Source organism: Shewanella sp. Isolate7 (assembly GCF_022398425.1).
Taxonomy (GTDB): Bacteria; Pseudomonadota; Gammaproteobacteria; order Enterobacterales; family Shewanellaceae; genus Shewanella.
In genome coordinates, this window is record NZ_JAKEVJ010000007.1 from 1 (window position 1) to 57,671 (window position 57,671).

Below are 57,671 nucleotides of genomic sequence, written 5' to 3' on the forward strand. Positions count from 1 at the left end.
AATTAAAAATACTAATACAGTTATCGAGCGTTTTAACAAGCTAGAATGATCAATGATTTATTACGATTGGTATAATAAAAAAAGGCTCGCCGGGTTGAGCCGACGAGCCTTTGTCTGTTGTCTGAATTATTGTTTACTGAGCGAAGCCGACCGCATCGATCTCCACCTGCTTCACCTGACCGTATTCGGCGGCGATGTCGGCGATCTTGCTGGCGTTACCGATCAGCACAAATTGCAGCTTATCCTGAGGGAAGTAGCTCTGCACCAGACGCTGGGTCTCTGCCAGAGTCAGGCCATCGACATTCTTCTGGAAGTCGTTGATGAAGCTGTCGTCGAAACCATAGAGGTACATGCTCGACAGCAGACCAGCCAGCTGAGCACTGGTCTCGAACTTAGGCGGGAACTGCCCCTTCACATAGGCCTTGGCCGAATCTAGGGTCGGCTGATCTATCCCCGTCTGCCACAGACGCGCATAGGTCTTCAGCGCCAGGTCGATCGCCTCCTTGGTGGTGTCGCTCTTGGTAAAGGTGCTGATCTTGAACACGCCCCCCTGGGAATAAGGGGTAAAGGCCGAACGGGCACCATAGGTCAAGCCGGCATTCACCCTCAGCTCGTCGTTGAGCCATGAGGTGAAACGACCGCCCAGTATGGTGTTCACCACCTGCAGGCCAACATAGTCTGGGTTTTTACGGCTAATGCCCTTGCCACCAATCAGGAAGGTAGTCTCGATGGCATCGCCCTTGTTGACCAGAAGCACCTTGGCGGCGTCTACCGGCGGCTGACCCTCGGCCAGATCTTGCTTGGCGATCGCCTCACCGTTGTGCCAATCGCCAAACAGCTTGTCGAGTCTCGCCTTCATCTTGCCTGGCTCGAAATCGCCGACCACAGAGATGGCGACGTTTTGCGGCTGATAATAGCTCTTGTGGAAGGCGCGCAGCTGGTTAACCGTCAGCTCTGCCAGTGAGTCACTATTACCCGAAGCCGGATTGCCATAGGGGTGATCGCCAAACACCAGCTTGTCAAAATAACGATGGATCACCTGACGTGGGCTCTCCTTCTCCTGGGCCAGACCCGCTATCTCACGCTGACGCAGCTTATCGAACTCGCCGCCATCGAAATCCGGCGCGCGCAGCAGATCCCGCACCAGCGGCAGCATCTTCTCCGTGTCTTTCGCCATGAAGTCGGCGTCGATGAAGCTGCCCTCTTTACCGGCATCGGCGGCAATCGAGGCACCGAGGAAGTCGACCATCTGCTCGATATCAGACTTACTCTTGCCGTTAGCCCCCAGCAGCAGCGACTTGGCGGTCATGCTGGCCACACCTGAGGTGGTGTCCTTGACCGCACCGGCGCGCACCACGGCGCTAACGGTGATCAGCGGCACCTCAGTTTGTGGCATCAGGTAGACAGTCATGCCATTGGCCAGTTGGTACTGCTCATAGGCGGGCATGCTGAAGCCGCCGGTATCGACCGTCTGGCTGCTTGTGGTCGCGGCGCAGCCCGAGAGGGCTAAGGCGCCGGCCACCATGGCTGCCGTGCCCAGCTTGGCAAATCCTTGTGGAATCTGAGTCAATAGGGTCTTCATTGGTCACTCTCCTCTGTGGCCGCCAATACTGCAACCGTGCGGTTAGCACGACGTAGGTAGGTTTGCGCAACACGCTGAATATCTTCTGGGGTCACCTTGTTATAGGCCTCAGGCGCGTTAAATAGCTTTTCAAAGCTGCCGAAATAGAGCTCGTAAGTCCCTAAGGTATTGGCCTTGCCATTAATGGTTTCCATGGCGCGGTAGAAGTTCATCAGCTTGATATTCTTCACCTTCTCCAGCTCATCCTGGGTCACGCCTTCGCGGGCGATGCGGTTGATCTCACCTATCATGGCGCCTTCCAACTCCTGAGCGTTAACGCCTGGGTTGGCAACGCCCATCACATAGAAGAGGTTAGGGTCGAAGCTCATCGGCATATAGGTTTCCACCTCGATGGCCACCTGCTTCTCCACCAGCCCTTGATAGAGGCGCGAGCTGTTACCTGTGGTCAGGATAGAGGAGAGCAGATCCAGGGCGTAGTAGTCCTGATTCGAGGTTGCCGGCACATGGTAGGCCAGCATCACGTTAGGCGTGCTGACCGAAGCCTTCTGCACGAATACGCGGCGCTCACCCTTCTGCAGCGGCTCGACCGTCTTCACCTCACGCGGCGGTGTCTGCGCCGGAATAGGGGCGAAGTACTTGTTGGCTAAGGCCTTAACCTCGTTGAGCTTCACATCACCGGCGATCACCACCACGGCGTTGTTGGGCGCATAGTAAGTCTTGTGGTACTGCACCAAGTCGTCCTGGGTCCAGGCGGCGATATCAGACTCGTGACCTATGACAGACCAGCTGTAGGGATGGGCACGAAAGGCGGCGCCCTTGATCTCTTCCTGCAGGGTACGCCAGTTGGAGTTTTCCAAGCCTGTGGTACGCTCCGAGGCCACCACGCCACGCTCACTCTCTACCATCTCAGGATTAATATCCAGATGAGCGATACGATCGGCTTCGAGATCGAAGATGGTCTCCAGCGCGTTGGCCGGGAACCAGTCGGTGTAAACGGTCAGGTTCTCTGTGGTGTAGGCGTTGTTGGCACCGCCAGCGGCTTCCATGGTGCGGTCGAACATCTTAGGACCATACTTCTTGGAACCGTTAAACATCATGTGTTCGAAGAAGTGGGAGATCCCTGTGATGCCCGGCACCTCGTTACGGGATCCCACCTTCCAAAATAGATACATGTTGGCATTTGGGATGGAGGCATCTTCGAGCACCATGATCTTCATGCCATTATCGAGTGTGAAGCTTTTTATGTCTTCGACCTGGGTTGCCTGCGCCCCCATGGAGGAGAGGAGTCCTCCAACGGAGAGGCACAGCGCGATAATCTTTCGCATCATCTGTCGTTCCCTCATTCGTGAGCAGATAGAATTTATCTCTATATCGAGGGCCGCCAAGGCGAACGCCCTCATGATTCGAGCACAAAATACCAATCGTAGTAAATAAGTGCTCGTCCTAGCGTGTTAAAACACTCGACAACTGCGTTATAATTTTTGATTGTAGAATAACTACTTATCTAAAAATTCTGCCTTGTTCTCAAGAGTTTTTCTTAGGCTATATCTGATCACTTACTTACTGTGATTGGTATAAGAGGCGAAATTATAAATGAGATCAAGCCTGTTGTAGCAACAATCGATTAAGAGAATTGTAACTTATTGCTTTTATGCCATGCTTAGACACAAACCTGACCACACCTAAGCCGAGGGAACGCGCCTTGCCACACACCACAGAGATAGATCTGGCCTATCTGAACCGCATCAACTGTAATACCGAGGCCCAGCTGCAAGTTCTCACGCCGCTCAGGCCCATCAGGCTAAAGACCCGGCTGATCGGCATAGACCCGGACAACGCCATCATCCTCGCCTTAGGACAAGACAAATACTGGCAGGCCGCCCAGGATTACATCACCCAGGGACAAGGGGTGGTGGTGCGCCTGATCAACAGCGACGACCCCGAGGCCAACATCCTCGCCTTTCGCAGCCAGATCAAGACTTTGCTCAACAATGCCGGACGCTGGTTGGTGGTGAATTATCCCAAGGAGTTGCAGAGTGTGGCCCTGCGACAACACAGCCGCATCCCTGTCCACCTGGCCGCCTCGATACATGAGCGCACGGCAGAGGGTCACGCCAGCCATGTCTGCTCCAGCGGCTACCTGCAGGATGTCTCGGTAACAGGGGGCGCCTACATGGGCGAAGAGATAGAGGGGGGCAGCCTGAACAAGGGTTACCTTTTAGAAGTCAAATTTGAACAGACACCCGAGACGCTCAGCGTGCCCATCATATTGAAAAATATTCAGCCGCCCGAGCCGGGACGTAGCCAGTATCAATATGGCTTCATCTTAGACGAAACCCAAGGGGAAGAAGTGCCCAGCGACTTTGCCCAGAAGGTGATCATCAACCACCTGATGCAGCAACCTAAGAGCTAATGGCATCCAGCTTAGTAAAGAAGACCACATCCTTGTCGATCACCTCTAGCCGCCAGTTAAATTGGCTGGCAATCCACTCGAAGGTGGCGGTGCTGTAGAAACGGATATGGGTCTGATCCTGCTTGTAATGCCAGTTGGCAAAGGCGGCCTCGCCAAGTACCCGCTTGGTCATGATTGCCAGGCAGGCCCCCGGCTTCAACATGCCGTCCAGGCGCTTCAACAGGGCCGAGGCATCGGCCACATGCTCTATCACCTCTGTCATGGTAATAAAGTCATATTGCCTTTCTAGCAGATTCTCGTCGGGAAAGTAGTAGAGATCATAGTTGTCCATGGCGATTCCCGCCTCGCCCGCCATCACGCTGATGGTCGGCCCAGGGCCACAGCCAAAGTCCAGCCCGCTATGGTCACTGGTTAATCGCGCCCGCAGGGGTAACCAGGTGCGCCCCAGGAAACGCCGGTAGCCCAGATCCTTACTGTCGTTTTGGTGATGATCGTAAAACGCCTTCTCGGCTTCGGCGCTTAGGAGGTACTGGTCGGAAACGCTCACCAACTGGCACTGGTTACAGATTTCATATGCTCTGTGCTTATCGCGATGAAAGCACGCCAGGTTTTCACTATGACAAAGGGGACAAAGACTCACAGGGCTTCCAATTAACTTTTGGGTTTGGGTTTGGGTTTGGGAATTTTCCGATCTTGGGCGGCGGCTTCGCGCGCCTCTTTAAGGTATTTCGACTCTCGACTCTCACGCTCGTTAAACTGACGCTGAGCCTTTTCTCGCTGCGACTCCTGCCACTCGCCCGATTGCTGACGCTCAAGCACGGCCTGCTCCCTTGCCTGAGTGGCATTGGCCGCCTTTCTGGCCTTCTCCAACTGCTCCGCCTCCGTCTGGCGAGCAATCTTGCTGGCCTCTTCGGCCTTAGGGCTCATGCGCTTATACTCTTTCGCCGCGAGAGCCAAGCTCAGGCTGGCCAGCAACACCAAGACGATGCAAGAAATTGAGCGGGTCAACATGACAGTTATCCTTAACCAGATGAGGGTCTGGGCAGATTCTATCACTATCGGCGCCACAAAACTGAAAAACCTCAAATCCGGCTCAGTTAAGAGATTTGTTAACAAAGATCATAAAAATGATTGAAAAACCGTGCAAATACCTATCCTTAGGTTTGAGTCTCGTTTAGATTCGCGGTATTTTTAACCCTATTGGCAAAGAGAAGACCAGCAAAGGCACCATAAGCGCTGCTCATTGCCCCATTTGCGAGCCACCTCATGGAGCACCCTATGGGCCCTTGGTTAACCAAACTGACGCAGCTTAGCAGCGCGCAGCCTGAGATTCAGCGGCAACTCGACAGTTGGCGCCGGGACGAGTACGCATGCTTAGCCATACTCAAGGGACACGCCTTCATCGGCGCCAGTCAGGGCACGCTGGATTATTTCGATACCCAGCGGGACAGCTTTATCACCGCCACCCCCTATGACTTCTCGCCGCGAATTCAAGCCAACGGCATCAACAGCATAGAAGTGGCGCAGCAACTGATCGAACGTGTGCAACAGGGCGAGGTCGTCAGCGTCAACTGGCTGCACATGAGCCAGCTGGGGCGCGAGCTTCCCACCCGGGTCACCATGCTGCCGGCACGGCTCGAGGAGAGTCAGGTGATCTTGGTACGTTTCGAACCCGCCGATCGCCGCGCCAAACACCGTGAAAAAGCGTCCAACGGTTTTGACCGACTGCCGGCTCAGCTGGTTTCCAGCATCCTGGAGGACAGCGCAGAGGCCGTCTACATCAGCAACCACGAGCACAAGATCATCGCGGTCAACAAGGCGATGTGTCGCATCTGTGGCTATAGCGCCGACCAACTGCTTAACAAGAGCCCGCTGGATCTACAGGGATTTTGTGAGGTCAGCAATAGGCAATCCGACTTCCTGCAGAGCCTGGAAGATCGCGGCAGCTGGCAGGGCGAGACCCTCAAGACCCGCTCCGACGGCAGCCAGTTTCCTGCCTGGGTGAGCTGCCGTAAGCTACAGATAGACGGTGAGATCTTCTATGTCACCCTGTTCAGCGACATCAGCGCCAAGAAGCGCCTTGAGTCGCGTCTGACCGAGCAGGCCATGGTCGATACCCTAACCGGCCTGCCCAACCGTCATCAGCTCAAGCAGCAACTGGATCAGGCGCTGGCGAGTGCGCAGAAGGAGAGTGACAAGCTTGGCGCCGTCATCTTCATGGATCTTAACGGCTTCAAGAATGTGAATGATTGCTTCGGCCACGCCACGGGCGACAAGGTGCTGCAACTGGTGGCGGCGCGCCTCGAGGCCAGCTGCATAGACAAGGCCAGTATTGCCCGCCTCGGCGGCGACGAGTTCACCTTAGTGCTGAGCGATTGCCAGGATAGAGCGGAGATTGAGACGATCTCCCGGCAGCTGCTGGCAATATTCGACGCCCCCTTCGAGATCAACAGTCAGAAATTCTTTCTGGGCACCAGCATAGGCATTGCCCTCTTCCCCGAACACAGCGATCAGGCCGCACAGCTGCTCAGCTTTGCCGATACCGCCATGTATTGCGCCAAGAAGAGCCCCAACCATGTGCTCTTCTACGACAGTCAGATGCACAGAGATGCCCAGTATAAGCTGAAGACCATCAACGACCTGCGTCATGCCTTTAACCTAAATCAGTTCCAGCTGGCCTATCAAGTGATCGTCAACCTCGATGGCAACCAGGTATTAGGGGTTGAGGCGCTGCTGCGCTGGCACAAGAGTGACGAGGAGATCATCGAGGCCAGCGACTTCGTGCCCCTGCTGGAGGAGACGGGCCTGCTGATCAACATAGGTCAGTGGGTGCTTACCACCGCCTGCGAGCAGGTCGCCAAGTGGCGCGATGAGATAGCTAGGCCGCTACAGGCCTGCGTGAATGTCTCGGCGACCCAATTGGAACACCCGGACTTTGTCCAGCAGGTGACCCGCGCCCTAATCGCCAGTGGCCTGCCTGCCACGGCCCTGGTGCTGGAGATCACCGAGTCAGCCCTGCTACGTCAACCCAAGCGGGTCAAAGCCACCCTCATTCACCTTAAGGCCTTGGGGGTGCGAATCGCCATCGACGACTTCGGTGCCGGCCTCTCCTCCCTCAGCAAACTGGGCAGCCTGCCGATAGACACGCTCAAGATAGATGCGGGCTTTGCCGAGCGACTCAACGAACCACAGGGACGCGAGCTTTGTCAGGCGATGATACAACTGGCCCAGGCACTCAAAATTCAGTTTGTGGTGGAAGGTGTCGAGACACTAGCGCAGAAACAGATACTGGCGGGGATGGGACAAGGATTTGCCCAGGGCTATTTTTATGGTTATCCGACGGCGGCGGAGCAGTTTACCAAGGCCAACTTCATCCTGCATTGAACCGATAACTGTGGCAGCGCCTCGAAGGCGATACTGCCTCCCTGCATGGACAGTAAACTGACACAGCTATCTGACCACTCTATGTTGAGTGACTCAGGCTATTAGACCCTAATTTCTCTCAGATTATCGTGATCTACTCCATAGGCTTTTCCGGTAAACCATGGCTGGTTCACAATTTTATCATTGGGCTATTCAGGCTCATATCTCTGCCTCACAGATGCCGGCATGGCCGCTAACCTTTGCTGCACCAGGGCCGCCAAGGCATCGTGTAGTGGCGACACGTCGCAGCTCGGCTCCAGGATTTCGATGGCCAGCGCCGCCGCCTCCAGGGTCGACAGGCTATCGTCACGCTTTGCCTTGCGTATGGTGTACTTAGAGGGGGCGTCGAGATCGAGATGCACCGCAGGATACTCGCTCAACCAAGGGTTAAGTTTCAATAACTTATAAGCCTTGCGCCAGGTACCATCCAGTAACAGCAACACCACGTCATGACACTTGGCCGAGCTATTTAGCGTCTCGCTCTCCTCGTTGGGATAGAGCAGAAACACCGGCCGGGACTGCGCCTTTAGGTAGTCCCTCAGTTCGGCAAAATCCTCGGGACTCTCCCCTACCACTAAGCGCAATTTATCTCCCATCACTGCCTGCATCAGCTTGACGCTGTTCTTGGCATGGGACACCTCGCTGGGGTGTTGCAACACAATCAACTCGACACGGGTCGAGAGTGGTCGAATGCTGTCGCACAGGCAGGCATTAACTGGATATTGGCATTGGGGGCAAACGGGACGACTCACAAGATCCTCACTAGTTAGCAGGCTTGGCCTTAGTGTAACGCCTTTGATGGCATAAGTATGTCATGTGCCGAATGACAATTGGCCGCTTACCTGAGTAAGGGAACAAAAAAGCCTGCATTGAGGTCACTAATGCAGGCTAAAAGGGTGTTGCTAATGGATCAGGTTGCGCCTATCAGTGGGCATGGCGTTCCTGGTGCCAGGTATCTAGACGGCTCATGTTCATGGCCACCAGCAGCAGGCTCGCCAGGCCACCCATGACCACCACCACGGCATAAGGCGCCGCCAGGTCGGTCTGCTGGATCAGGCCTGCCAGAATCGAGGCGCCACTCATCTGAATAAAGCCCAGCATGGCGGTTGCAGTACCGGCGCGCTCACCAAAGCCCGCCAGGGCCATGCTGGTCGCAGGACCAAGCAGCAGGGCGAAGCCGATACACAAGAGCATCATGGGCAACATGAAACCGAAGGCCGCCGCGAGTCCTGTCTGTGGGCCGGCCCACTGCATCGCAAGTTGTAACAGGGCCGAGACCAACAAGGCGGTCAGGGCGAGGATCACGGTCGGGCGGTTGCCCAGCTTCTGAATCACCACGGGTGCCGCGAAACAAGCGCCGATGTTCACCAGAGCATTGAGACCAAACAGACCGCTGAAGGTCAACTCAGACACGCCGATAGTCTCGATGAGCCATACAGGCGAATAGGACACATAGGTCAAAATGGCAGCCATGCCCGCCATACAGGCGAAGGCATAAAACATGAAATGCGCATCCATCAGCACAGGCTTATAACGCGACCAACGATAGAGGCCCCCTTGGGTCACTGTGTTGGCAGGACGTGTCTCGGGCAGGCGATAGCCGACGAGAATCATGATGATGATGGCGTACAGCGTCATAAACACGAAGGTAGAGCGCCAGCCAAACTGCAGCGCCAGCAGACCACCCAGGGTCGGTGCCAGTGCCGGGATCACACAGATCACACCGTTAAGATAGCTGTAGTAGCGCGCGCCCTCTTTAGGGGTGAAACAGTCTCTGACGGCACTGAATACCACGATAGAGGTCGAGCAAGCCGCTAATCCCTGCAGCACGCGAGCCAGTTGCAGCCAATGAAAGTCCATCGCCACCGCGGCCAACAAACTGCTGGCGATATAGAGCAGCAGGCCTCCCAATGCGATGGGGCGACGCCCGAAGCGATCCGCCAGCGGACCGATCAGCACCTGACCGACTCCCATGGCAAACAGAAACAGCACCAGCGTCGACTGCACCTGACTGGCCGACACAGAAAATTCGGCCGCCATCACGGGCATTGAGGGCAGATAGATATCTATGGCTAGGGGGCTCAAGACCACCATAGACATGAGTATGGGTAACAGGTTCCGACGCATATTTCTCTAATTTTATGTAGGGGTAAGGGTAATGATGCTTATTTTAGACCAGCCAAGTTATGAACAGAAATGGTATAATTTCAAAAGCTAATTTCCTGTAAGGAATATCTAATGAATCTCGACAACCTGGCACGTATCGATCTCAACCTCTTGGTCATGTTACAGGTGCTACTGGAAGAGCGTAGTGTCACCCGCGCCGCCAGCCGCTTGCACTTGAGTCAATCGGCGCTAAGCAAGAGCCTCAACCGCCTGCGCGACACCTTAGGCGATCCCCTGTTTATCCGCACCGCCCACGGCCTCAAGCCCACCGCCCACGCGGCCCTGCTGGGCCAGCAACTGCCGGACATGTTGCAGGGGCTCTACCAGCTGACTCAGCCACCGAGTTTCAATCCCGCCAGCAGTCGGCGTCAGTTCTCCTTTGCCATGGTCGAGAGCGCCTACGAGACGCTGCTCCCCTACTTCATCGGCCCTTTGCTCAACAACGCGCCCAACCTCAGGCTGGACTCCTATCTGTGGACCGAGAAATCCCTCTCCTCCTTACAGAAGGGGCAGATAGATTTCGGCATCACGGGACGGGACATCAACCCCCAGTCGGATCTGATCATCGACAGGCTGCCGGAAGGGATCGCCCATCAGACCCTGTTTACCGATCATCAGGTCTGCCTGGTACGCCAAGGCCACCCCATGCTACCGGCCATCAAGAACCATCAGTGGGATCTTGATATCTATCTTGAGATGTCCCATGTGCAGGTGCGCTGCGAGGGTAACGAGTGGTGGGCGCTGGACTATTTCCTGGCAAAATCTGGCCACAGGCGACACCTGAGTACCACGGTACCGGACTTCTATGGCGCCGCCAGCGTATGCGCCCATAGCGATCTTATCTTTACCTTGCCTTCCAGTTTCGCCGCCCACGCCCGCAAGCTCTATGCGCTGGAGGAGTTGCCGCTGCCTTTCGATTTCCACTCGTTAGCCTATGTGCTGCTATGGCACGAGCGCAACGACGACGAACCGGGGCACAAATGGATCCGTGAGACCATATGTAAACGTGTCGCCCAGGCCGTTAACCTGCCCGAAACCCAATTATCGGTATCCGATTCAGCTTAGGTTAACCTTGCTCCGGCTAACATTAAGTTGTTCGAGACATTTGGTAACAGTTAACAAAGAAGATTAAACGAATTTAACGTGATCTCATGGGGCGAATATGTGCACAATCGAGCCATCAACGCAGGGACTATTGAACAGAGATCAAGCCTGAAAGATAAAGAGTCCCTAGGGAGAAACTATGATTTATCAACAATTTCAACAGACGCCTTTCCAGCATAGGTTCTCGGGTACTAAGGGCTGGATGGCCTTCGCGATCGGTTTAGTGGTAATGACATTGGTCTTGCTAGCGCTCCCCTTTGTCATTCTTGTCGGCGCCTTAAGCTTCATCATCCTGAGCCTGTTTGGCCGGGTCTTTCTTAAGCGCCAGCTGGCCAAGTTCCGCCAGCAGGGGAATGCCGCCTTCGGCGCGCAGACACAGGGTTTTGACCAGAAGGGATATTCGTCGCGGCCGTTTGAGACCGCCTCGCCCTTTGGCAAAACCCGAGCCCCACGTCAGGGTCGCACCTTCGAGCACGACCCTAACGAATAATCTCGCTCGCCGCCCGCGGCCTTGCCAACAGGGCGGCAAACGCTTTCCAGGCCTGTGCACTGTCACGGGCCTTTCTCGTAACATACTCCCCGACGCTTGCCTCGCCGTGATGATAGTTGATCACATAGCTACGATTCGCCAGATAGAAGCGTACCCGCTGGGCCGCCTTCTCTGGCGTGTAGAGGGCATAATCCACCAGTAATCGCGCCGCCGCCTCGGCCGTTATCTCGCCGTCGATCAGCTGTTTACACACCAGGGTATCCAGATTGGCCAGCGCCTTATAGGCTTCCATCACCTGATGATAATGGAGCAGATCGCCCTCGATGCCCGCCATAGGCATCAGCACCTGCTGCTCGAAGGAGAGCCTCTCCTCTCGGGACATCAGCAGCGTCAGCCCAAAGTTGGCACTGCCTTCTGAGAGAAACGAGATGGGGCTATAGAGGGGGTAGATGGCGTATTCCCACCAACCCAGCGCCCTCACCAGTTCACGCTCCTGCAGCAGATTAAACACGTGGTGCCCCGGATAGCCCTCGTGGCTGGCCAGCTCAAGGGCGCGCTCCAGATGCAGTGGATGATCCTGATTGAGCTGGATCAGGCTGGTGTAATCCCCCTGATACCAGTTATAGGCGGTCCAGATCTTGTCTTTGACAAACTCGACCCTGAACAGCTCCCCGTCAGGCAGGGCGATGTGGCGCTTAGTCAGCAGCCTCGCCTGCTCAACCGCCGCGGTAAAGACCTCTGGCACCTTGTCTGCCGGTACGATAAACCGGCTTCTGTAGGCGTCAAACCGCTTAGTCAGACTCCCCTCACCGGGCAGCAGGTTATCTAGTCTGACGAGCGCCTCATGAAACTCGCTAAGACTATGCCTGGGCGCTGTGGTGTCATACAAGGCCTGGGATTCGACGTCGAAACTGAGGCGCAGCCCCATCGAGCGCTTTAGATAAACCGCCACCGAAGCGAGTTGCTTAGATAAGAAATGATGGCGCTCCCGTAGCGACTGACATGGCAAGCCATGACGCGCCTGTTCAAGCCGAGACACGAGATCCGCACTATGCTCTGCCAGAGTATCAAGCGACAAGCCCTGAGCTTGAGTCTCTGCCCGCCATTCAGCCGGCCCATAATAGGCGTCCACATAGAGGGGCTCATGATGGCCGATGGCCAGCACCAGCTTAACGTAAGCCGCCGCCAGTTGATTAAGAGTGTGGTTATGTTCAATGCACCGCGTCACGCAAACATCTTGGTGACAAAATTGACAGCTAACGGATTGGCTTTCGGATTGGGGCTGTGACAAGGCGACTCCACACTGGCAGAAAACAGAGTCGCACATTTAGCCACAAATGAATATTGTATGCAATGTTTAGCTGAGATTATTGGGGATCGGCCAGCAGTTCCCGTGCACGCTGCAAGGCCTTGAGTTCATCGGCGTCCTGACTCACCCCTATAACCTTATCGATCTGCAGGGCCAGCGACTCCCACAGGGGCGCGATCACCTCACGCTCTCGGGCATTACCACGCTGGCGCGCCATCTTAAGCAGCGCCGCCGACCCCACCACATCTATGCGTCCCAGTATGCCGTCAGCCAGGGCGATGCTCAGCTCTATCATGGCCGGCACGCTATGGCCATATTTCACCGCCTCCCTCAGGTAACGCTCGGCCAGAGAGAAGTCGTTGCCCAGGGCATTCTCGTTATTGAGCATCTGCTGGGCGCAGTGCAGCATGGCATCGAGTTGTCCCTGCTCGGCAGCCTCGGCCATCCACTGCTCGCTGGCCAAGGCATCGGGTTCACAACCCTCGCCACGGGCCAACATCAAGGCCAGATGGTACTGGGCATGAGGAAAACCCGCCTGAGCGGCGCTAGAGATATAATGAAAGGCCTGGGCATAGTTGGCCTGCTGATAGTAGAGCACGCCCAGGTTGGCCATCGCCTCTGACTGCTCGCGATCGGCCGCCGCCTGCAGATAACGATAGGCGAGTTGAGTGTCTATGCTGATCTGCTCGCCGCCCACCAGGTAAAAATACCCCAGCAGCGCCATGGCATTCACCACACCGGCCTTGGCGGCGGCGATGATGGCACTCTCGCCTGCGGCCACCTCTGCCTTGCCGGCATAGCCATGCAGCAGGCTCACACCATGTTCATACTGCGCCTCGGGCAGATGGGGCGCTGACAGGGCAAACCAATGGGCGGCCTGTTTGAAGTTAGCCTCGCTGAGCAGAGTCACTTGTGCCTCTGCCTCATCATGCAGGGCCTGTTCCTGCTCTTTTTGCATCAGGGCGCGGGTCTTAAGCGACATGCCCACCAGATATTGCGCCTGAGGATCGTTTTCCATCACGGCGCGATAGCAGAGATCCCGCCCGGCAAAGGCATCGAAAGGCTCGAAACGATAATCGGGCGCCGGCCCATCACATAACAGGGGATAGAGATCTTCCACCAGCTTAACCAGGCGCTCTATCGCCTTCTCGGCCAGCTGCTCGAGCGCCTCGGCGGTCAGGTGATATTTCTCGGGATGCGCGCCGCGGTTACCATCGCTGCGCAGCCGATGCAGGGCGCGCGTCAGACGCACATTGATCACCCGCTGCCGGTTGAGTAGCTCGATACGCTCGTAGAGGTTGGGGCTATCGAAGACCAGCTGCTGCGAGGCCGCCAGTTTGTCCGTCAGCCTATGGGTGAAGCTACGCACGTGCAGCAGCGCCTGGGTCGGCACGTCACGCACATAGCTCTTGGCCACCCGGTAGTCTTCACCCAGTTCCTGCGAAAATTGGCTAACCAGTTCGATATCGCTGAGCAAGGTGAGGACTCCGTGGTTGTAATATTAAGAGGGGGATTCTCGCGGATCAGACCTGCTCGTCAATGCTGGGACGCGACACCATGTAGAGACGGAACAGGGCGACGTTAACGAACAGACCAAAGAAGGCCACCAGCACCTCGACCACCAAGACTAGGGGGAAGCCCACAGACTGTGCCAGGCTAGACAGGGTGCCACCGATAAGCGACAGCGGGATGTATAGCATGAGTACCAATAGGGTCTTGAAGGCGATGGGGCCACTGAACTTAAAGCTCCCCTTGATCGCTTCCAGCGGCGTCAGGCGCTCGACCACCACCATGAAATTCACATAGGCCAGACGGGCGAAGATATAGATGCTGATCACCAGTCCCACCAACCAGATGGGGCCGAAGGCTGCAAACAGCATGACAGGAGCCAGAATCGCCAGACCAGAGAAGACACCGGCCAGCAACAGCGGCGGAACGAAACTCAGACTCGTCTTAAGCAAGATACCGGTAGAAGGCTCATGGCCATGGGATCTCACCTCCATAAACAGGGTCAGGGCGGCGATAAGCAGTGAAAAGACCAGCAAGAGCACCATCATGGCGAGCATGTGAGGCACGCCAAACTGGGGATTCTCCAGATCTGCGTTATTGATCTCCATTCCTAACCACATCTGAATCCCTACCTGTAGAAACAAGATAGGCACGGTAAGCGCCGCTAACTGGCGGATATGGTTACGAAAGAAGTTATAAGCTTCGGTCAAAATCGCTGATAATGACATGTGACTTTCCATTAGATATATGTAAACCAACTTGTGAGTTCGACAGGATACCGAAATTTCAACGCCAATGCACAACACATGTCTAAAAATAGATACAAAGTTATTGCCCGGCTAGGCTAGAATAGGCGGCATATTTAGCACTTATCACCATGGGATGGCGATTCATGAAATTATCCACTATCAGCGCGGTTATCTTAGGCTCTTTACTACTCGGCAGTCCGGCGTCGGCCGGCTGGTTTGACGACCTCACCAAGAAAGAAGAGGCGCCTCAGGTTGCCACCCAGACACAAAACAACGACCTTGTCGGCACTGTGATGTCTCAGCTTGGCCTCAACCAGACTCAGGCCGAAGGTGGACTGGGTAGCCTGCTCTCGCTGACGAAAACGACTCTTGGAGGCGACAGCTTCGGCCCTATCGCAGAGGCGATTCCTGGTATCGACGGCTTGCTGTCGGCGGCGCCGCAGCTCGACAGCGACTCAGGCATGTCGGGCCTATTGTCTAAGGCTGGCGATCTTGGCAGCTCGCTGCAGGGTGGTGCCCAGGTCTATGATTCTTTCGAGAAGCTGGGCATCTCCAAAGAGCTGGCAAAACCTATGGTGGATATCGTTAAGGGCTACCTCGATGCCAACGCCGGTGCCGGCACCACAGATCTGCTGATGCAGGGACTTGGCGCCCTGCTCTAACCACTCCATGAAGCAGAGTTCATCTGCACAGGATGAACTCTGGCCTTTTAGGGGACTCTAACCCCTAACTAAGTCTTGAAAGGTATGCGTGATGATCGCCAAGCTGAAACAGTTTCTCACCGCCCAGACTCACGCCGAGTCACCCGAGGAGAAGGCCAAACACCTACAGTTGGCCGCTGCCTGTCTGCTGCTGGAAGTCGTCTACGCCGATCAGACCCTAGATGAGCAGGAAGCCGCACTGCTGCCTGAGCTGCTCACCTCGGCACTGTCACTGAGCATGCAAGAGGCCCAGAGCCTGATTGCCGAGGCGAAACAGGTGCAGGGCAACGCGACCTCACTGTTTGAATTTACCAAAGAGATCAACCACCAGTGCTCTCTGGAGCAGAAACAGCAGCTGATCCTCGCCATGTGGACCCTGGCCTACGCCGACGGCAGCCTATGCCGCTATGAAGATCAGATCATCCGCCGCACCGCCGAACTCCTCTACCTCAAGCACAGCGAGCTGATCCAGCTGAGAAACGCCGCGATCAACAAGACCCGCTAAGGGCTAACAAACCTATAATTCAAAGACCGAGGCCCTTAAAAGCCAGGTAACTACAAGCTAGGGCTTCACAAATTTCAGCACATAGCGACTGGTCTTGCCGCGCACTGCCTCATCGAAAGCAGACAGGGTCAGCTTATCTTCCGGATTCTCCAGCACATCCAGACTCGCCTGCAACTTAAATCCGGCCGTCTCCATGGCATCGATCGCATGCCGCTTGGCCAGACGGTGCAGTTCGTGAGCCGTGCTGCTATCGCTGCCCTCTGCGGCATCATGGTCGATAATAGCCACCAGACCACCGGATTTTAGGCTGCTAAACATCTGCTTTAATAGCCTTTCTCTGTCAATCGCCGGCCAGCCTGGCTCATGATAATAGGTGTCGTGAAAGCCCAGGATAAAGAAGATGCGATCTAAGCTTTCGTCAGGCAGTTGTAACTCGTCCGCCTCACAGACAATGAGTTCGGCATTGGGTAGACGCGTCTCGTAATGGCGCTCTGCCAGATCTTCCTTGGCGAAAGGCAGATAGGCCTGATTATTGTGTACCAGTACGCTGCCCTGCTCCCCCACCACACGCGCTAACAGCTCGCTGTAGTAGCCACCGCCGGAGAAGAGATCCAGCACCCGCTGCCCTGGCGCCACCTCGAAGAAATTTAATATCGCCTCGGGATGGCGGCTGCCATCGCGCGCCTTGTCACGGGCCAATCTCTCTGGATGCTCGACGGCCGCCCGTATCGCTGAAGCTTCCCCTGCATAACTCGAATTGATACCACCCAAGATCAATCCCCCCAAAAGTGATAACACAATAAGATTAATAGTCTTCACACATGTCCCATCCAAGTGTTCTGTTTCGCCCAAGGATAAGCCCTAAAATGTAAATCAATGGTTATTGAAGTGTAATTAAAAATATCTCAATTGAGCCTCGAAGTGATTTTTTATTAGCCAAGGCTAAAAAAGGGTAATAACCCTATAAGTTCGTTATTTACATTTGCTTACAAATAGGCGGTATCACTTGTAGCAAAGATAATAAGGTAAGGATGCTTTTTGAAAGAAACTGCACTGTTAAAACGAACCTTTATCGCCATAGTCGGTGGCGTGATCACCCTATCTCTGTTCGCTTTCATGGCCAAACTGATCGATAACGAACAGCCAACGCAAACATACGCTATTGCAACGCCAGACCTTAACCTCTCCTTCGAGCCCAAGCCACCAATAGAGAAGCAGCGGGAAACCATCATCGAACCTAAACAAGATCCGCTGCAGCCTCCTAGGGCCTGTTGATCTTTCAAGTTTAATTTTTGTTCAATCTAAACGCGTTTTGCGCGAGGCGAGAGCCATGAAGCATAGTTACTCTATGTGAATGGCGAACAACAAAGAAATCGTCTGGAACGATTTCTAACAGCGTAGCTGACCGCCTGCGGTGAAAGACAGGAAGCCTTTCATAAAGTGCAGCGCGCGTTTAGATGAACCCGTTGGGCAGCGTTTGTAGGCCATTTCTACGGTGTTATCGCCAGTTTGTGTAGGATACTACACGGCACAGGCTCTGCCTTGTATAAATCACCTTCAAACTGCTGCAAAAACAAACGGCAAAGATCAACAGGCCCTAGGCGCGTCGAAGGCTTCGAAGAGAGTGAAACCAGCGAAACCGGGCTGCTACCGGGTGTCATCGAGATGCCTAAGGTCGTCAATACCACCCAAGACTCACATACGGTAAACGACACAAGCGACGCCCTGCCTATCATTCAGGTATCACCTCAGTATCCCGTATCGGCTGCCCAGGAGGGCAAGGAGGGCTACGTGCTGCTGGAATTTGACATCACGGCCAGCGGTGCGGTCGAGAACATCAAGGTGATTGAGGCTAATCCGAAGCAGATCTTTAACCGTGCGGCCGTCAACGCGTTAAAGAAATGGAAGTATAAACCTAAGATGGAAGAGGGACGGGTCATCCCACAAACCAGGCAGCAGGTGCGACTCGACTTCAAGCTAGATCAACAGATCTGAATCGTATGGCCTTTTCCTAAGGAGGCAGCTAAGGCAGCCTCCAAGCCATGTACAACTCGACTCAAGCTATTCTATCCAACACGGCAGGTCTGCTTACGTACCAGATGGGTCTTCTGCCACCAGAGTAGCGGGGCGAGTACAGAGACCAGCAGCAAGGCGTAGAGCATGTTAGCCCCCAGCGCCAGGGCCATGGCCAGGCAGAAGCCAACACCCATGATCACCAGTGGTAGGTAGCGCTTACTCAACAGCTTGGCCGCCGCCAACATAGACACCAGATAGATGAGCACGAACACCCCGTTAGTCCAGGCGATCAGATGTTCCAGCTCCTGCCCAAACAGGTAGGTCAGGCAGATCACCGTCGCCATGGTAAGGAGTACCGCCACCAGTGCTCGCACCGGCACCCTGTGCTGGTTAAGCTTATCGAAATAACGGGGCAGCACGCCTTCGCGACTGAAGCTCCAGATCAGCCGCGCCACGCTGGCGGTATAGACGTTGACCGTAGAGAGTCCACCGGCAATCCCGAGAATACCTATCACCTGAGCGCCATAGCCCCCAAGCAGATGATCGAAGGCGTTGACCATGGCGAGCCCTTCCCCCTTAGGCACAAACAGCAGGAGTAAGGTACAGGTAACATAGACCAGACCCACCAGAATGGTGCCTATGATCATCGCGGGTAGCATATCTTTTTCCGGGCGCTTGAAGTCGTTGGCCAGATGGGTCATCGCCTCGATACCGAGAAAACTCCAGAACGCGATACCGGCCGCGGCCATCACCAGCCCCATGTCGCTGCCCGCCTGAGGCGCCGCCAGCTCGAGATCCCCAAGCTTGGCACCGCCGGCGCCAAACAAAATCACCACCACAGAGACGATGGCCAGGGTCAGGGCAAACTGCAACTTGGCCGACACCTGTATTCCCTTGAGGTTGAGCGCCAGCAAGAGGAGCAGCAGGGCCAACTCGGTCAGCAACTGTTGCCAGCCCACCAGGGGTACCAGGGCGTTAATAAACTGAAAGGTCATCAAGATGGCAGCGGGTGTGCCTATTGGCACCACCAGGAGGAAGATAAGTCCGGTCGTGCGCCCTGCGGTGCGGCCGAAGGCTTTCTCGACAAAATAGGCTGGGCCGGCAGCATGGGGGAATACCCCCGCCAGACGCGCAAACACTAAGGTCACAGGGATGATCGCCAGTGTGAGTAAAATCCAGGCCAGTAGGGCACCATGACCCGCCGTGGCTATGGTCATCTCCGGCAGGATAAATACGCCAGTGCCAAGCAAAGTGGTGGCCATCAGACCGGCACCTTGCCAGCGACCAATAGTACCGTGATTATGTTCCATCTTAGGTTCTGTTAGGGTTATCTATGGCGATAGTATAGACTTAGCGGGTCAAACAATCTGTCAAAGATTTCCGCCGAAACTCAAAATAGAGCCGACACTTTGACGGAATTTTATCGTTTCACCGACACTTTGTCGGTACTAACTTTGTCAGCGACAAGAGAGGACAGCTTGGACAAGTTTGATAAGGCCATCATCAACGCCCTGAGACAAGACGCCAGACAGAGCGTTTCCAACATCGCCGAGTGCGTCAGCCTGTCTCGCAGCGCCGTATCGGAGCGGATCAAGAAACTGGAGCAGACAGGGATCATCCGCGGTTATCAGGTACTGCTCAGCGAGTCGCAGAAAGAGGGAGTCTCCGCCTACTTCGAGATCCAACACCGCTGTCCCCGCTGCGCCGACGTGGTGCATGTATTCCAATCTATCCCAGAGGTGATCACCTGCCGCGGCATCACGGGCGACATGGATCTTTTGGTCTATGTGCAGGCCGACTCCATGCGCCGCCTGCATGAGATCCGCGAATATATCGACGCCCAGACCGACATCATCAAGCTCAAGACCCATGTGGTGATGAGCGAATGGATCGACAATCGCGGTTAGTCACAGGACGGAACATGGGTAACAGTTTAGGCCCGTGGATTCCTTTACTATATGCTTAACGATAGACTATCGTTTAACTCTTTCATTGGTTAAACCATTATGCAGATTGAAAAAACCGCCGAACTGAACCTTCTTTGGGGCTCGCTTATCCTCGAAGAGCTGGCACGCCTGGGAGTGCAACATGTCTGCATGGCGCCCGGCTCCCGCTCGACGCCCCTCACCCTGGCGGCGGCCAAACAGACTAAGCTCAAGCAGCATCTTCATTTTGACGAACGGGGTCTTGGCTTTCTGGCCCTTGGGCTGGCTAAGGCCAGCCGCGCCCCTGTCGCCATCATCACCACCTCGGGCACGGCGGTCGCTAATCTCTATCCCGCCATCGTCGAGGCCTGGCTGACCCAGGTGCCGCTGATTGTCTTATCCGGCGATCGCCCCCCAGAACTGCTTGGCTGCGGTGCCAACCAGGCGATAGTGCAACCGGCGATCTTTGCCGACTATGCCAAACAGGTCAATCTGCCAACACCGGATATGGCGATCCCGCCCCAGGCGCTGCTCACCCTACTCGACGAGTCAGTCGCCAACGCCACGCAGCCGGTGCACGTCAACTGCATGTATCGAGAGCCCTTGTACCCCGGCTCCATGAGCGCCGATTTTACCCACTACCTGAGCCCTTTAGGCAATTGGCAACACAGCGCCCAGCCCTATAACCAGTATGCCGACGCCCAGCTTATCAGCGCGCCGACGCCGGATGCCCTGGCGCGTTTCGTCCATGGCAAAGGGGTGATCATCGCCGGCACGCTGGCACCCGAGGAGCAGCCAGAGTTATTAGTCGAACTGGCGCAGAAGCTCGGCTGGCCGCTGCTGACCGACGCTCAGTCCCAGCTTAGACAGCACGGCGGGGCGATCGGCAACATAGATCAACTGCTGCACCAGCCCAAGGCCAAGGCGCTGCTTCAGGAGGCCGACACCGTGCTGGTGTTTGGCGGACGCTTGCTGTCGAAACGCCTGATCGGCTACTTGGGTGAGCAGAAATGGAAGCGTTACTGGCAGGTACTGCCGCGTCAGACCCGCCTCGACCCGAGTCACTCGGCCAAACAAGTCTGGATAAGCCCACTTAGCGCCTTTACCCAGCTTCCCTGGCCGAGATCGTCCGCAGCCAACTGGGCGATGCAACTAATTGAGACCAACGAACAACTGGCAACCCTGTTCCAGCAGCAGATAGACGACGCCGAGTTTGGCGAGGCCCAGGTGGTGCGTGCCATCGCCCGGCGCGGCGAGCAGCAGCTATTTATCGGTAACAGCCTGCCGGTGCGCCTCTACGACATGTATGCGCCCATCACGCCTGTAGCTCCTCGCATCTATACCAACCGTGGCGCCTCAGGCATCGACGGCCTGCTGGCCAGTGCCTGTGGCATCGCGGCGCACAAGGCCAGTGCTACCACGCTGATCATCGGCGATCTGTCGCAGCTGCACGATCTCAATTCTCTGGCCTTAGCGGCGAAGCAGCAGGGCCCCTTCGTGATCGTCATCCTCAACAACGACGGCGGCAACATCTTCAATCTACTGCCTGTGCCCGATGAGAAGCTGCGCAGCGGCTACTATCGCCTCGCCCATGGACTGGAGTTTGGCTATGGCGCGGCCATGTTTGGCCTGCCCTACAATCGCGTCGAGGATCTACATAGCTTTAATGAGGCCTACGACGACGCCCTGGCCTACCAGGGCGCCTCGGTTATTGAGGTCTGTGTGGCGCAGGATCAGGCCAGCGAACAGATAGCTCGCCTCGCCGCCTGGATAAAGCAAAGCTGATGCTGGCCTATCGGAGTGAAGGCGACCGCAGCAAGCCGGTACTGGTGTTGTTGCATGGTTTCCTCGGTGACAAGCATGACTGGCAGGCTGTCCTTGCCAGACTCAGCCGGCATTTTCACTGTATCGCCTTAGATTTGCCCGGCCATGGTGACAGCCCAGCCCTTGAAGGGGATCCACACTCGCCAGGCTTCAATCGCGTCGTGGCGCAGATCCTCTCGACACTGGACAAACTCAAGGTGAACCGCTTTCATCTGTTAGGCTACTCCTTGGGTGGTCGCATTGCCCTGCATCTGGCCGATCAGGCACAGGAGCGCCTGCTCAGCATCCATCTGGAGTCTTGCCACCCGGGTCTTGTTAGCGATGACGAGCGTAACTTGAGACTCGAGCAGGACGCGGCGTGGCAACAGAAATTGCTTTCCCTACCCGTCCCAGACTTTCTATCACTCTGGTACCAACAGGGAGTATTTGCCTCCCTCGATGATCAAGAAAGGCAGAAGCTCATTCAGGCGCGCTCCCACAATCGCCCTGCGGCGCTGGCCAGCATCTACCTGCCAACATCCTTAGGCCACCAGGCTGATTTGTCGAGCATACCTGAACAATCAACCTTAAACTGGCATTATTATGTAGGCTTGCAAGACGATAAGTTTCTCGCCCTGGCCAAAGCCTGGCAGGCTAAACAAAAGATCTCCCTCTATCGGGTACCAGGGTCGGGCCACAACGTGCATCTGGCACAGCCAGAGGCCTTCTGCGATCTCCTCATCGCTCAGCTCAGGACACAAGCATGATACTTAGTCAACTCAGCCTCTATCGCTACCAGATCCCCTTAGACAAACTGCTGCCGGTAGGCAAACAGCGTATCGATAACCGACAAGGATTGGTACTCAGGGCCTGCGCAGCAGACGCACTGGGCGAGTCAGTTTGCTGCGAGGTCGAGATATCGCCTCTGAATGGCCTGGATGTCGACGAACAGCCCCTCCAAGGCTTTAGCCAGGAGTCACTGACTCAGGTGATCGACGAGCTGATGCCGCTGTTAGACACCTTAGTCGGCCAGGCTGTCGACACCTTGGTGACCTCAGCCCAGGCGACCAAGCTGCCCTCGCTGGCCTTTGGCCTGTCGTTGTTGCACGCCAGACTCTCGGGACGATTGCCCGCCGCCAGACAGCAAGCGCGAACCATTCCCCTCATCTATCAGGCGCAGGATGAGGCGCCTCAGGCGTTGGATGCCCGCATCGATGGCCTAGATGACGCGGTACACGCGGTAAAGGTCAAGGTGGGGCAGACCTCCATGGCCCAGGAGATCGCCATGATCCACCGTATCCTGGCTCGCCGCCCAGATCTCAAGTTGCGGTTGGACGCCAATCGCTGTTTCACCCTCGAAGCCGCCATCGATTTCTTCGCCTGTCTGCCGCTAGAGGCGATCGAATATGTCGAAGAGCCTTGCCAAGACCCTGGCGACAACTCTGCCCTGTACCGAACCTTAGGCGTGGGGTTTGCCTTGGATGAGAGCCTGAACCAGCCTGACTATCGATTTACCATGGCACCAGGGCTCACCGCCCTTATCATCAAGCCGATGATCTTAGGCTCGCTACCAGACCTACAGGCCATGACTCGGCAGGCCCATGAGGCTGGGGTCAGGGTGATCCTCAGCGCCAGCCTGGAAGCCAGCCTCGGCATCAATGCCCTGAGGGATCTGTGCGAGGTCCTTACGCCGGATGAGGTACCAGGGCTGGACACCTTAAGCGCCTTTAGCGCCGATCTGCTGGTGTCGACCGGCAAGAATCGCTGTCTGACCCTGGAAAACCTGATCTGCCTGAAGCAGGTCGCGCGGGAGGCGGTTTGAAGCATAACCATGACACGAGCCAAGAAGCTAGCTCCCAAATTAGCCGCGAAACGCTAGAGATCTCGCCGCTACACCTGATGGCAACTCGGGTGCCAGCACAAATCGCACTGCATCACTGGCATGATGGCGAGTATCGCGCCATCGACTATGCTCAGCTGGCTCTGAGGGTAAGACAATGCACGCAGCAGCTAGATAGCCTGGGGATAAGGACTGGCGACAAGCTGGCCTGCATCGACCAGAACTCGCTCGCCTTGGTGATCCTCTACTGGGCCTGTATCGATCTCGGCGCCATCTTCTGTCCGTTAAATCCCAGATTCCCCAGGGCGCAGATAGCCAGGTTGGCCGAGCGCTATGGTTTCAACTATTTCTGGGCTGGCGAGGCCTATCAAGACTTGCTTCCGGAGCCAGGCCTGACGCTGACCTTAGACGCCGAGGCATCACTTGCCGAGACTCGCGCTAACCAGGCAGAAGTAACTAAAATAGAAGCAATCAGGATAGACACGGTGCGGCCCTGCAACATCATACTCACCTCGGGCAGTAGCGGCATGCCCAAGGCGGCCGTTCACAGCCTAAATAATCATATCGCCAGCGCCCTTGGCTCGACCCAGAAGATCCCCATACATCGAGGGGACAACTGGCTGCTTTCCCTGCCGCTGTTTCATATCGGCGGCCTGGCGATAGTCAATCGCTGCGCCCTGGCTGGCGCGGCCCTGACCTTGCCAGCGTCAGAGCTTTCACTGGCGGAACAACTCAAGGCGACTCCCCTGACCCATCTCTCTCTGGTGGCCACCCAGCTAGTGAGATTGCTTAACGACGCCCCCGAGACACTAAAGGGCCTCAAGGCGCTGCTGCTGGGTGGCGGCGCCATAGATGAGCGGCTGATCGAGCGCCTGGTGCCAATGGGAATTCCCGCCTTTACCAGCTATGGCATGACGGAGATGAGCTCACAGATCACCACGGCCAGGGCCAACGTTCAGGGCAGCTGCGGCCAGCCTTTGCCTGGGCGTCAGCTTAAAATTGTCGATGAGGCTATCTATGTGCGCGGCGAGACCCTGTTTCTCGGCTACCTGAGCGATAAGCCTCCCCATGGCATCACCAGGCCACTGGATAAGGATGGCTGGTTCTGCACCCAAGATCGCGGCCGGTTAACGCCTGAAGGCGAGCTGCTCATTCTAGGGCGCACAGACAACATGTTTATCTGCGGCGGCGAGAACGTGCAGCCCGAAGAGATAGAGGCGGTGCTTCGATGCCACCCCGGCATCGAAGAGGCACTGGTATTCGGTATTGTAGATGAGGAGTTCGGCCTGTTACCGGCGGCGATCATCAAGGGAGAATCCCCCTCGCCCGAGGCGCTCGATGAATTTCTCTGCCAGACTATCGCCCGCTTTAAACGCCCTCGCCGATATTTCACCTGGCCGGAGGTGGAGCAGACAGGGCTAAAGTTAGCACGCAAGCAGGTGATACAGGCGGTAGCCGAGCAACATAAATTAGCCATAAAAAAACCTGCTTGATAGCAGGTTTTTCTTTGCATTGACCTAAGGGCTAGGCGCGTTACATTTCCATGCGGCCCTTGAGCTTGTTCATGGCGTTCTTCTCGAGCTGCCTGATACGTTCGGCAGAAACTTGATAGGTTGCCGCCAGCTCTTGCAGCGTGGTCTTCTCTTCGTCCAACCAACGCGCCTGTAGGATATGCTGGCTACGCTCATCAAGGGTCTTGATGGCCGCCAGAAGACGGGTTTGGTTATCGGCTTCGAAGTTGTCGTTTTCGACCTGAGAGGCAATATCCGACGAATGATCTTCGAGGTAATGCACAGGTGCATAGTCCTGGTCGTCATCGTTGTCGCTAGCCAGATCGAAGGCTGGGTCCTGCGCCGCCATGCGTGATTCCATCTCGGTCACATCGCTCTTCGAGACCCCCAGGTTTTCGGCAACCATGGTCACCTCTTCGTCGCTAAACCAACCGAGACGCTTCTTAGCCTTACGCAGGTTAAAGAACAGCTTACGCTGCGCCTTGGTGGTCGCTACCTTAACGATACGCCAGTTTTTCAGCACGTATTCGTGGATCTCGGCCTTAATCCAATGCACGGCAAACGAGACAAGACGTACACCCACGTCGGGATCAAAGCGTTTTACCGCCTTCATCAGACCAATGTTACCCTCTTGGATAAGATCCGCCTGTGGCAGACCATAACCCGCGTAACCTTTGGCGACATGAATAACGAAACGAAGATGAGACATAATCAACTGCTTCGCAGCCTGAATGTCACCGGTCTCCTGCAGACGTTTCGCCAGCTCATACTCCTCATTCGCCTCCAACATGGGAATGTTGTGCGCAGAATGGATATAAGCCTCTAAGCTACTGCTGCTTTGAGGTACCATTAGTGCCATTGATTGCGTTTGACTTGTCATTAACGCTCCTAACTTCTTATCTTGCTTAAATTTAACGCTTTGAGTGCTCAGCGCCGCTTGAAAACGGCATTCCGTGGGAGTCTATGGAAAGGAATTTACGCCCAGGGACAAGCTGATGAACTATTAACTATCTGACAGTCTATGTCAACACTCGAAGCTGAATAGGGTTTAATTTCACCCGATTCTATAGACAGTGCAAGTGAAAATTAGTTCATAAAAACCCCGGTGTCGACTAGGGCCTGTTGACCTTTTGAGAACAAATTTTGTTCTAATTGAGCACGTTCAAATCGCGGCAGGAGGCTTGGAGTATAGTTATTCTATATAAAAGCCGAGTAACAAAGAGTTGAACGCGCTCAAGACGAACCCTGCGGGCAGCGTCTGTATCATTTTTCTACTGCGTTATCGCTCATTGATTTAGCACAAGATTACAATCGCTCTGCCTTGTATAAAATCGATACAGAATGCTGCAAAAATGAACGCGAAAGATAAACCGGCCCTAGGAAGGTTCTATCGCCCGCAGGTGTTGGCGCACCGAGAGATAGGAGCCCAACCAGCCAAGAAACGAGGCCAACAGTATCAGTTCGCCCAGCTCCACCAATGTCAGCGACTGCATCTCCAGCGTGCTGCCGTAGAGTCCCAACAGACTCGCCAGCGCGCCGTCGAGATACCAGACCAACAGATTGATGATCACCCAGGCCAGGATGCCGCCAATGACCCCGAACCAGATCCCGGTATAGAGGAAGGGGCGCTGAATAAAGCTCTCGGTGGCGCCCACCAGCTTCATCACCTCGATCTCAGTGCGGCGATTCATGATGGCCAGGCGTATTGTGTTGCCGATCACCAGCACCACGGCCAATACCAACAAGGCGGCGATGGCCATCACGGTACGCTCCAGCAACCGCACAACGGCCTGCAGGCGTTCCAACCACTCGATATCCAGGCGGCCAAAACTCACCTCAGGCTCAAGCTCCAGCTTCTTCAGCAGCTCGCGGGCACCGTTAGGGCTGGCATACTTGATACTTGGGGTCACAGTGATCACCGCCGGCAGCGGGTTCTCATCCAGGTAGGCCAGTGCCTCGCCAAAACCTGAGAGGCGCTGAAACTCTTCCAAGGCCTTATCGCGGTCGATATAGCTGACGGCACTCACCTCAGAATAGGCACTGATCCGGCTGATGAGGCTCTGAATACTGCGCTCGCTGCGCCCCTCATCGATAAACAGGGAGATCTCGGCGGCGCTGTTCCAAGATTGAGTAATAGTTTCAGCGTTCTTCACCAGTACCTGCAATGCCGCAGGCAGGCTCAGGCTGACCCCAAGCACGGCCATGGTCATCAGGGAAGAAACCGGATTGCGCCACAACTCCCCCATGCTGCCCATGGCATGTTGAATATGACGAATGAAAAACATCACTATGCGGCCGCTGATGGGTAATTTACTGCGCACCAATTGAGGTTGCTGACTCATCTGACTCTCCTCAATTATTCGCCAAACAGGTTGGCAGTGGGCTGAGCACTTGCCAACTCGTCACCGCCCAATATGCGCCCCTGTTTCAGGGTCAGGGTGCGATAACGCATTCTGGCAATGAGTCCCAGATCATGGGTGGCGATCAATACGGTTGTGCCGGCATCGTTAAAGGTCTCGAACAGGCGCAGGATATCCATGGACAACTTAGGGTCAAGGTTACCCGTGGGCTCGTCGGCCAGCAACAGCGGCGGTTTGTTAACAATGGCGCGGGCGATCCCCACGCGCTGCTGCTCACCGCCAGACAACATGATGGGATAATGGCGCTCTTTGCCATACAAGCCCACCATATCCAGGGCCGCCATGACACGTTTCTTGATCTCGTGCAGGGCGAAACCCTCGATCACCAGAGGCAAGGCTATATTGTCGAAGACGCTGCGGTCCATCAGTAGGTGATAATTTTGGAAGATCATGCCGATATCGCGGCGCAGGAAGGGCACATCCTTGGGTCTGATGTTGGCGATGTCATGGCCATTGATGGCGACACGACCGGCATTGGCCCGTTCGATCACTGTGATCAACTTAAGCAGGGTACTCTTGCCCGCCCCGGAGTGGCCGGTTAAAAACGCCATCTCACCGCGTTTCAGATGAAAACTCACATCGGTGAGGGCCTTCTGACCACCGGGATAAACCTTGCTAACCTGCTCAAATCGAATCATAAGTACCCAATCTTAGATGCTGCAATAGTGTTTTGATGGACCAGCCGAATTCGACTGGCCCTGGCTTTACGCCTAGCCGTTTGCTACTTGGCCTCATCCTCATGGCTGAACAGGGCGTCGATAAAGTCTTTCGCATCGAAAGTTCTTAGATCATCGATCTGCTCACCGACACCTATGTGTCTAATTGGTATGCCAAATTTATCTGCAATGGCGAAGATCACGCCGCCCTTGGCCGTGCCATCGAGCTTACTCATGGTGATACCCGTGACGCCAACCGCCTCTTTAAACAGCTGCGCCTGGCTAATGGCATTCTGACCCGTACTCGCATCCAGGGTCAACATCACCTCGTGAGGGGCGCTCTCATCTTGCTTCTTCATCACCCGCACCACTTTCTTCAGCTCATCCATCAGGTGAGCCTTGTTCTGCAGGCGTCCGGCGGTATCGGCGATCAAGATGTCTATCTTACGGGCACGCGCCGCCTGCAGTGCATCGAAGAGTACCGAGGCGCTATCGGCGCCTGTGTGCTGGGCGACAACCGGAATATCGTTGCGCTGACCCCAAACCTGTAGCTGCTCGACGGCCGCCGCGCGGAAGGTATCACCCGCCGCCAACATCACCGACTTACCTTGTGCTTGGTACTGCTTGGCCAGCTTGCCAATGGTGGTGGTCTTACCCACGCCGTTGACGCCGACCATGAGGATAACGAAGGGGCCATCGCTGTTTTCAGGCACCAGAGGGATGCTCACCGGCTCCAGGGTCTTCTGCATCTCTTCGCGCATCAGCTCGTAGAGTGCCTCGCCATCTTTAAGCTGTTTACGACTCGCCTGCTCTGTCAGGCTGGCGATAAGGCGACTGGTGGTTTCCACACCGACATCGGCGATCAGCAACTGCTCTTCCAACTCTTCGAACAGCTCATCATCGATCTTCTTACCCTTGAACAGGCCGATGAAACCGCTACCGATATTTTCGCTGGTACGTTTCAGTCCACGTTTTAGACGGGCAAAGAAGCCCTCTTTGGTCGGCTTCTGCTGGGGCTCAGGCTGTTGTTCGGCCTGCGCTTGCTGCTCAGCTTCAAGACGCTCCTGCTCTGCCTGCTCGGCTCTAAGCTTTTCGGCATGAGCACGTTCCTGCTCTGCCCTCTCGACAGCCAGACGCTCCAGCTCTGCCCTCTCGGCGGCCAGACGCTCCTGCTCTGCCTTCTCGGCAGCTAGACGCTCCTGCTCAGCCTGCTCGGCGGCCAGGCGTTCCTGCTCTGCCCTCTCGGCGGCCAGACGCTCCTGCTCTGCCCTCTCGGCGGCCAAACGCTCCTGCTCTGCCCTCTCGGCGGCCAGACGCTCATTCTCTTCTTCAAGACGGGCCTGCTCGGCAGCTTGGCGTTCATTCTCTGCATCAAGACGCGCCTGTTCGGCCTCTATCTGGGCCAGCTCTGTCTCTGCCTGGGTCTCAGCCTGGGTCGAAACATCTACTTCTGGTGCCGCCGCTTCCTGCTTAGATTTATCTTTGCGGAACCAAGAAAAAAAACCTTTTTTTGCCATGTGTAATACCAGTACTCAACTAACTGATTCAAAATTCGCTATAAAGTCGTTTTGCGCCCGTTATTATAACCAGATAGCTAGGTTAATGACGCAGAAAAACACGGCATTTTTTTCGTTAATGCCCTGGGCTTTGCACCTTTTTCTGATGCTTTACGTTAAAATAGCGACCTCAATTTAGCGCAACAGTCTATCACTTAATCTGGCTAGGCCAAATTCCGCTAAATGAATCCACACAATACAGGTAGAAAATGGCAAGAAATCGACCCGCAAGCGGACAGGTAAGGATCATCGCCGGACAATGGCGCTCCAGAAAACTGCCGATACAAGATCTCGAGGGGCTAAGGCCCACCACGGACAGAGTCAGGGAAACTTTGTTTAACTGGATCGCAGGCGATCTTCCTGGTGCCCGCGTGCTCGACTGCTTCGGCGGCAGTGGTGCCCTATGCTTCGAGGCGCTCTCTCGCTATGCCAAGTACGCCAAGGTATTTGAGCTACAGGCCAGCGCGGCTAAGCAGCTCAAACAAAACCTCGCTACCCTCAATTGCGACTGCGCCGATGTCGTTCAGGGCGACACCCTAGTGCAGCTCAAGACGCCACCCGCCGAGGGCTTCGATGTCGTCTTTATCGATCCACCGTTTCGCAAAGGGCTCGCCCAGGCCTGTATCGATGCGCTGGTCGCCCAAGACTGGCTCAATCAGAATGCTCTGGTCTATGTGGAGACAGAGAAAGAGCATCCGCCCCTCGGCTTGCCCAGCGGCTGGATGCCACTGAAAGAGAAACAAGCCGGTCAGGTGACCTATCGCCTGTATCGAGTCGAACACACGGAGACAGAGTAATGAAATTGGTGATTCTTATCGGCAAGGCGATCACCCTATTTGCCTGGGCCGTCATGATCTACAACCTATTTGCGCCGGCGGAAGGCAACATAGGCATGCTGTTGACCCTACTGCTGGCGATCACCCTAGTGATGCACGGCCTGCAGACACTGATCTTCCGCACCCTGTTTAAGCCACTGATGACCCTAGGTTTCCGCCAGTACCTGAATGTCATGCTCTTCGGTGTATTCAGTCTGCTGGAATATCGTCAGCGGGTGATGCAGCAAGGCATCACCGACAAGCAGGCCTAATACCAATCGTAATAAACAATTGATCATTCTAGCTTGGGAAGGTGCGAACAAGTCGTCGCACAGCTCTGGCTTTGATAGCAGCGACAGTTCAAGGCATTCAACTGAGGGCATGCCGAGGCCTGCTGAAGTTGAATAACGCCGAAATGGTGTTGCTATCAAAGCCCCGCAGGGCGAGGCTTACAGCGGTATTTGCTGCGTTACAGTTCTTGCGAAGGACTAGGGCCATTCGCTGCAAACTGTGCCTAGCATCTATCCACTTTAAGCACACGCAGAGCAAGCACGGGAGAATAACTACTTAACCTGAACTCTGGATAAGAAAGGCTATCATTCTTTGATTTGCAGAATAGCAATATTATCTCATGACTCAGTGCGGCCATTTTAGATGCAAAACAAGGCAAAATCATAAGACAATAGCTGGTCTATTGCGTTGATTTTAACGACGTTAGGCGCTAAAAGAGCCGTGCTGAGAGACTTAGATTATCCGGAGTTGAGGTTACTTATCTAATAATCCTGCTTTGTTCTCAAGCGTTTTTCCTGCGCGATTTCTGATCACATGTCTACTGTGATTGGTATAATTTGCTCTCATTCTTTATAAAAAGCAGTCATAAAAAAAGCCCCAGATAGAGGCTTTTTTTATGACTCCAAATGACAAAACTAGAGTCCGGGCACCCGTCCCTGATAATTGATCGGGTAGTACCCCTGACTGTCACGCTTGCCGAGGAAGCTCAGCGCCTGCTTTAGATCTTCTGGTTGCGCCTGAGTTTCTTTTATCTTGGCAGTAACCTGCAGCAGCTTATCGGCCTTCAACAGGGCATGACCCGTCAGGCCTAAGGCATTCATGCTGTCGTCTGTCTGCACCTTAATGTTGCCATCGACACAGCTGAGTGCCACGGCAACGTCTCCCAATGGATACTTGCCAAACTGATTGTTCACCTGCAGCTGCTGGGCAAACAGCTTACCCGTGAGCTGCTGACACCAGGGCTCGCCCTGCTCCATATTTTGTAGCATCAGGCTAAAGTTACCCCCGACCTGGGTACGAAACGGCAGACGTGTATTGCCCACGAGGAACTCGCTTGGTGCATCGAAACGCACGCCGCTGGCGTCTATGCCAGACATAGAAAGACTGACGAATCCCTTACCGTTGACTGCAGTAGCACGGCTGCCCACGACGAAGTCGATATTGGCTTTGCCCGTCAGTAGTCCCCAAGGGCTCAATTGCCAGCTCACCTGCTCCAGGCGACGCTTTTGCAGCATTAAGGTGTCTATTTCACCAGACCAGATGGTGCCCGAGCTCCCTGAAACACTGACTTGCTTAGGCAAGGGGGCCAACTTAACCGCCAGACTCGCCGGAAACAGGGCGATAAGAAACACCAGATAGACGAAAACGCCGATAACAATTTTTTTCACTAGACCCACAAAAAACCCTTACTACTTAGTTACTGCGAGAACTGGATGCGACGTACCTTGACGAAGCCCTCGGCCTCACCATCGGCCAGATCGAGATTATCCAGGGAGAGACCCTTCTGCTGTACCAGGTCACTCAGATAATCCAAGAGCGAATCGAAGGGCACCTCGTCCATCCACACCTGGATCTTATTGCCCTGTGGCTGCATACGTGTGATCTCCAGGCCATAGCTTTTGGCACTCTGCGTCACCACAGTGCTGAGGCTGCCTGAGAAGCCCTTCTTACCACCGGCCTGCTTAAGACCGGCGATCTTGTTGGCCGTCTGCTTCACATAATTGAGCGTACTTTCCTGGGCCGTCAGGTTGCGCCGTGCATCTGCCTCGGCCTGACTGATAGGCGTCCAGATCCCCCAATAGAGGATGCCGACCCCCAACACTATGGCGCAAGCCGCCACGAGCTGCTGCTCGCGCAACACTAAGCCATTCCACCACGTCTTAATGTTGTCCATCTTACTTGCTCCTCAGGGTTAAGGTACTGGTCACTTCATCCTCGCCGCTGTTCATGGCGCCGGAATCCACCTGGAAATTAGGCGAGATCAGCTCCTTGAACTGTTCGATCTGGGCATAGCTCTTGGCGGTGATCTGCATGCGCAGCTCGTTACGGCCACTGTCGAAACGCAGACTGGTCGGCTTAAGCTGCGGCACCTTAGCGAAACCCTCGGCGAGATCGTCCAGCATGGTAAAGAAGGCCATACCGCCGCCAGCCCCTTGCAGGGTACGCAGCTGACTCTGCATCTGCGAGCGCACGTTGACCATACGCGAGCTGCCCATCACCTGTTTGAAGATCTCACCGGTCTGCTGCTGCAAGCCTTCACGCTCAACATTCATCTGATGAATGTTGAGTCCCTTGTTCACCAAGGCCAGCACCAGGGCCACCAAGATAACCATGGCGGCATTACGCCACAGTAGCAGATGCTTGCTGTATTCACGCTTAGGGGTATAGATACCACTGAGTAGGTTCAACGGCGCGTTGAGGATCCCCTTGGCCAACACCAGCATAGGCAGATCCAGCGGCTGAGGCTTCACCTCGACGCCTTGAATGTCCATGTCGCTATAACTGGCCAGGGTGATAGGCGTCTCTTCCTGCGCCTCCGCAAGCTTAGGCAGGGCGGCCTGGAACCAGTTGGCATCCAGGCTGACACCGCTACCTGCGCTGGTACGCAGCAGGTAATCCGGGCCAAACTTCATCGCCGCCCACTGACATTCCTGCAGCGGCAGAGCCAGACAGTCGGGCACCAATTGACGCGCCTTGATGCCTGCCTCGCTCAACCAGGAGAGCCAGGTCTGCATCTGTTCGTGGGCCACCACGGCAACGCTAAGAGACTCGCCGCTGCGAGGGCCTGGAACAAAATGCAGTTCATCGACATTCTCGGCCAGACTCTCTTCCAGCATGAAAGGCAGCGCCTTCAGCGCCTGACGCTGGCCCTTCTCTGGCAGCTCCACCGAGGTGAGGGTAATGGCGGAGGCGGGCACCAGGATATCTACCGGACGGTTACCGGCGCGCTCGGTCAGCGTCGACAGCCCCTGGGCGTCGCTCAGCTCTCCCGAGGCGATGATCTCCTGCTCTTGCTCCGACCACACCAGCCAAGAGCAGCTCTGCTCCGCGCTTCTTCCTAATCGGATAAATAATCTTTCACTCAATGTCTTTCTCCACAAGTCTCATGAAGTTGCTCTCGATGAGCTTGTCCTTTTATTAGCCTAGACGAGCATGGCCCACCTAAGTGATTATTTTTGGCCGCCATATTGACGGGTCAAGACGTCCAGCTGGTTGTTACCGCCCACACGTAATACACTTTGCATCCTAAAAGTGGCACTATCAACCTTAGCACCCGCCTCTAACAGAAAATACTTACTCTTGAGGCTAAAGCTCGATTCCAGGTTCTTTTGCTGACGCAGCCCAGAGATGGAGCCATTGGACCAGAAGTCTTCCATGCTGTCATAGCCGTCGCCAGGCCGCTGATTAATGATGCTCTCGGCCTCGCCCACGCTGATCTTATTATCAAACATTCCCGCCAGCAGCGCCGCCTGCTCCACCTCTATGGTATTGACGTTCAACACCTGGCGATCATTACCTGGAATGACGCAGATATAGGGGGCCAACTTAAGGTAGACCTCCTGACTAAAGCCGATCACCGCCCGCAGCTCGCTGCGATGACTCATCAACGTGTTAGCGGCGCGATAGGGCACGGTTCGCGACTCATAGTCGGCATCTTCGGCACCGAAAGGGCTGGCGACCGTGTCCTCATCGATATAATCTTTCAGCGTATGGGTCAGACGCTCGGCGGAGAAATCATCCATCCCCAGCGCAACCAGCAGCCCCTTAAACTGTATCGCCGCCAATGGCAGCTTAGGCTGGCCGTTTTCCACCTCTGTGGTCTCAATAGCCAGGGCGTTAAGATTAAAACAGGCCTGCAGGTCGCTGATTCGACCGCCTATCTCCCCCTGCTCTGCCGGAAATACCACATCGGCCTGAGCCCAATATTGTTGCCGATGCACCTTGCCATCATCGGCATCGTCTAAATCTTGCTTCAGCACCTTCTTGACCAGCTCTTCGGCCGATATCGCATACCAATAAGCTTGATCATACTGCGCCAAGTTGATGGTACGACGCACAGATATCTGGTTGCGGCTATTGATGTTAGTGGCAATGATGGCGATCATCGCCACAATCAGTAAAACGACGATCAGCGCCACGCCACGCTGCTTTCCTGGCAGGTTATTCATCGCCATCTTCCTTGCCACCGGAGCCGCCACTGTTGTTGCCACCAGTATTGTTTCCGCCCGAGTTGTTACCGCCCGAGTTGTTGCCGTTATTGTTGCCGTTGTTATTGTTGCCGTTATTGTTACCCGAATTATCTTTGCTAAGCGTTGCCCCTAGCGGTAGCAGGAACTTGCGCTGCACCTTGCCTAGGCCTTCCACCTCAACGGCCATGGCGATCGCCTTGGGCAGGCTGGTAGCGTCAAACTTACGCTCCCACTTGTCCTCGACATAAAAGGAATACTCCACCGAGAGAACGTTCTTAATCACCACAGTCTTGATCGGCTCGGCGCCAAATTCCGGTTCGGGATAGGGAAAATACCAACGCTCCAGATTATTGTCCTGCACCACATAGGCCACAGATTGCAGACTGCCCCGCGGCAACAAACCATCGGGATTCAGCCAGCCGATGCGATAAAAGACGATGGCCTCCGACTCGGAGTCGAACATATCTTTACCGGTTTGAATCACGGTCGAGCCCCGTCCGCCTTCCAACAGGCGTGGGGTGCGGGCCACCATCTGGCCAAAATCTCGCTCTAAAGCCCCGAATCCTTGTTGCAGCGACTTCAGCCGCTGGGCAAACTCGGCGGTGACCTCATCGTTTTTCATCACAGTGCTGAGCACGGCATTGGCCGCCAGACCCAACATGGCAAAGATGGCGATGGCGATCAGCATCTCCAGCAGGGTAAAACCGCGAGTAGTCTTATTCTTCTTTAAGGACATAGCTACTCACCTGGGCGATGACGCGTTGGTAGCGATCATCGTCACTGACACTGATGCGTATCATGCGAAAATTATCATCTGTGGTTTTCACCACCTCTTTGCGCCAATACCACTCTTTTCCCGCCAGCTCGACGCTGCCATCTTTACGGCCAAGGTCGGGGAACTTCTTCTCCAGGCGGGCATCTACCATCTGGTTGCTGGCCACCCACTGGGCCAGGGTGCGCTCCTCGAGTATCGGCATATTGGCCATCTGCTCACCCAGACTCTTAGTGATGGAGACGGCGGCGATGGCAAACACCATGAGGGCAACGATCACCTCAAGCAGCGTCATACCTGCGCTGCGGCCTCTGGCCTTGATACTCAGGCCTAGCCTGGGCTTACTCATCGAATCCATCCTCTCTGCCCAGGGTCAGACGCCCCAAGGCATCACCCACCACCAGGGCCTCTATCTCCTGGCCTCGCTCATCTTTACCGACGAAGGTCAGCTCGAAGGCGCTCATCTCGCCGCTGGGAAACAGCATCACCTGAGGCTCGGGAAACTTTTTCTTCTCATCTTCACTGCGCTCGATGAGCGGCTCATCGAACCAGGACTCATCATCTTCTTCATCTTCTTGGATTAAAGGCAAACCATCGAGCACCAGATGCATCTCGACTCCAGGTTCCATCTCTTTGGCCGCCAGCAGGCGATCTTGCTGCAGTGGCTTCCATTTGCCTTCATCGTAATAAACGAACTCATAGCGCTTCTCATCAATGACGATACCGATGAAATGACCGCTGAGTATGGTCTCATCCAACACCAGCTCGGTGGCGGCCATAAACTGGCGCGCCGTACGCTCCAGCGCCTTATGCTGATCGGCGCCGCTAGTAGTATAAGTCACCGCGGCGGCAGCCAATCCCATCAGCAAGACGACCAGCAGGACCTCTAGCAGGGTGAAACCAAATTGGCGGACGCCACGCATAGACAGACTCGACCTAAGGCTTATTGGTAATCTTGCAGGTTCCAGTTACCGATATCGTCTTCGGTACCCGGCTGACCGTCAGGACCGGCACTGAAGATGTCGATCTTACCCTGCTCACCTGGGCTCAATAGCAGGTAATCGTTACGCCATGGGTCCTGTGGCAGACGCTTCACGTAGCCATCGGCACGGTAGTTGCGTGGCTCGGGTGAGATAGTTGGCTTCTCTACCAGGGCTTCCAGTCCCTGCTCTGTCGTTGGGTAGACGCTGTTGTCCAGACGATACATGTCCAAGGCATTTTCCAGTGCAACAATGTCAGATACCGCCTTTTGGATGTCGGCTTTATCTTTGTTGCCCATAAGGTTAGGCACAACCATAGAAGCAAGGATCCCTAAGATAACGATAACCACCATAACTTCCAGTAGGGTAAAACCTTTTTGCTTGTTTCTTGCTTGCATTAATACTTCCTCTATAAAAAATACCCTAACGTCTGGAGTTAGGACGGCTGTTGGTAGTTAACGCTTGGACGTTAACCACTAATCATGTTGTTGAGTTCTAAGATCGGCTGCAGAATCGCCAGGACGATAAACAGGACCACGGCCGCCATGCTGACCACCAGCATAGGCTCGAACACCCCCAGGGCGATGTTGACATTAGACTCAAATTCTCTGTCTTGGTTGTCGGCGGCGCGCTCTAGCATCTGCTCAAGCTGACCGCTTTTTTCACCCGAGGTGATCATATAGAGCATCATAGGGGGAAAAAGTTTAGTATTGGCGAGCGCCGCGCCTAGACTCGTGCCTTCACGTACCCTAGCGGTAGCCTCCTCGACCGCCGCCCGCACCCTGACATTCATCAAGACCTCGCTGGCGATACGCATGGCATCGAGTAGCGGAACCGAACTGGCGGTCAGAATACTCAAGGTGCGCGCAAATCGCGCCGTATTAAGTCCCTTACTCACCCGTCCGACAACCGGCATCTTGAGTATTGCCGTGTCGAACTTCATCCGATTGGCCGCGCTGCGCAGCAACTGCTTGGCACCGACCATCAGGACTATGATGATACCCATGACGATAAGGCCATAGTCGCGAACAAAATCCGATGAGGCGATCAAAAACTGTGTCGTCCAGGGAAGTTCCTGGCCCATATGCTCGAACTGACCCACCACCTGAGGCACCACGGCGGCCAGCAAGATGGCAATAACGCTGATAGCCACCAGCGTCAGCACTATGGGGTAGATCATCGCCTGAGTCATCTTGGTCTTTAGCTGCTGACGACGCTCGGTATAGTCAGCGAGGCGGTTGAGCACTATCTCTAGATGGCCTGATTTCTCGCCAGAAGCCACCATGGCGCGATAGAGATCGTCGAAGATATGAGGAAATTCCGCCATCGAGTCGGCCAGGCTGTAACCCTCGACCACGCGCGAGCGAACCGCCATCACCATACTGGCGAGCCTGTCCTTCTCACACTGTTGACCAACGGCCTTGAGTGCCTCTTCCACCGGCAAACCTGCAGCCACGAGAGTCGCTATCTGGCGGGTGATCAGTGCCAGCTCGGCGACCGAGATGCCGCGCTTGAAGCTGAAACCACCGCTCTTCGCCTTGGCTTCCTTCTCGACTACTGGGGTGATCTCCAGCGGCATCAGACGCTGCTCACGCAATTGTCCCCTGGCATGACGCGCCGTGTCGGCTTCGACAACCCCTTTCTGCTGTTTGCCCTGGGCGTTTAACGCCTTGTACTCAAATGCTGGCATGGCTACTCCTCGCGAGTGACGCGCAGCACTTCTTCCAGGGTTGTCACCCCGTCGAGGACTTTGATCATGCCGTCATGGCGAATACTAGGTACCGTCTTACGAATATGCTTCTCGATGGCCAGCTCGCCGCGTCCGGTATGGATAAGCTCACGAACATAGTCATCCACCAGCAGTAGCTCGTGGATACCGGTACGGCCACGGTAACCGTTGTGACCACAGGCAGCACAACCTGTCGCGCGGTAGATGGTGCGCGGATCGTCTTCGCTGATCCCCAGCAATTCTCGCTCACGCAAGTCTGGCGTGTGCTCCGTCTTACACTGAGGACAGAGGGTACGGATCAGGCGCTGTGCCAGCACGCCCAGCAGACTCGAGGAGACTAGGAAGGGCTCAACCCCCATGTCTTGCAGACGGGTAATGGCGCCCGAGGCGGTATTGGTATGCAGGGTCGAGATCACCAGGTGACCCGTTAGTGAAGCCTGCACGGCGATCTGCGCCGTTTCAAGGTCACGGATTTCACCTATCATCACCACGTCAGGGTCTTGACGTAGAATGGCTCTCAGGCCACGGGCGAAGGTCATGTCGACCTTAGTATTCACCTGGGTCTGACCTATGCCAGGCAATTCATATTCGATCGGGTCTTCGACGGTCAAAATGTTAGTGTCGATGGCGTTGATCTCGGTAAGCCCCGCGTACAGGGTAGTACTCTTACCCGAACCGGTAGGACCGGTCACCAAAATAATGCCGTGAGGCTTACGGATCAGCTCATCGAACTGCTCGCGTATGGTGTCGGTCATCCCCAGCTGTTTAAGGTCCAGGTTACCGGCATTCTTATCCAGCAGACGCAGTACCACGCGCTCGCCATGGCTAGATGGCATGGTGGACACACGCACGTCGACCGCACGGCCGGCAATACGCAGCGAGATACGGCCATCTTGCGGCACACGCTTCTCGGCAATATCCAGACGCGCCATTACCTTGATACGCGAGACAAGTAGCGACGAGAGCTTGCGATTCGGCTTGAGCACCTCTTTGAGCACACCGTCGACACGAAAACGCACCACCAGCTGCTTCTCATAGGTCTCGATATGGATATCTGAGGCTTCCTCTTTGATCGCCTCGGACAGGAGCGCATTGATCAGCTTGATGATAGGCGCATCGTCGTCACCCTCGAGCAGATCTTCTGTCTGGGGCAGCTCCTCGGCCAGAGTGAACAGATCCATCTCGTTGCCGATATCTTCCATCAGCTGCTGCGCTTCGGAAGAGTTGGCCTGATACACCTGGGTCAGCTTGGCCTCGAACACATCAGGCTCAAGCAGAGCCAATGCCAGTTCCTGGCCTGTGTAGCGACGCACCTCCAGCATCGCCTCTATCGGCGTGTTAACTGTGTGATACAGGGTCAATCCGGTGTCGCTCTTCTCCAGCACCAACTCGAATCTGTGGGCGAAGGCGAAGGGCAGACGGTCACGACTGCTTGAGTGAAATACCTCATCGGATTCGGCCTCCGAGGCTAGCCCGAGTTCACTCGTTACCTGGGCCAGTTCCTCGTTTTGTGCGGCTTGGATATCACTCATCTTGCTTATCTTGCTGCTTGTTTTCGTTGATCTGTTTCAGCGCAGGATCGGTTTCACGCATCTTGGTATCGAGTCCCTTGCGATCCTTGTAACGTTGCAGCACCTCATTCACTTCAGGCGGCAGGTACTCCTCCTGACTCCACTCTTCCAGGATAGGTACGCTGGTATTTGGCATCAGATTCACGCCACGCTCCTGCTGCTCTAGCTGCAGGGCGCGGAAGTAGTTGTATTTACGACCGGCTATACCTTCCATAGTCACACCATCACGAATGATGGTCGGCTTGATAAAGACCATAAGGTTTTTCTTCTTCTTACCGCTCGATGATGACTTGAACAGGTGACCCAAGATAGGGATATCGCCGAGAAAAGGTACCTTCTGCACGCTCTCCTGCACCTCTTCGTTGATCAGACCACCGAGCACGACGATCTGGCCCGAATCGGCCATCACTGTGGTGGTCAGTCGGCGAGTAGCAAAGGTCACGTCCACACCCGTCTTACCATTGATACCAGAGACTTCCTGTTCGATGGTGAGCTTAACCGTGGTGCCTTCGTTGATCTGTGGCACGACTTTCAACTTCACGCCCACTTCTTTACGCTCGACCGTCTGGAAGGGGTTGCTGTTGCCGTTGCTGGAGTTCTGGCTACCGGTCAGCACAGGTACCTCGTCACCCACGATGAAGGAGGCTTCCTGATTATCCAGTGTGGTGATAGAAGGCGTTGCCAGTACATTTGACTTGGTATCGCTGGAAACCGCCTGGATCAGGGCACCAAAGTCGCCCATGGCCACGCCCCACGCCATACCATTCACCTTGCCCAGCGCCTGCGCCAGCAGGGTAATATCACCTTTCTTGTCTGGATTGTCGGTACAGGTCAAATTGTCACCTGAACCGGTACAAGTTTGCGATGCTTTCTCATCTTGAGCCTGCCAGATACCGGCACCGATCTCACCGATGGTGGGGCCTAAGTTATTAAACTGGGTGCCGCCACCGGCCTCTGTGGCCCACTGCACGCCAAAGCCGACATCGTCACCCTCGGCGACCTCGACGATAATGGCTTCTACCAGCACCTGTGCGCGGCGAATATCCAGCTGGTTGATGACACTCTCCAGCGTGCGCATCTGATCCGGTTCGGCGCTGATCACCAGGGCGTTGGTGTCTGGGTGAGCCATGATGTTAATTTCGTTGCGACGCTTGCTGCGACCGCCCTGGGACTGACCACCGTCCTGATCTTTGGCCAACTTCTCGGCGAAACCGGTCAGCACTTCTACCAGATCTTCTGCCTTGGCATAACGCAGGTAACGCACCTTGGTATTACCTGTGGTCGCCTGTTCGGCATCCAATTTCTTAATCAGGGCCACCACGCGCTGACGACTCTTCTCGTCACCACTGACGATCACCGCGTTGGTACGCTCGTCGGCAACCACTTTAGGCGCCTGACCCGGTAGCTGGGACTGGTTGGAGCTTGCGCGGTACAGGGTATCTATGATACGCACCATCTCGCCGGCAGAGGCGTATTCCAACGGCACCACCTGCACCTCAGTATCACCCTGCTTATCGACCCGGCGGACGATCTCCACCAGCTTGTTCACCACGGCCGCACGGCCGGAGATCATCAATACGTTTGACGGGTCGTAGTTAACCACGTTACCGCCACCCGCGTTGTCGTTGAGCTGACGCAGCAAAGGAGCAAGTTGTTTGGCCTCAGTGTTATAGAGGGCGACGATTCGGGTCACCATTTCATCGCCCAGGCCTGGAGTGCTGTCGTCGGCAACGCGGATCGCCGAGGTCTTGGCGTCTTTGTCCTTGATCACCTTGATGATGTTGTTGTCCATCTCGACCACGGCGTAGCCATAGACCTGCAACACATTAAGGAAGAATTGATAGTACTGCTCATCGTTGAGCAGATCATAACTGCGTACGTTGATTTTGCCGCGTACGGTAGGGTCGACGATGATAGTCCGGTTCAGGTTCTTACCAACGATATTGATAAACTCCTGAATGTCAGTGCCCTTGAAATTAGCCGCGTATTGTTCCGACCACGCCACTTGTGGCGCTAACAGCGAGGCGCCCATCACGACGCTCGCGATAAGGTTGCGGCGTATTTTCTTGTTGTTCATTAATGACTTCCCCTAAACCCTTTTTATTGCGGCAAACTAAACATGATCTCGACCAGCTGACCTTCTCTTTCGACCATCAGAGAAATTTCGGTCAATTCTGGCAACTGTGCCATCACTTCCAATGCTTGACTCATATCAGTCAGATCATAGCCGTTCATTGATTTTGCTAAATCGTTGGCTTTAAAGCCAGCTTGTTTAAATAATTCTCTATCCTTGCCTGGGTTTAAACGATATCCCTGCAGCTCGCCGCCGGCGTTAACCGGTGAAATCGCCAGGTAATCGGTGATCTTGCTGGGATCTTCCAGCAGCGCGTCGCGCGACTCTTCCAGTTCTTTAGAGACGGCGCTGTTGTTGCGCTTGTCTATGGTGCGGACATCGCGAGAGGAACGTGCCTCTTGCAACAAGTTATTGGCTTCGCCCTGGGCCTCATACTTGAGGCCATCGAGCATCAGCGTCTCGTAACGACCAGTGTTAGAGATGATGATGCGATCGGCGTACACCTCTTTAAGCGAGGCAGAGGTGCCCTGGATCTTGTCGCCCAGGCTATAGGTGTTCTGGCTACCACGGGACTCGATCACCGCTAGCCCATTCTGCTCGGCGGTCGAGGCCACCACGCCGGTCAACTGAATCGACAGCGAGGTCTTGGGGGCGTCGGTGATCTTCTCTTCCACCACAGGCTTAGGCTTATCCGAGTTGGGGTCGGCCTTACCAAAGAGGGCTAATGCTTGCAGCGTAGAGACATTCACCTGGGACGATGACTGACTGCTGGAGACAGGGGTCGCCTGCCATTTTTGTGGGGTTTCAGCGACGGGCACCAACTTCCATGTGATTTGCGCCAAAAGATAGATAGCGATAATCAAACCGAGCCAGAATACGGCCGAACTCAGAGGCTTCTGCGGCACGGCAGCGGCCTTAGATATTACTTTGTCTAATAAATCCATATTATTGTGGACCCTCTATGCAGGCCTCTAATCTGATTATGATAATTTCCTAGCTGTGGCTCATGCTAACCTACACAGCTATTCGCAACAAGCCCATAACAGTCTCTTTATTGGCCTATAGAGGCGATTTATGCTAACTTTACGCGCCTAAAAAGGGTGTGAGGTCTGTCGCTATCTCATCTGTTGGCTAACAACAAGTATGGACTATTTTTTCAGCCTGTGAGCTTGCACATCTTTATACACCTAAGGAGACCTGATCACCATGACCTCAGAGAAAGCGATTGGCGTTCGGCTCGACAAGTGGCTGTGGGCCGCCCGCTTCTATAAGACGCGAGCAATCGCCAAAGAGATGATCAACGGCGGTAAGGTCCATTACAATGGACAGCGCACTAAGTCGAGCAAGCTGGCGGAAGTCGACGCCGTGATTAGATTACGACAAGGATATGACGAAAAAAAGATCGTCATAAAAAAATTATCCGAACAGCGCCAGAAGGCGGTGGTCGCCCAAACCTTATATGAAGAGACGCCAGAAAGCATAGCCAAACGCGAGACCTATGCCGAGGCTAGACGCTTGAATGTGCTTAACAATCCCGCGCCGGATACCAAGCCAGACAAGAAACAGCGTCGCCAACTAATACGCTTTAAAGAAAGCTAACTGTGAGACACAAATGAGTAAAGATATCTTAAACCGTTACCTATTCGACAACGCCGATGTGCGCGGACAAATCGTACAGCTAGAGAAGAGCTACCAAGAGATCTTGGCTGCCCACACCTACCCAGAGGCGATTGCACGTTTGCTGGGCGAGCTGATGGCGGCCACCTCTTTACTCACCGCCACACTGAAATTTGATGGTGACATCAGCGTACAGGTGCAGGGCAACGGCCCGGTATCGCTGGCGGTGATCAATGGCAACAACCTACAACAGCTGCGCGGCGTCGCACGCTGGGAAGGCGAGGTCGCCCAAGACGCCAGCCTACAACAGCTCATGGGCCAGGGACACATGGTGATCACCCTGACTCCGAGCAACGGCGAGCGTTATCAAGGTGTCGTGGCACTGGAGAAGGAAACCCTGGCCGAGTGTCTGGAGCAATACTTCCTGCAGTCTGAGCAGCTGCCGACCGCCATCCGCCTGTTTGCCAACGGCAAGCAAGCCGCCGGCATGTTGCTCCAGGTCTTACCGGGCGAAAACGAGCACAACCAAGAGTTCGAACATCTCGAACAGCTGACCAGCACCATCAAGGCCGAGGAGCTGTTTGAGCTCGAGGCAACAGAAGTATTGCACCGTCTGTATCACCAGGAAGAGGTTCGCCTGTTCGATCCTATCGAGGTCACCTTCTCCTGTACCTGCTCCCGTGAGCGCAGCGGTCAGGCACTGAAAACCGTGGCGAAGGAAGAGCTGGACGCCATCCTGGCAGAGCAAGGCAAGATCGAGATGGGCTGTGAGTACTGTAACTCCAGCTACAGCTTCGACTCCATCGATGTCGAAGCCCTATTTAAAAACGCGCCTAAGGCCTATACCCAGCAGTAAATCATCGGCTTATATTCACCTTTGAAAGAGGATGCCTGTGCGCATCCTCTTTTTTTCACAATTTTCGCGATCTTCCTCACACATTCAATTCCGCTTAAGTTACAATCGGCCCTCTGCAAATCATGCAGATAAAACAAAAACAAGCTGGCACAGACCGGCCAACCCTACTCGAATGATGGAGACCTTACAGATGGCGGATGGATCTAAGCAGACTCATAGAAATCCCTCTACGGCACAACTAGTTGAGTTTGCACTCGCACGCGGCGAAGGAGAGCTAACGGCGAATGGTGCATTAGTGGCAAAAACCGGCGAGCGTACCGGACGCTCACCCAACGACCGCTTTATCGTGAAAGAAGCAGGCAGCGAAAATGACATCGATTGGGGTTCGGTCAACAAGCCGTTCGCCATGGATGCCTTTAACGCCCTATGGGATCGCGTTGCGACCTACCTGGCCGACAAGGAGACTTTTGTTTCTGAGCTTGAAGTGGGTGCCGACCCCGAGCACTACCAACCTATTGAAGTAAAAACCGAGACCGCCTGGCATCAGCTTTTCGCCCGTAACCTGTTTATCGTGCCTGAGCAGTTTAACGTCGCCAACAAGCCCGTTTGGCAGATCATGAACGCCCCGGGTTTCGAGTGTGATCCTGCCCGTGACGGCACCAACTCTGACGCCACCGTCATCATCAACTTCGCCGATCGCAAGGTACTGCTGGCAGGCCTTAAGTACGCCGGCGAGATGAAGAAGTCTATGTTCTCCGTGCAGAACTTCCTACTGCCAGCCAAAGGCGTACTGCCAATGCACTGCTCGGCCAACGTCGGCAGCGAAGGCGATACCACCCTATTCTTCGGCCTATCAGGCACAGGCAAGACCACACTGTCTGCCGATCCTAAGCGTTTCCTTATCGGCGACGACGAACATGGCTGGGCACCAGGCGGCGTATTCAATATCGAAGGTGGCTGCTACGCCAAGTGTATCGATCTGAGCCAGAAGAACGAGCCGGTGATCTGGGACGCTATTCGTTTCGGTACCGTACTTGAAAACGTGACTCTGGACGAGCAACGCATTCCTGACTACAGCAACACAGAGCTGACCGAGAACAGCCGCGCGGCCTACCCGCTGGAGCACATCGCTCAGCGTAAGGAAGAGAACCGCGGCGCCGAGCCAAATGCCGTGGTCTTCCTGACCTGTGACGTATCAGGCGTACTGCCTCCAGTGTCTAAGCTGAGCAAGGAACAGGCGGCCTATCACTTCCTCTCTGGCTACACCGCCAAGGTGGGATCGACCGAGATGGGTTCTACCTCTGCGATTCAGTCGACCTTCTCGACCTGTTTCGGCGCGCCATTTTTCCCACGTCCGGCTGGCGTATACGCCGAGTTGCTGATGAAGCGCATCGAGTCATTCGGTAGCCAGGTCTACCTGGTCAACACCGGCTGGACCGGCGGCCCACACGGCGTAGGTAAGCGTTTCGATATTCCAACGACCCGCGCCATCGTCGATGCCATCGTCAGCGGCGAGCTGAAGGATGTGGAAACCGTTCACATCGACAAGCTAAATCTGGACGTGCCTGTGGCCGTGTCTGGTGTCGATGCCAAGCTGCTTAACCCGGTTAACACCTGGGCAGATAAGGCAGAATACGACAAGTACGCCCAGCAGCTGGCAGAAGAGTTTGCCGCCAACTTCACTAAGTACGACGTCTCTGACGCCATCAAGCAGGCAGGCCCTAAGGCTTAAGCCCTACGTCTGATAACAGTATTAAAAATGACCCTTCGGGGTCATTTTTTTATTGCCCACAGCTGTGCAAATCCTACGTACCTAACCAACTAGGTAACAAGCGTCTAACCAAGGCTATAAATATTCTCCTTTCAACAATGTTACACCTAGCTTCAAGTTGTCGTATTTGGCCCTTTTAATTGTTAATAATGGGAATGCATTTAACTCACTTTGGCTCTGTGCTAGTCGGTACGCTACTTGGGTGTAACCCCATACTCTCACTCAGTACTTAGACTTTATCCTCAGGGTAAGCCCCAATTCACAGACTCTTGCTCCAACCTATGCTACGCTGCGCGACTGCAAGACTATACTCATTTCAAACGCAAACTAAACGACAAGACGAGGCAAGGGTGAAAACCAAGACTAGTAGGTTTTTAGGCAATATCGGGGTGCAGGTGGTGATCGCCATGCTTATCGGCGCCGCCGTCGGTTTTATCATGGGCGAACAGGCCAGCGTATTTGCGCCGCTAGGCACCATTTTCATCCATCTGATCAAGATGTTGGTTATCCCTCTGGTGCTGGTGTCCATCATCTCCGGCGCCGCCAGCCTGGGCGACAGCCCTTCGGCGGGCAAGATAGGCATAGGCACCTTCGGCTTCTTCATCATCACCTCTGGGGTGGCGGTTGCCCTGGCGCTACTGCTGGGCAACCTGTTCCAGCCCGGTAACGGCGTCGATTTTACCGCCCACAGCGCCAGCGGCCTGATGAAGGTCACCGAAGAGCATGGCGCCCTGCCCGGCGTGATGGACACCTTCATCGGCATGATCCCCACCAATGTGTTCGAGTCACTCACCGGCGGCAATATCCTGCAAATTCTGGTCTTTAGCATCTTCTTCGGTATCGCCCTCACTAAGGTGAAGGGGGAAGGCAGCAAACCGATTCTGGCGGCGCTCAATACCATAGTCGACGCCTTCGTGTGGATGATCAACTGCGTCATGGTAATCGCGCCTATCGGCGTGTTTGGCCTGATGGCCGACTCGGTCGGTACCTTCGGCTTCGATGCCTTGGAAGTGGTATTTAAGCTGTTTGCCGTGTTTGTCTTAGGCATCTTACTGTTTGGCTTTCTCTTCTTCCCACTACTGGTACAGCTATTCTCCAATGTCAGCGCCAAGAAGTTTATCAGCGTGATGAAGAAGCCTCAGGTGATGGCACTGTCTACCGCCTCCTCCATGGCGACCCTACCGGTTAACATGGAAACCTGTGAGGAGGAGCTGGGGGTCTCAAAACCCACCGCCTCCTTCGTGCTGCCGCTAGGCGCAACCATCAACATGAGCGGTAACGCCATCTACTACGGCCTGGTGGCAATTTTCTTCGCCCAGATGTATGGCATAGATCTCAGCCTGGGCGCCTATGTGGCGATCATCTTCACCTCGACCCTGGGCGCCATAGGTCAGGCAGGCGTACCCGGCCCCTCCTTCCTGGTGGTTGCCGTACTGCTGGCCGCCGGCATCCCCATCGACGGGTTGCCGCTGCTGTTTGCCCTGGACAGGGTCTTTGACATGATCCGCACCTCGCTCAACATCACGGGCGATGCCGCCTGTGCGGTGATCTTAGACAAATACACTCAAGCTAAGTAATCAGCTAATACGACTTAAATAACAAGGAGATGGCCTCAAACGGCCATCTCCCTCATCTGTCCATCCAATGCCAATTCGCCACCTTGAAAGTCAAACAAACCAAACTTTATGTAAAGCATGCTTGACCTTGGGTCTTTTTTAACCTAGCTTGTTATGTAAAGGGTGTTTGACATTTAACTCGAGCGAGAGGAACCGCATATGAAACAGATCATCGACGCCATCTGCTCCAGAGGGCTACCGTTAAGGGATATTCAGAATGCCAACCAGGTGAATCTGCTCGCCCTCTTATGGGCGCTCAGCCTGGGAGGTACATCCTTCCTGGCCCATCAAGGCTATCTAACATCGACATGGGTGCTGGCAAGCTGCTTCATCCTCCATGGTGTCATCGGCATTTGGATGCTGCTGGCCTTCAAACGCTTCCTGCGCCAACTCGACGAGATGGAACGTAAGATACAGCTCGACGCCCTGGCCTTGGCTGTCGGCGTCAGCATCATAGGCTTCTCCCTCTACTCGATTCTGGACATGGCGGATCTGCTACCGGATCTAAAGGCCGCCTATCTGGTGGTACTCCTGGCGCTCACCTATATGCTGGGGATTATCTTCGGGAGACTCAACTACAGATGAAGAACCGTCTAAAACCCCTGCGCGCCGAACGCAACTGGACCCAGGCCGATCTGGCAGGCCTGCTGGATGTATCCCGCCAGACCATCAATGCCATAGAGAAGGGCAAGTATGATCCCAGCCTGCCGCTGGCCTTTAAGATCGCTAAGCTGTTTCAGCTCCCCATCGAGTCCATCTTCGAGGACTAGCAATATCTCTCGGCCCCTATTGACTCAGGGGCCTTTTAGATCGACACTCGCCGAAAATTGACCCGCAGAAAAGCCCAAGACGTCACCCCGCCCGTAAGCCCTCTGCACCAGACATTGTTAACTAGGAACACACCATGAACTTTGATGCTTGGGTAGCTATCGATCCCTTTCGCTGGCGCGAACTCGGCTGCGCCATTCTCTGCGGCCTCATCATTGGCCTCGAACGCCAACTCAGGGGCAAACCCGTCGGCATACGCACCTCATCGCTGATCGTGCTGGGTACCTATATCTTCATCACCGCCTCCATGGCGGTCGCCACCTCGGTATCGGATCCATCGCGCATCATAGGCCAGGTGGTGACGGGCATAGGTTTCCTGGGAGCGGGCGTCATGCTGGCCAAAGAGGGGGTAGTCGTCGGCGTAACCTCGGCCGCCGCCATCTGGGCACTGGCCGCCATTGGTGTCTGTATTGCCGTGGTCGATCCCTTTGTGGGAATCAAGCTCTCCCTGCTGGTTGTGGCCATCCTCTACGGCGTCGACCTGCTGGAGGAATACTCCTCGCTATTTACCCGCGGCGTCCATACCAAGTACCGTAACTGGCGCCGCAACGGCTATTGATCGATCAGGTGAGGCGCCTCGGCTCTGGCCAGGCACCAAACCTGTACCTGAATGTAGCGCCCCTCGAGCAGCTTGGCGATCTCCATGGCCGTGGTGCCGGTTGTCACCACATCATCGACTAGGGCCACGCGCTGATATTCGAACCCATGGCTCAGGCTAAAGGCGCCCGCGAGATTACGCCGTCGCTGCTTGCCCGTCAGCCCAGCCTGGGGCGGCGTATCACTGATTCGCACCAGAGCGTCGGGCAGCACAGGGATCGACAGCGCCTGACCCAGTTCACAGGCGATCAGATAGGCCTGATTGAAGCCGCGCTGGCGCAGACGCCTAGGATGCAGGGGCACAGGCAGGAGTACCTGAGGCAGAGAGATTGCCTCCGCGGCCACCAGCGTATGAATCCTTCGCACCAAGGCCTGCACTATGGGGGATAAGCCGGCCAGTTGTCCCTGATACTTGATCGCCGCCACCGTCTCCCCCAGCCCCTGATGGTAGCTGGCAGGCGCCACCACCTTGAGAGGCTGCGTCGTCATGCAGGTGCCGCAATAAGCGCTCTGCAGACTCATGGTGCGACCACAGCCCAGACAGCTAGGCGACGAGTAGAGCCCAGCATCGAGACAGGTAAGACAGATGCCCCGCTGTGGCAGGACCACCCTTTGATGGCAGATCATACAGCGATTGGGTAGACTAGCCGCCAGCAGCAGTCGTAATCGACTAAGCCGGCGCTGCCAGCGTGATAAATTCAGACGAGTTCTATCCATTTAACTAACTTTCCGACCTGTAGAGGCATCTTAGTGAGTCAGCAATCCTTGCATATTGAAACTATAGGCCAAGGCCGCCCCATCGTCATGCTACACGGCTGGGGGGTCAATAGCGCCGTGTTTACCCCTTTACATCACGCTTTCCACGATCATCAACTCCTGTGCATCGACCTGCCCGGCTTTGGCGATAGCCCGGCCATCGAGGGCGAGCTGGATGCCTGGGTCGACCACATCATGGCTCAGGTACCAGAGCGGGCCATCTGGGCCGGTTGGTCTCTGGGCGGCCTCGTCGCCACCCGCGCCGCGCTGCGCTATCCAGAACGCATCAAGGCCCTGTTGACCATCGCCTCTTCCCCCTGTTTCATGGCACGAGAAGATGAGGGCTGGCCCGGTATTCCGCCGCAGATTCTGGGACAGTTTGGCGATCAGCTGGAAAAAGATCTTGGCAAGATGATAGAGCGCTTCCTCGCCATCCAGGCCATGGGCAGCGAGACCGCCAAGCAGGATATCAAGCAGCTCAGGGATCTGGTGATGGCCAAGCCGCTCCCGGATGCGGGTGCGCTGCGCGCCGGACTCAAGATGCTTAAGGAAGTTGACCTCAGGGCGCAGCTCAGCGAGATTCAGGCGCCTTGGCTTAGGGTGTGGGGAAGATTAGATGGCCTGGTATCACGCCGGGTGCAGCCACTGATGCCGGTTTGCGAATCACGCTATCAAGATCTTGTGCTGCCTAAGGCCTCCCACGCCCCCTTCTTCTCCCATAGAGAAGCCTTTGTCGATGGCGTCGAGGCTTGGCTGAAGACGTTTAATAAATAATCACTTTAATTTATATCACTTTGTGGTTATTATTTAAGCAGCATTCAGAGGGAATTCTATGTTAGTGGTGACCAACTATCCGCAAGTGCCAATCGCGACGACCAACGCCGCGACAGATAGCGCGCGGGTAGAGAGTCAGCAACGACCACCTATCATACCGGCGCCGCAGCTCGCCAAGAGCAACGAAGAACGCCCCTTCAATCCTCAGAACGAGCGCGCGGCGGATCAGGCCAATGTTCAGGCGAAGCTCAATGAGAAGGTGCAGGCCAAGCAGCAAGGGCAAGGCCAGCATCAGCAGGAAGGCCAGCAACAGCAGCAACAGGCTAAACAAGGAGCGGCCATCATACGACCGCTGATAATGAAACCTGCGCTAGCGCGCCGGGACATTCGCAGCGTACAGGCCGAGATGCCAAGAGAGCCTCAGAAACCTAAGACCCAGTTCGAGAATCAGGCCACCAGCTTCTATCAGAGCGTGTCGGCCCACATTGCCAGCTTCTATCAGACTCGGGCCCTCCCTAAGGGAGAGCCCGAGTTATCCACCTTTATCTGATCACGCCTTCGCTCGAAGACTTGCTCGACGCAGTGTTTTGCTGCGGCGTCTGATATAGCTGTTGTTGATAGGCCATGCTGCCCCACAGTGCCCACGACAGGGCTGTCTGCTTCATCTCATCGCTCTGAGACTTATGGCTCAGGGTATTCGTGGCAAAGTCATAGCCATAGCCGGCCGGCTCGCGCTCCGGCTGCAGGATCACCACATCGTCACCACGCAGATAGGCCATGTTCTTGTCGTACTGCATCAGGGCTCGACCGGGCCAGTTGTCATCCATCTTGGTCAGGTCCCGTCCCAGCATAGGATAGCTGCCTGATACGCCCATCAAGGATAACAGGGTCGGCGCCAGGTCTATCTGGCTGGCCACTCTCTGATCCAGCTTAGGCGCGATGCCATCGCCCAAGATAATCGCCGGGATCCTAAACTGCTCCACGGGTACCAGAGAGGCACCGCCTACGCGGCTCTCATGGTCGGCCACCACCACAAACAGGGTGTCCTTCCAGTAACTGGACTGCTTGGCAAGCTTAAAGAATTCACCCACGGCATAATCGGCATACTTGGCCGTGTTGTTACGGGTCTGCTTGGGCTGATCGTAGAGTTCGATGCGGCCATCGGGAAACTCGAACGGCTCATGGTTAGATGAGCTGAACACTAAACTAAAGAAAGGCTTACCCTCTTTATGGAACTGCTCAAACTCGCTATTGGCCCGCTTAAGCAGATCTTCATCCGACACCCCCCAGGAGCCGACAAACAGAGGATCTTTATAGTCATTCTGATCCACGATATCGCTAAAGCCGTTCCCCAGGAAGAAGCTGCGCATGTTATCGAAATGGCTCTCACCCCCATAGATAAACTGGGTCTGATAGCCGTTCATCCTGAGCAGATCCGCGACGGTAAAGAAGTCGGTCTGACTCTTACCTAACTTAACCACAGAACGTGCAGGGGTCGGCGTGAAGCCGGTAGTGACCGCCTCGATACCGCGCACCGAACGGGTACCCGTGGCATAGAGACGATTGAAGGCCCAGCCCTCTTTCGCCAGGGCATCGATATTAGGCGTCAGCGGCAGACCACCGAGGTAACCGGTAAATCTCGCCCCCAGACTCTCCTGCAGTATGATCACCAAGTTCTTGGGCTTGCCCTGGTAGCTGGCCTGGTTGTAGGTCACGCTCGGCAGAGACTCTGAGGTAAAGGCGCTCAACGGACGACCGCTGTCTTTACGAATGTTGTCTATGATCTGGCTCTTCTCTAGCTTGCCATACACCTTAGAGGCATTGGCTTCCGCCGACATCTGATCGATAGCAAATACCAGCGAATAGGAGGAGTTCACCACCAGAGAGTTCACCAGCGGATCGTCGGCAAAGGCCACCATAGAAGGGTTAAGCGGTCTGTGCCCCAAACTGGAGCGCGCGCCCAAAAGGGTCACGACTATCACCAACAGGGCAATCGCCGGGCGCCATACCCAACGCGGATAAACCACCTCTTTCAGTAAGCGCCCACTCAGGCGCCAGCCTCCCCAAAGACTCAGGCTACTAACAATCAGCCCGAGGAAGATCTCTCCCTTACGGCTGGTCCACAGCATGGAGAGCACTTCTTTGGGATAGATAAGGTATTCGATATAGAGACGGTTGGGCCTCAGGCCATATTCGTCGATAAACGAGGGAGTAGACAGCTCAAGAAAGATCATCAACCACAGGCCCAGAGTCAGCCAGACTCTGAGCACAGACTTCCAACCACGGCCCACCAGATGATCGCCACCAAAGATGGTGGTCCCCAGGGCAGCGATACCCCATAACCAACACAGGGTGGCAAAGTCGACCCTCAAGCCCTGAAGCAGCAGGTGTGGCCAGCCATCGACGGCGGCGACCCTATCGGCCTGCCAAACGCCTAAGCCGATACGGCTCAGTGTGGTGATAGCTAAGGCTATCAACCCAAAACAGATAATGGCGCCAAACGGCCCCCATGTTGACTTAACTTTAGTCATAAATTTTCCACATATTTTCAATCTAGTCTTATGCTTTCTCGCGAAGCACTTGTTACCTTGCCTACATCGCGCGGTAGTTTGACACAAAAGTAACACTTTAGTTCTATTTTTGTTTCAGCGCGCTTCACGATCAACAAAAAAGAGACGAGCCTAGCCATCGTCGAGTAGAACACTCTCAGAGTGAAAATTTTGTCGACAGACTGGACACCACAGCTCAAGACAGATGAAAAATGGATACAAAAAAGCCAATCCCCCGAAAGGAATTGGCTTTTTCTCTTTACTTTTCCGCTACTTTTTTAATTTAGCGAAGGCATCGGCGAAGGCGTTACCCATGGCGGCATTGGCAGGCGCCTTGGGCTGCTTGTATTGCCCCTTGGCTTGGCCCTTACCCTGGGGACCTTTTCCCTGATGGCCCTTGCCCTGACCTGCCTTTGCCAGCCCCTTGGCGCCCTGATGAGACGCCTTGTCACCCGGCTTCTCATCCAGACGCATGGTCAAACTGATACGCTTGCGCTCGGCATCGACCTCCATCACCTTGACCTTGACCACATCGCCCGCCTTCACCACGGTATGGGGATCGCTGACAAACTTGTCGGTAAGCGACGAGATATGTACCAGGCCATCCTGATGCACACCGATATCGACGAAGGCACCGAAGTTGGTCACATTGGTCACTACGCCCTCTAAGATCATCTCCACCTTAAGGTCTTTGATCTCCTCAACCCCTTCCTTGAATACGGCGGTCTTAAACTCACCGCGAGGGTCACGACCCGGCTTATCCAGCTCGCTGAGAATATCTTCTATGGTAGGCAGACCAAACTCCTCGGTCACAAACGCCTTGGCATCAATCTGCTTGAGCAACTCAGTGTTGCCGATCAGGGCATCGACCGCCTGCTGCTGGGCCTTGGCTATCTGCTCGACCAAGGCATAGGTCTCGGGGTGCACGGCGCTGGCATCCAGCGGATTGTCGCCCTCGCGAATACGCAAAAAGCCCGCCGCCTGTTCAAACGCCTTGGGGCCGAGACGCGGCACCTTGAGCAGCTGCTTACGCGAGGTAAACTGACCGTTTTCATCGCGGTAGTCGACGATATTGCGGGCCAGGGTCTTGTTGAGACCGGCGACCTGAGTCAGTAGTGGCATCGAGGCCATGTTGAGATCCACGCCGACACCGTTTACACAGTCTTCCACCACGGCCTCAAGGGACTGTGACAACTGACTCTGACTCACGTCGTGCTGATACTGGCCCACACCGATTGACTTGGGCTCTATCTTCACCAGCTCGGCCAAGGGATCTTGCAGACGACGGGCGATAGACACGGCGCCGCGAATGGAGACGTCCAGATCGGGAAACTCCTCCGCCGCCAATTCGGAAGCCGAATAAACCGAGGCGCCCGCCTCGCTCACCATGATCTTGGTAAGTCCTGGCAGCTCACTCTTGAGCGAGGCAATCAGCTCACCCGCCAGCTTGTCTGTCTCACGAGAGGCGGTGCCGTTACCTATGGCAATCAGCTCCACCTTATGCATCTTCACCAGGTTCGCCAGGGTACGCAGCGACTTCTCCCACTGGTTTTGCGGCGCATGGGGGAAGATGGTGGTATGGGCCATCAGTTTGCCCGTGTTGTTGACTATAGCCACCTTGACGCCGGTTCTCAGGCCTGGGTCCAGCCCCAGAGTCGCCTTGGCGCCGGCAGGGGCCGCCATCAGGAGATCGCCAAGATTTCGGGCAAACACATTAATCGCCTCGGTCTCGGCGCGCTCACGCAGCTTGGCGATAAACTCTGTCTCCATCTGCAAAGCTATCTTGATGCGCCAGGTCGAGGTCACCACCAGCTTGAGCCACTGATCCACCGGCGAGTCGCTCAGCTTGAGACCGAAGTGATCGGCGATGATCACCTCGCAATAGCTGCCAGACTTGGCCTCGCTATCTGGGTCGGCATTCATACTCAGGCTCAACACACCCTCGTTGCGACCGCGAAGCATGGCCAGGGCGCGGTGCGAAGGCACATTCATCAGCTTCTCGCTGTGTTCGAAATAGTCTCTAAACTTGGCGCCCTCTTTCTCCTTGCCCTTCACCAGGCGGCTCTCAAGCACGGCGTTCTGCGTCAGATGCTGGCGCACCTTCTGCAAGAGCTCGGCATCTTCGGCAAATCGCTCCATCAGGATGAAACGCGCGCCGTCTAGCACCGCCTTTACCTCATCGAACCCGGCCTCGGCATTAAGGTATTCGCTCGCCAGAGCATCGATATCTGCCTGACGATCGCTGAGCAGACGATCTACCAGAGGCTCGATACCGGCCTCGATGGCGATCTGCCCCTTGGTGCGGCGCTTGGGCTTGTAGGGAAGGTAGAGATCTTCCAGACGGGTCTTGCTGTCGGCCTGATCGATGGCAGCCTGCAACTCGGCGGTCAACTTGCCCTGGGCCTGAATGCTGGAGAGGATCACCTGACGGCGATCGTTGAGTTCGCGCAGATAGCCCAAGCGGCTATGCAGGGTGCGCAGTTGGGTATCATCTAAACCACCAGTGACCTCTTTACGATAACGCGCCACGAAGGGAACCGTCGCGCCGTCATCCAATAGAGTGATAGTTGCCGTCACTTGCTGCTCGCGAACATTCAGTTCCTGAGCGATGATTTGTGCAATATTTTGCATAGATTACGTCGTGCCCAAATAGAGAGTTAAGTGCCGCCAAAGATAACACAGCCCAGGGCCAAGTTGTACGCCCTATCTGTCGCAACCCCAGATAATGGCGGGTAAATTAGGCGACACGTCTCTCAGTTTAGTCGCGTTTTTCGCACAGCTCCTGCCAGCGCTGCGTCGCCTCAGGGTTACCGTTGCGATAACCTATGTAACAATTGAGCTTCTGAGTGGTGTCGCTCTGGGCCAATGCCTCAACAGATGCCGGCACCTCGATGAGATGCAGGCCACCGCTGGCGATGCAGCCACACAGGGTATCGACAAACTCACCGCTTTGCCGGCACAGGTGACCGCTGCCACCATATGCCTGAATCAATAACTTAGGATCGAACCCCTCATGGTTGCAGGCGTAGATGGGCGCATCACCCGCCTTACCCAGGTGGAAGATGTTGTTGCGCATGTAGACGATGATCAGGTTGGCTCCCTGCTTCTGCAGGTTGATCAGCTCATTCGCCTGGAAGTTAAAGCCACCATCACCGGTGATCACCACCACAGGCTGCGAGCTTTGGCGCTCGGCGAGCTGATCCACCACGGCTCTGGCATAGGGCAGGCTGGTGCCCATAGCCGCATACCAAGGATTAGCCAGATAGCTGCGGCCGATATCGCTGCCTAGGGTGGTCAACTCGAAGCTGGCAAACAGCGAATTCCCCACCTCGGGCAGGAAGATGAAGGGACTCTCGGCGCGCTGCTGCGCAGCGTTGATGCAGGCCGATAGATGGTGATAGCCAAGCTCTGTCTGGGGAGCCAGTTGCGGCACAGTCTCGACAGCCAGGTTCACACTAGCCTTAAGGGTTAACGGCTGCGTGCCGAGCAGCGCCATCACCGCCTCGATATCGGCTTCCCACTGCGCTGTCCCCTTGAGCATGGTCTTGTTACCATGATTGTCTATGGCATGGGTCTGGCTGCTAAAGGCGTTGTTGGTATCGGATGGGAAGATGGCAGTGCCTAGTTCGAGCACATAATCGGCCTCAGACTCGATATAGGCCTGATGAGGCAGACGACTGAAGACGCCGTTATAGCTGCCTAAACAGAGCGGTCTCGATTCATCCAGCATTCCCTTGCCAAACCAGGTGGTGGCATAGGGCAGACCATTTTGCTCACAGAAAGCCAAAATCTTCTCAAGCAGCGGCTCATTGAGCCTAAGCTTCTCGCCGAGAAACACCAGCGGTGCCTTGGCCTGCTCCAGCTGGGTGCGGATCTGGCTGGCGATCAGCTCGGCGCCGCTTAAGTTAAGTGCCTGAGGCCTGAGCTGACTCGGGCAACTCGGCAGACTCAGCGCCTGAGTTGGCTGATAGATGAGATCCCTGGGCACCTCGATATACACGGGCTGACGATTAATATAGGCATGGGTAAGCAGCTGCAGAAACTGCTCGGTGGCCACATTGGGTTGACCGCTATGACGCTGGCCCTGCAGGCGTTCGGCGCGCACACCCAGCGCCTTAAAGGCATTGAGCGCCGCATCGAGATCCGTATGCCAGGCCGTGTGCGGATGTACGCTGTGATGCAACGCCTGACTGTTGATCTCCGCCTC

General features: G+C 55.3%; 55 protein-coding genes (1 of these 55 running past the window's edge). 24 read left to right on the forward strand and 31 right to left on the reverse strand.

The window, feature by feature from the left end:
• Positions 1–133 precede the first annotated feature (133 nt).
• Together L1D47_RS02595 and L1D47_RS02600 are read right to left on the reverse strand one after the other, a co-directional pair.
• Positions 134–1,582 carry a pitrilysin family protein gene (locus tag L1D47_RS02595; RefSeq protein ID WP_239882440.1) on the reverse strand — a complete coding sequence of 483 codons (1,449 nt, stop codon included), beginning with the start codon at positions 1,580–1,582 and terminating at the stop codon, positions 134–136.
• On the reverse strand, positions 1,579–2,910 hold the full coding sequence (locus L1D47_RS02600) for a pitrilysin family protein (RefSeq protein ID WP_239882441.1): 1,332 nt from the start codon (positions 2,908–2,910) through the stop codon (positions 1,579–1,581). The genes L1D47_RS02595 and L1D47_RS02600 overlap by 4 nt, the downstream gene beginning before the upstream one ends.
• 374 nt (positions 2,911–3,284) lie before the next feature.
• On the opposite strand from L1D47_RS02600, the gene L1D47_RS02605 reads away from it, so the two are divergent.
• Entirely contained in the window at positions 3,285–3,995 is a 711-nt protein-coding gene (locus tag L1D47_RS02605; RefSeq protein ID WP_239882442.1) for a flagellar brake domain-containing protein, read from the forward strand.
• Here the strand turns inward: L1D47_RS02605 and L1D47_RS02610 are convergent.
• Positions 3,985–4,635 (reverse strand): class I SAM-dependent methyltransferase, encoded by a 651-nt coding sequence (locus L1D47_RS02610; protein ID WP_239882443.1) that lies wholly within the window; start codon positions 4,633–4,635, stop codon positions 3,985–3,987. The two genes, L1D47_RS02605 and L1D47_RS02610, sit on opposite strands and share 11 nt — an antisense overlap.
• An 11-nt stretch (positions 4,636–4,646) precedes the next feature.
• Positions 4,647–5,051 carry a hypothetical protein gene (locus tag L1D47_RS02615; protein ID WP_239882444.1) on the reverse strand — a complete coding sequence of 135 codons (405 nt, stop codon included), beginning with the start codon at positions 5,049–5,051 and terminating at the stop codon, positions 4,647–4,649.
• A 222-nt stretch (positions 5,052–5,273) separates the two neighbouring features.
• Here L1D47_RS02615 and L1D47_RS02620 point away from each other — a divergent pair, with 222 nt between their 5' ends.
• Positions 5,274–7,379, forward strand: coding sequence for an EAL domain-containing protein (locus tag L1D47_RS02620; protein ID WP_239882445.1), 2,106 nt, complete (start codon positions 5,274–5,276; stop codon positions 7,377–7,379).
• Positions 7,380–7,567: 188 nt separating this feature from the next.
• On the opposite strand, the gene L1D47_RS02625 is transcribed toward L1D47_RS02620, so the two are convergent.
• Both L1D47_RS02625 and L1D47_RS02630 read right to left on the reverse strand, forming a co-directional pair.
• Positions 7,568–8,170, reverse strand: coding sequence for a tRNA-uridine aminocarboxypropyltransferase (locus L1D47_RS02625; protein ID WP_239882446.1), 603 nt, complete (start codon positions 8,168–8,170; stop codon positions 7,568–7,570).
• Positions 8,171–8,342: 172 nt separating this feature from the next.
• A complete protein-coding gene (locus L1D47_RS02630; protein ID WP_041508841.1) occupies positions 8,343–9,545 on the reverse strand; it encodes a multidrug effflux MFS transporter in 1,203 nt (400 codons plus the stop codon).
• A 111-nt stretch (positions 9,546–9,656) separates the two neighbouring features.
• On the opposite strand from L1D47_RS02630, the gene L1D47_RS02635 reads away from it, so the two are divergent.
• On the forward strand, positions 9,657–10,649 hold the full coding sequence (locus L1D47_RS02635; RefSeq protein ID WP_239882447.1) for a LysR substrate-binding domain-containing protein: 993 nt from the start codon (positions 9,657–9,659) through the stop codon (positions 10,647–10,649).
• 178 nt (positions 10,650–10,827) lie between these two features.
• On the forward strand, positions 10,828–11,178 hold the full coding sequence (locus tag L1D47_RS02640; RefSeq protein WP_041508839.1) for a hypothetical protein: 351 nt from the start codon (positions 10,828–10,830) through the stop codon (positions 11,176–11,178).
• Here L1D47_RS02640 and L1D47_RS02645 read toward each other — a convergent pair.
• The 3 genes from L1D47_RS02645 to L1D47_RS02655 form a co-directional block, all read right to left on the reverse strand.
• A complete protein-coding gene (locus tag L1D47_RS02645) occupies positions 11,168–12,406 on the reverse strand; it encodes a hypothetical protein (RefSeq protein WP_239882448.1) in 1,239 nt (412 codons plus the stop codon). The two genes, L1D47_RS02640 and L1D47_RS02645, sit on opposite strands and share 11 nt — an antisense overlap.
• A gap of 139 nt (positions 12,407–12,545) precedes the next feature.
• Entirely contained in the window at positions 12,546–13,964 is a 1,419-nt protein-coding gene (locus L1D47_RS02650) for a DUF4145 domain-containing protein (RefSeq protein ID WP_239882449.1), read from the reverse strand.
• 46 nt (positions 13,965–14,010) lie between these two features.
• The gene (locus L1D47_RS02655) at positions 14,011–14,724 is read right to left on the reverse strand and encodes a hypothetical protein (RefSeq protein WP_041508836.1); all 714 of its coding nucleotides are present in this window, start codon (positions 14,722–14,724) and stop codon (positions 14,011–14,013) included.
• 164 nt (positions 14,725–14,888) lie between these two features.
• Between L1D47_RS02655 and L1D47_RS02660 the strand changes: the two genes are divergently transcribed.
• Both L1D47_RS02660 and L1D47_RS02665 read left to right on the forward strand, forming a co-directional pair.
• Complete coding sequence (locus tag L1D47_RS02660) at positions 14,889–15,407, forward strand: DUF2780 domain-containing protein (protein ID WP_239882450.1); 519 nt, start codon at positions 14,889–14,891, stop codon at positions 15,405–15,407.
• Positions 15,408–15,498: 91 nt separating this feature from the next.
• Positions 15,499–15,951, forward strand: coding sequence for a TerB family tellurite resistance protein (locus L1D47_RS02665; RefSeq protein ID WP_239882451.1), 453 nt, complete (start codon positions 15,499–15,501; stop codon positions 15,949–15,951).
• 57 nt (positions 15,952–16,008) lie between these two features.
• On the opposite strand, the gene L1D47_RS02670 is transcribed toward L1D47_RS02665, so the two are convergent.
• A complete protein-coding gene (locus tag L1D47_RS02670; protein ID WP_239882452.1) occupies positions 16,009–16,722 on the reverse strand; it encodes a methyltransferase domain-containing protein in 714 nt (237 codons plus the stop codon).
• A gap of 267 nt (positions 16,723–16,989) precedes the next feature.
• On the opposite strand from L1D47_RS02670, the gene L1D47_RS02675 reads away from it, so the two are divergent.
• Positions 16,990–17,226, forward strand: a complete 237-nt coding sequence (locus L1D47_RS02675; protein WP_239882453.1) for a hypothetical protein — start codon at positions 16,990–16,992, stop codon at positions 17,224–17,226.
• A gap of 267 nt (positions 17,227–17,493) precedes the next feature.
• Entirely contained in the window at positions 17,494–17,946 is a 453-nt protein-coding gene (locus L1D47_RS02680) for an energy transducer TonB (protein WP_239882454.1), read from the forward strand.
• Between the two features lie 71 nt (positions 17,947–18,017).
• Here L1D47_RS02680 and yjeH read toward each other — a convergent pair whose 3' ends face one another.
• Positions 18,018–19,277, reverse strand: coding sequence for an L-methionine/branched-chain amino acid transporter (gene yjeH, locus L1D47_RS02685; RefSeq protein ID WP_239882455.1), 1,260 nt, complete (start codon positions 19,275–19,277; stop codon positions 18,018–18,020).
• A 168-nt stretch (positions 19,278–19,445) separates the two neighbouring features.
• Here yjeH and L1D47_RS02690 point away from each other — a divergent pair, with 168 nt between their 5' ends.
• The 5 genes from L1D47_RS02690 to menE all read left to right on the forward strand — a co-directional run bounded on the left by L1D47_RS02690 (position 19,446) and on the right by menE (position 25,028).
• On the forward strand, positions 19,446–19,874 hold the full coding sequence (locus tag L1D47_RS02690; RefSeq protein ID WP_239882456.1) for an Lrp/AsnC family transcriptional regulator: 429 nt from the start codon (positions 19,446–19,448) through the stop codon (positions 19,872–19,874).
• A gap of 99 nt (positions 19,875–19,973) precedes the next feature.
• Positions 19,974–21,677 (forward strand): 2-succinyl-5-enolpyruvyl-6-hydroxy-3-cyclohexene-1-carboxylic-acid synthase, encoded by a 1,704-nt coding sequence (gene menD, locus L1D47_RS02695; protein WP_239882457.1) that lies wholly within the window; start codon positions 19,974–19,976, stop codon positions 21,675–21,677.
• Positions 21,677–22,462 (forward strand): 2-succinyl-6-hydroxy-2,4-cyclohexadiene-1-carboxylate synthase, encoded by a 786-nt coding sequence (gene menH, locus L1D47_RS02700; protein ID WP_239882458.1) that lies wholly within the window; start codon positions 21,677–21,679, stop codon positions 22,460–22,462. Before menD ends, menH begins: the two co-directional genes overlap by 1 nt.
• Positions 22,459–23,517, forward strand: a complete 1,059-nt coding sequence (menC, locus tag L1D47_RS02705; protein WP_239882459.1) for an o-succinylbenzoate synthase — start codon at positions 22,459–22,461, stop codon at positions 23,515–23,517. The genes menH and menC overlap by 4 nt, the downstream gene beginning before the upstream one ends.
• Positions 23,514–25,028, forward strand: a complete 1,515-nt coding sequence (menE, locus tag L1D47_RS02710) for an o-succinylbenzoate--CoA ligase (RefSeq protein WP_239882460.1) — start codon at positions 23,514–23,516, stop codon at positions 25,026–25,028. The genes menC and menE overlap by 4 nt, the downstream gene beginning before the upstream one ends.
• Before the next feature lie 40 nt (positions 25,029–25,068).
• On the opposite strand, the gene rpoH is transcribed toward menE, so the two are convergent.
• From rpoH to ftsY, 4 genes are all read right to left on the reverse strand, one after another.
• Entirely contained in the window at positions 25,069–25,926 is an 858-nt protein-coding gene (rpoH, locus tag L1D47_RS02715; RefSeq protein ID WP_041508828.1) for an RNA polymerase sigma factor RpoH, read from the reverse strand.
• 496 nt (positions 25,927–26,422) lie between these two features.
• Positions 26,423–27,388, reverse strand: coding sequence for a permease-like cell division protein FtsX (ftsX, locus tag L1D47_RS02720; RefSeq protein WP_041508827.1), 966 nt, complete (start codon positions 27,386–27,388; stop codon positions 26,423–26,425).
• Positions 27,389–27,402: 14 nt separating this feature from the next.
• Positions 27,403–28,104: a cell division ATP-binding protein FtsE gene (gene ftsE, locus L1D47_RS02725; RefSeq protein ID WP_239882461.1), complete on the reverse strand. Its 702-nt coding sequence runs from the start codon at positions 28,102–28,104 to the stop codon at positions 27,403–27,405.
• Positions 28,105–28,187: 83 nt separating this feature from the next.
• Positions 28,188–29,639 (reverse strand): signal recognition particle-docking protein FtsY, encoded by a 1,452-nt coding sequence (gene ftsY, locus L1D47_RS02730; protein WP_239882462.1) that lies wholly within the window; start codon positions 29,637–29,639, stop codon positions 28,188–28,190.
• A gap of 248 nt (positions 29,640–29,887) precedes the next feature.
• On the opposite strand from ftsY, the gene rsmD reads away from it, so the two are divergent.
• Together rsmD and L1D47_RS02740 are read left to right on the forward strand one after the other, a co-directional pair.
• On the forward strand, positions 29,888–30,475 hold the full coding sequence (gene rsmD / locus L1D47_RS02735) for a 16S rRNA (guanine(966)-N(2))-methyltransferase RsmD (protein ID WP_239882463.1): 588 nt from the start codon (positions 29,888–29,890) through the stop codon (positions 30,473–30,475).
• Entirely contained in the window at positions 30,475–30,765 is a 291-nt protein-coding gene (locus L1D47_RS02740; protein ID WP_239853546.1) for a DUF1145 domain-containing protein, read from the forward strand. The genes rsmD and L1D47_RS02740 overlap by 1 nt, the downstream gene beginning before the upstream one ends.
• Positions 30,766–31,419: 654 nt before the next feature.
• Here L1D47_RS02740 and L1D47_RS02745 read toward each other — a convergent pair.
• The 12 genes from L1D47_RS02745 to gspC all read right to left on the reverse strand — a co-directional run bounded on the left by L1D47_RS02745 (position 31,420) and on the right by gspC (position 43,044).
• The gene (locus L1D47_RS02745; protein WP_239882464.1) at positions 31,420–32,181 is read right to left on the reverse strand and encodes a type II secretion system protein N; all 762 of its coding nucleotides are present in this window, start codon (positions 32,179–32,181) and stop codon (positions 31,420–31,422) included.
• A gap of 20 nt (positions 32,182–32,201) precedes the next feature.
• Positions 32,202–32,678: a type II secretion system protein M gene (locus L1D47_RS02750; RefSeq protein WP_041508821.1), complete on the reverse strand. Its 477-nt coding sequence runs from the start codon at positions 32,676–32,678 to the stop codon at positions 32,202–32,204.
• A gap of 1 nt (position 32,679) precedes the next feature.
• Positions 32,680–33,870, reverse strand: coding sequence for a type II secretion system protein GspL (gene gspL / locus L1D47_RS02755; RefSeq protein WP_239882465.1), 1,191 nt, complete (start codon positions 33,868–33,870; stop codon positions 32,680–32,682).
• Positions 33,871–33,954: 84 nt separating this feature from the next.
• Positions 33,955–34,953 carry a type II secretion system minor pseudopilin GspK gene (gene gspK, locus L1D47_RS02760; protein ID WP_239882466.1) on the reverse strand — a complete coding sequence of 333 codons (999 nt, stop codon included), beginning with the start codon at positions 34,951–34,953 and terminating at the stop codon, positions 33,955–33,957.
• The gene (gspJ, locus tag L1D47_RS02765; RefSeq protein WP_239882467.1) at positions 34,946–35,710 is read right to left on the reverse strand and encodes a type II secretion system minor pseudopilin GspJ; all 765 of its coding nucleotides are present in this window, start codon (positions 35,708–35,710) and stop codon (positions 34,946–34,948) included. The genes gspK and gspJ overlap by 8 nt, the downstream gene beginning before the upstream one ends.
• Positions 35,691–36,095: a type II secretion system minor pseudopilin GspI gene (gene gspI, locus L1D47_RS02770; RefSeq protein ID WP_052813634.1), complete on the reverse strand. Its 405-nt coding sequence runs from the start codon at positions 36,093–36,095 to the stop codon at positions 35,691–35,693. Before gspI ends, gspJ begins: the two co-directional genes overlap by 20 nt.
• The gene (gene gspH / locus L1D47_RS02775; protein ID WP_239882468.1) at positions 36,088–36,669 is read right to left on the reverse strand and encodes a type II secretion system minor pseudopilin GspH; all 582 of its coding nucleotides are present in this window, start codon (positions 36,667–36,669) and stop codon (positions 36,088–36,090) included. The genes gspI and gspH overlap by 8 nt, the downstream gene beginning before the upstream one ends.
• A 20-nt stretch (positions 36,670–36,689) precedes the next feature.
• On the reverse strand, positions 36,690–37,124 hold the full coding sequence (gene gspG, locus L1D47_RS02780) for a type II secretion system major pseudopilin GspG (RefSeq protein ID WP_239882469.1): 435 nt from the start codon (positions 37,122–37,124) through the stop codon (positions 36,690–36,692).
• Positions 37,125–37,195: 71 nt separating this feature from the next.
• A complete protein-coding gene (gene gspF / locus L1D47_RS02785) occupies positions 37,196–38,416 on the reverse strand; it encodes a type II secretion system inner membrane protein GspF (RefSeq protein ID WP_239882470.1) in 1,221 nt (406 codons plus the stop codon).
• Between the two features lie 2 nt (positions 38,417–38,418).
• The gene (gene gspE, locus L1D47_RS02790; RefSeq protein ID WP_239882471.1) at positions 38,419–39,987 is read right to left on the reverse strand and encodes a type II secretion system ATPase GspE; all 1,569 of its coding nucleotides are present in this window, start codon (positions 39,985–39,987) and stop codon (positions 38,419–38,421) included.
• On the reverse strand, positions 39,980–42,103 hold the full coding sequence (gspD, locus tag L1D47_RS02795; RefSeq protein WP_239882472.1) for a type II secretion system secretin GspD: 2,124 nt from the start codon (positions 42,101–42,103) through the stop codon (positions 39,980–39,982). Before gspD ends, gspE begins: the two co-directional genes overlap by 8 nt.
• Before the next feature lie 23 nt (positions 42,104–42,126).
• On the reverse strand, positions 42,127–43,044 hold the full coding sequence (gene gspC, locus L1D47_RS02800) for a type II secretion system protein GspC (RefSeq protein ID WP_239882473.1): 918 nt from the start codon (positions 43,042–43,044) through the stop codon (positions 42,127–42,129).
• Between the two features lie 262 nt (positions 43,045–43,306).
• Between gspC and hslR the strand changes: the two genes are divergently transcribed.
• From hslR to L1D47_RS02835, 7 genes are all read left to right on the forward strand, one after another.
• A complete protein-coding gene (hslR, locus tag L1D47_RS02805; protein ID WP_239882474.1) occupies positions 43,307–43,699 on the forward strand; it encodes a ribosome-associated heat shock protein Hsp15 in 393 nt (130 codons plus the stop codon).
• A 13-nt stretch (positions 43,700–43,712) separates the two neighbouring features.
• The gene (gene hslO / locus L1D47_RS02810; RefSeq protein ID WP_239882475.1) at positions 43,713–44,573 is read left to right on the forward strand and encodes an Hsp33 family molecular chaperone HslO; all 861 of its coding nucleotides are present in this window, start codon (positions 43,713–43,715) and stop codon (positions 44,571–44,573) included.
• A gap of 190 nt (positions 44,574–44,763) precedes the next feature.
• Positions 44,764–46,305 (forward strand): phosphoenolpyruvate carboxykinase, encoded by a 1,542-nt coding sequence (locus L1D47_RS02815; protein ID WP_239882476.1) that lies wholly within the window; start codon positions 44,764–44,766, stop codon positions 46,303–46,305.
• A 389-nt stretch (positions 46,306–46,694) separates the two neighbouring features.
• Positions 46,695–47,921 (forward strand): dicarboxylate/amino acid:cation symporter, encoded by a 1,227-nt coding sequence (locus L1D47_RS02820; RefSeq protein ID WP_345778745.1) that lies wholly within the window; start codon positions 46,695–46,697, stop codon positions 47,919–47,921.
• Positions 47,922–48,119: 198 nt separating this feature from the next.
• Positions 48,120–48,545 carry a hypothetical protein gene (locus L1D47_RS02825; protein ID WP_239882477.1) on the forward strand — a complete coding sequence of 142 codons (426 nt, stop codon included), beginning with the start codon at positions 48,120–48,122 and terminating at the stop codon, positions 48,543–48,545.
• Positions 48,542–48,730: a helix-turn-helix transcriptional regulator gene (locus L1D47_RS02830; protein WP_239882478.1), complete on the forward strand. Its 189-nt coding sequence runs from the start codon at positions 48,542–48,544 to the stop codon at positions 48,728–48,730. Before L1D47_RS02825 ends, L1D47_RS02830 begins: the two co-directional genes overlap by 4 nt.
• A gap of 134 nt (positions 48,731–48,864) precedes the next feature.
• Positions 48,865–49,347, forward strand: a complete 483-nt coding sequence (locus L1D47_RS02835; RefSeq protein WP_239882479.1) for an MgtC/SapB family protein — start codon at positions 48,865–48,867, stop codon at positions 49,345–49,347.
• Here L1D47_RS02835 and L1D47_RS02840 read toward each other — a convergent pair.
• Positions 49,341–50,102 (reverse strand): ComF family protein, encoded by a 762-nt coding sequence (locus tag L1D47_RS02840; protein ID WP_239882480.1) that lies wholly within the window; start codon positions 50,100–50,102, stop codon positions 49,341–49,343. The two genes, L1D47_RS02835 and L1D47_RS02840, sit on opposite strands and share 7 nt — an antisense overlap.
• A 33-nt stretch (positions 50,103–50,135) precedes the next feature.
• On the opposite strand from L1D47_RS02840, the gene bioH reads away from it, so the two are divergent.
• Positions 50,136–50,915, forward strand: a complete 780-nt coding sequence (bioH, locus tag L1D47_RS02845; protein ID WP_345778746.1) for a pimeloyl-ACP methyl ester esterase BioH — start codon at positions 50,136–50,138, stop codon at positions 50,913–50,915.
• A 58-nt stretch (positions 50,916–50,973) separates the two neighbouring features.
• Complete coding sequence (locus tag L1D47_RS02850; protein ID WP_239882481.1) at positions 50,974–51,465, forward strand: hypothetical protein; 492 nt, start codon at positions 50,974–50,976, stop codon at positions 51,463–51,465.
• On the opposite strand, the gene L1D47_RS02855 is transcribed toward L1D47_RS02850, so the two are convergent.
• From L1D47_RS02855 to L1D47_RS02865, 3 genes are all read right to left on the reverse strand, one after another.
• The gene (locus L1D47_RS02855) at positions 51,458–53,446 is read right to left on the reverse strand and encodes an LTA synthase family protein (RefSeq protein WP_239882482.1); all 1,989 of its coding nucleotides are present in this window, start codon (positions 53,444–53,446) and stop codon (positions 51,458–51,460) included. The two genes, L1D47_RS02850 and L1D47_RS02855, sit on opposite strands and share 8 nt — an antisense overlap.
• Positions 53,447–53,734: 288 nt before the next feature.
• Entirely contained in the window at positions 53,735–56,095 is a 2,361-nt protein-coding gene (locus L1D47_RS02860) for a Tex family protein (RefSeq protein WP_239882483.1), read from the reverse strand.
• Between the two features lie 127 nt (positions 56,096–56,222).
• Positions 56,223–57,671 carry the 3' portion of a thiamine pyrophosphate-binding protein gene (locus L1D47_RS02865; protein WP_239882484.1) on the reverse strand. Its footprint extends 345 nt past the window's final position, so the window shows 1,449 of its 1,794 coding nt (coding positions 346–1,794); its start codon lies off the right edge, out of view; its stop codon occupies positions 56,223–56,225.

What these genes read in the sequence shown, in the direction of transcription:
- L1D47_RS02815 (WP_239882476.1), top strand. Translation starts at nt 44,764, where the DNA reads ATGGCGGATGGATCTAAGCAGACTCATAGAAATCCCTCTACGGCACAA.
- L1D47_RS02750 (WP_041508821.1), bottom strand. Translation starts at nt 32,678, where the DNA reads ATGGACAACATTAAGACGTGGTGGAATGGCTTAGTGTTGCGCGAGCAG.
- L1D47_RS02655 (WP_041508836.1), bottom strand. Translation starts at nt 14,724, where the DNA reads ATGTCATTATCAGCGATTTTGACCGAAGCTTATAACTTCTTTCGTAAC.
- L1D47_RS02595 (WP_239882440.1), bottom strand. Translation starts at nt 1,582, where the DNA reads ATGAAGACCCTATTGACTCAGATTCCACAAGGATTTGCCAAGCTGGGC.
- gspC (WP_239882473.1), bottom strand. Translation starts at nt 43,044, where the DNA reads ATGGATTTATTAGACAAAGTAATATCTAAGGCCGCTGCCGTGCCGCAG.
- gspK (WP_239882466.1), bottom strand. Translation starts at nt 34,953, where the DNA reads ATGAATAACCTGCCAGGAAAGCAGCGTGGCGTGGCGCTGATCGTCGTT.
- L1D47_RS02830 (WP_239882478.1), top strand. Translation starts at nt 48,542, where the DNA reads ATGAAGAACCGTCTAAAACCCCTGCGCGCCGAACGCAACTGGACCCAG.
- gspG (WP_239882469.1), bottom strand. Translation starts at nt 37,124, where the DNA reads ATGCAAGCAAGAAACAAGCAAAAAGGTTTTACCCTACTGGAAGTTATG.
- L1D47_RS02850 (WP_239882481.1), top strand. Translation starts at nt 50,974, where the DNA reads ATGTTAGTGGTGACCAACTATCCGCAAGTGCCAATCGCGACGACCAAC.
- L1D47_RS02860 (WP_239882483.1), bottom strand. Translation starts at nt 56,095, where the DNA reads ATGCAAAATATTGCACAAATCATCGCTCAGGAACTGAATGTTCGCGAG.
- rpoH (WP_041508828.1), bottom strand. Translation starts at nt 25,926, where the DNA reads ATGACAAGTCAAACGCAATCAATGGCACTAATGGTACCTCAAAGCAGC.
- L1D47_RS02855 (WP_239882482.1), bottom strand. Translation starts at nt 53,446, where the DNA reads ATGACTAAAGTTAAGTCAACATGGGGGCCGTTTGGCGCCATTATCTGT.
- ftsE (WP_239882461.1), bottom strand. Translation starts at nt 28,104, where the DNA reads ATGATTCGATTTGAGCAGGTTAGCAAGGTTTATCCCGGTGGTCAGAAG.
- L1D47_RS02665 (WP_239882451.1), top strand. Translation starts at nt 15,499, where the DNA reads ATGATCGCCAAGCTGAAACAGTTTCTCACCGCCCAGACTCACGCCGAG.
- ftsY (WP_239882462.1), bottom strand. Translation starts at nt 29,639, where the DNA reads ATGGCAAAAAAAGGTTTTTTTTCTTGGTTCCGCAAAGATAAATCTAAG.
- yjeH (WP_239882455.1), bottom strand. Translation starts at nt 19,277, where the DNA reads ATGGAACATAATCACGGTACTATTGGTCGCTGGCAAGGTGCCGGTCTG.
- menD (WP_239882457.1), top strand. Translation starts at nt 19,974, where the DNA reads ATGCAGATTGAAAAAACCGCCGAACTGAACCTTCTTTGGGGCTCGCTT.
- L1D47_RS02620 (WP_239882445.1), top strand. Translation starts at nt 5,274, where the DNA reads ATGGGCCCTTGGTTAACCAAACTGACGCAGCTTAGCAGCGCGCAGCCT.
- L1D47_RS02640 (WP_041508839.1), top strand. Translation starts at nt 10,828, where the DNA reads ATGATTTATCAACAATTTCAACAGACGCCTTTCCAGCATAGGTTCTCG.
- menH (WP_239882458.1), top strand. Translation starts at nt 21,677, where the DNA reads ATGCTGGCCTATCGGAGTGAAGGCGACCGCAGCAAGCCGGTACTGGTG.
- gspJ (WP_239882467.1), bottom strand. Translation starts at nt 35,710, where the DNA reads ATGTCCTTAAAGAAGAATAAGACTACTCGCGGTTTTACCCTGCTGGAG.
- ftsX (WP_041508827.1), bottom strand. Translation starts at nt 27,388, where the DNA reads ATGAGTCAGCAACCTCAATTGGTGCGCAGTAAATTACCCATCAGCGGC.
- gspD (WP_239882472.1), bottom strand. Translation starts at nt 42,103, where the DNA reads ATGAACAACAAGAAAATACGCCGCAACCTTATCGCGAGCGTCGTGATG.
- hslR (WP_239882474.1), top strand. Translation starts at nt 43,307, where the DNA reads ATGACCTCAGAGAAAGCGATTGGCGTTCGGCTCGACAAGTGGCTGTGG.
- menC (WP_239882459.1), top strand. Translation starts at nt 22,459, where the DNA reads ATGATACTTAGTCAACTCAGCCTCTATCGCTACCAGATCCCCTTAGAC.
- L1D47_RS02740 (WP_239853546.1), top strand. Translation starts at nt 30,475, where the DNA reads ATGAAATTGGTGATTCTTATCGGCAAGGCGATCACCCTATTTGCCTGG.
- L1D47_RS02635 (WP_239882447.1), top strand. Translation starts at nt 9,657, where the DNA reads ATGAATCTCGACAACCTGGCACGTATCGATCTCAACCTCTTGGTCATG.
- hslO (WP_239882475.1), top strand. Translation starts at nt 43,713, where the DNA reads ATGAGTAAAGATATCTTAAACCGTTACCTATTCGACAACGCCGATGTG.
- L1D47_RS02660 (WP_239882450.1), top strand. Translation starts at nt 14,889, where the DNA reads ATGAAATTATCCACTATCAGCGCGGTTATCTTAGGCTCTTTACTACTC.
- L1D47_RS02630 (WP_041508841.1), bottom strand. Translation starts at nt 9,545, where the DNA reads ATGCGTCGGAACCTGTTACCCATACTCATGTCTATGGTGGTCTTGAGC.
- L1D47_RS02835 (WP_239882479.1), top strand. Translation starts at nt 48,865, where the DNA reads ATGAACTTTGATGCTTGGGTAGCTATCGATCCCTTTCGCTGGCGCGAA.
- gspF (WP_239882470.1), bottom strand. Translation starts at nt 38,416, where the DNA reads ATGCCAGCATTTGAGTACAAGGCGTTAAACGCCCAGGGCAAACAGCAG.
- rsmD (WP_239882463.1), top strand. Translation starts at nt 29,888, where the DNA reads ATGGCAAGAAATCGACCCGCAAGCGGACAGGTAAGGATCATCGCCGGA.
- gspE (WP_239882471.1), bottom strand. Translation starts at nt 39,987, where the DNA reads ATGAGTGATATCCAAGCCGCACAAAACGAGGAACTGGCCCAGGTAACG.
- gspI (WP_052813634.1), bottom strand. Translation starts at nt 36,095, where the DNA reads ATGAGTAAGCCCAGGCTAGGCCTGAGTATCAAGGCCAGAGGCCGCAGC.
- gspH (WP_239882468.1), bottom strand. Translation starts at nt 36,669, where the DNA reads ATGCGTGGCGTCCGCCAATTTGGTTTCACCCTGCTAGAGGTCCTGCTG.
- L1D47_RS02600 (WP_239882441.1), bottom strand. Translation starts at nt 2,910, where the DNA reads ATGATGCGAAAGATTATCGCGCTGTGCCTCTCCGTTGGAGGACTCCTC.
- L1D47_RS02825 (WP_239882477.1), top strand. Translation starts at nt 48,120, where the DNA reads ATGAAACAGATCATCGACGCCATCTGCTCCAGAGGGCTACCGTTAAGG.
- L1D47_RS02840 (WP_239882480.1), bottom strand. Translation starts at nt 50,102, where the DNA reads ATGGATAGAACTCGTCTGAATTTATCACGCTGGCAGCGCCGGCTTAGT.